This window comes from Pseudomonas luteola NBRC 103146, assembly GCF_002091675.1.
Taxonomy (GTDB): Bacteria; Pseudomonadota; Gammaproteobacteria; order Pseudomonadales; family Pseudomonadaceae; genus Chryseomonas; species Chryseomonas luteola.
Map to the genome: position 1 here is coordinate 1 of NZ_BDAE01000029.1, position 45,589 is coordinate 45,589.

General features: G+C 53.8%; 44 protein-coding genes and 1 pseudogene. 15 read left to right on the forward strand and 30 right to left on the reverse strand.

Features of this window, described 5'->3' with window-relative positions; translation table 11 throughout:
- Window positions 1-81 precede the first annotated feature (81 nt).
- On the forward strand, window positions 82-312 hold the full coding sequence (locus PLU01S_RS21670; RefSeq protein WP_074829997.1) for a hypothetical protein: 231 nt from the start codon (window positions 82-84) through the stop codon (window positions 310-312).
- Between the two features lie 44 nt (window positions 313-356).
- On the opposite strand, the gene PLU01S_RS25820 is transcribed toward PLU01S_RS21670, so the two are convergent.
- From PLU01S_RS25820 to PLU01S_RS21685, 3 genes and pseudogenes are all read right to left on the reverse strand, one after another.
- Window positions 357-497 carry a hypothetical protein gene (locus PLU01S_RS25820; RefSeq protein ID WP_159435128.1) on the reverse strand — a complete coding sequence of 47 codons (141 nt, stop codon included), beginning with the start codon at window positions 495-497 and terminating at the stop codon, window positions 357-359.
- A 589-nt stretch (window positions 498-1,086) separates the two neighbouring features.
- On the reverse strand, window positions 1,087-1,356 hold the full coding sequence (locus tag PLU01S_RS21680; protein WP_083397999.1) for a hypothetical protein: 270 nt from the start codon (window positions 1,354-1,356) through the stop codon (window positions 1,087-1,089).
- A gap of 129 nt (window positions 1,357-1,485) precedes the next feature.
- Window positions 1,486-1,635: pseudogene (locus PLU01S_RS21685) on the reverse strand (con-10 family general stress protein); the annotation flags it as partial.
- A 561-nt stretch (window positions 1,636-2,196) separates the two neighbouring features.
- Here PLU01S_RS21685 and PLU01S_RS21690 point away from each other — a divergent pair.
- Together PLU01S_RS21690 and PLU01S_RS21695 are read left to right on the forward strand one after the other, a co-directional pair.
- Window positions 2,197-2,703 carry an MgtC/SapB family protein gene (locus PLU01S_RS21690; RefSeq protein WP_074830010.1) on the forward strand — a complete coding sequence of 169 codons (507 nt, stop codon included), beginning with the start codon at window positions 2,197-2,199 and terminating at the stop codon, window positions 2,701-2,703.
- A gap of 258 nt (window positions 2,704-2,961) precedes the next feature.
- Window positions 2,962-3,633 (forward strand): DUF2238 domain-containing protein, encoded by a 672-nt coding sequence (locus PLU01S_RS21695; RefSeq protein WP_074830013.1) that lies wholly within the window; start codon window positions 2,962-2,964, stop codon window positions 3,631-3,633.
- 148 nt (window positions 3,634-3,781) lie between these two features.
- Here the strand turns inward: PLU01S_RS21695 and PLU01S_RS21700 are convergent, their stop codons facing one another.
- Both PLU01S_RS21700 and PLU01S_RS21705 read right to left on the reverse strand, forming a co-directional pair.
- The gene (locus PLU01S_RS21700) at window positions 3,782-4,567 is read right to left on the reverse strand and encodes an alpha/beta hydrolase family protein (protein WP_074830017.1); all 786 of its coding nucleotides are present in this window, start codon (window positions 4,565-4,567) and stop codon (window positions 3,782-3,784) included.
- The gene (locus tag PLU01S_RS21705) at window positions 4,554-5,681 is read right to left on the reverse strand and encodes a DUF3182 family protein (RefSeq protein ID WP_074830117.1); all 1,128 of its coding nucleotides are present in this window, start codon (window positions 5,679-5,681) and stop codon (window positions 4,554-4,556) included. The genes PLU01S_RS21700 and PLU01S_RS21705 overlap by 14 nt, the downstream gene beginning before the upstream one ends.
- A gap of 384 nt (window positions 5,682-6,065) precedes the next feature.
- Here PLU01S_RS21705 and PLU01S_RS21710 point away from each other — a divergent pair, with 384 nt between their 5' ends.
- Complete coding sequence (locus PLU01S_RS21710; protein WP_074830024.1) at window positions 6,066-6,440, forward strand: NUDIX hydrolase; 375 nt, start codon at window positions 6,066-6,068, stop codon at window positions 6,438-6,440.
- A gap of 599 nt (window positions 6,441-7,039) precedes the next feature.
- The gene (locus PLU01S_RS25825; RefSeq protein WP_159435129.1) at window positions 7,040-7,186 is read left to right on the forward strand and encodes a hypothetical protein; all 147 of its coding nucleotides are present in this window, start codon (window positions 7,040-7,042) and stop codon (window positions 7,184-7,186) included.
- Window positions 7,187-7,204: 18 nt separating this feature from the next.
- Here the strand turns inward: PLU01S_RS25825 and PLU01S_RS26415 are convergent, their stop codons facing one another.
- The 4 genes from PLU01S_RS26415 to PLU01S_RS25830 form a co-directional block, all read right to left on the reverse strand.
- A complete protein-coding gene (locus PLU01S_RS26415; protein WP_083398000.1) occupies window positions 7,205-7,636 on the reverse strand; it encodes a cytochrome d ubiquinol oxidase subunit II in 432 nt (143 codons plus the stop codon).
- A gap of 52 nt (window positions 7,637-7,688) precedes the next feature.
- Window positions 7,689-8,894 carry a zinc-dependent alcohol dehydrogenase gene (locus PLU01S_RS21720; protein WP_074830032.1) on the reverse strand — a complete coding sequence of 402 codons (1,206 nt, stop codon included), beginning with the start codon at window positions 8,892-8,894 and terminating at the stop codon, window positions 7,689-7,691.
- Between the two features lie 318 nt (window positions 8,895-9,212).
- Window positions 9,213-9,818 carry an exopolysaccharide biosynthesis protein gene (locus PLU01S_RS21725; protein ID WP_074830042.1) on the reverse strand — a complete coding sequence of 202 codons (606 nt, stop codon included), beginning with the start codon at window positions 9,816-9,818 and terminating at the stop codon, window positions 9,213-9,215.
- A 280-nt stretch (window positions 9,819-10,098) separates the two neighbouring features.
- Window positions 10,099-10,239, reverse strand: coding sequence for a hypothetical protein (locus tag PLU01S_RS25830; protein WP_169715112.1), 141 nt, complete (start codon window positions 10,237-10,239; stop codon window positions 10,099-10,101).
- 1,330 nt (window positions 10,240-11,569) lie between these two features.
- On the opposite strand from PLU01S_RS25830, the gene vapB reads away from it, so the two are divergent.
- A complete protein-coding gene (gene vapB / locus PLU01S_RS21730; protein WP_074830119.1) occupies window positions 11,570-11,800 on the forward strand; it encodes a type II toxin-antitoxin system VapB family antitoxin in 231 nt (76 codons plus the stop codon).
- Window positions 11,797-12,207 (forward strand): type II toxin-antitoxin system VapC family toxin, encoded by a 411-nt coding sequence (locus PLU01S_RS21735; RefSeq protein ID WP_074830044.1) that lies wholly within the window; start codon window positions 11,797-11,799, stop codon window positions 12,205-12,207. Before vapB ends, PLU01S_RS21735 begins: the two co-directional genes overlap by 4 nt.
- A 45-nt stretch (window positions 12,208-12,252) precedes the next feature.
- Here PLU01S_RS21735 and PLU01S_RS26420 read toward each other — a convergent pair whose 3' ends face one another.
- From PLU01S_RS26420 to PLU01S_RS21765, 5 genes are all read right to left on the reverse strand, one after another.
- Entirely contained in the window at window positions 12,253-12,384 is a 132-nt protein-coding gene (locus PLU01S_RS26420; protein WP_288658463.1) for a zinc ribbon domain-containing protein, read from the reverse strand.
- Window positions 12,385-12,945: 561 nt separating this feature from the next.
- Complete coding sequence (locus tag PLU01S_RS21750; RefSeq protein WP_074830051.1) at window positions 12,946-14,985, reverse strand: 3-hydroxybutyrate oligomer hydrolase family protein; 2,040 nt, start codon at window positions 14,983-14,985, stop codon at window positions 12,946-12,948.
- A 103-nt stretch (window positions 14,986-15,088) separates the two neighbouring features.
- Window positions 15,089-16,396 (reverse strand): CitMHS family transporter, encoded by a 1,308-nt coding sequence (locus PLU01S_RS21755; RefSeq protein WP_074830053.1) that lies wholly within the window; start codon window positions 16,394-16,396, stop codon window positions 15,089-15,091.
- 83 nt (window positions 16,397-16,479) lie between these two features.
- On the reverse strand, window positions 16,480-16,803 hold the full coding sequence (locus tag PLU01S_RS21760) for an AtuA-related protein (RefSeq protein WP_173869138.1): 324 nt from the start codon (window positions 16,801-16,803) through the stop codon (window positions 16,480-16,482).
- A complete protein-coding gene (locus tag PLU01S_RS21765; protein WP_074830057.1) occupies window positions 16,803-18,152 on the reverse strand; it encodes an acyclic terpene utilization AtuA family protein in 1,350 nt (449 codons plus the stop codon). Before PLU01S_RS21765 ends, PLU01S_RS21760 begins: the two co-directional genes overlap by 1 nt.
- Window positions 18,153-18,252: 100 nt before the next feature.
- Between PLU01S_RS21765 and PLU01S_RS21770 the strand changes: the two genes are divergently transcribed.
- On the forward strand, window positions 18,253-19,146 hold the full coding sequence (locus PLU01S_RS21770) for a LysR family transcriptional regulator (protein ID WP_074830060.1): 894 nt from the start codon (window positions 18,253-18,255) through the stop codon (window positions 19,144-19,146).
- Window positions 19,147-19,642: 496 nt separating this feature from the next.
- On the opposite strand, the gene PLU01S_RS21775 is transcribed toward PLU01S_RS21770, so the two are convergent.
- Complete coding sequence (locus PLU01S_RS21775; protein WP_083398001.1) at window positions 19,643-26,305, reverse strand: DUF3320 domain-containing protein; 6,663 nt, start codon at window positions 26,303-26,305, stop codon at window positions 19,643-19,645.
- Between the two features lie 162 nt (window positions 26,306-26,467).
- Here PLU01S_RS21775 and PLU01S_RS21780 point away from each other — a divergent pair, with 162 nt between their 5' ends.
- On the forward strand, window positions 26,468-26,746 hold the full coding sequence (locus tag PLU01S_RS21780) for a hypothetical protein (RefSeq protein WP_074830063.1): 279 nt from the start codon (window positions 26,468-26,470) through the stop codon (window positions 26,744-26,746).
- Here the strand turns inward: PLU01S_RS21780 and PLU01S_RS21785 are convergent.
- Window positions 26,743-27,114, reverse strand: coding sequence for a hypothetical protein (locus tag PLU01S_RS21785; RefSeq protein ID WP_074830066.1), 372 nt, complete (start codon window positions 27,112-27,114; stop codon window positions 26,743-26,745). The genes PLU01S_RS21780 and PLU01S_RS21785 overlap by 4 nt on opposite strands.
- A 279-nt stretch (window positions 27,115-27,393) precedes the next feature.
- Here PLU01S_RS21785 and PLU01S_RS21790 point away from each other — a divergent pair, with 279 nt between their 5' ends.
- The 4 genes from PLU01S_RS21790 (at window position 27,394) to PLU01S_RS21805 (ending at window position 29,539) form a co-directional block, all read left to right on the forward strand.
- Window positions 27,394-27,942 (forward strand): JAB domain-containing protein, encoded by a 549-nt coding sequence (locus tag PLU01S_RS21790; RefSeq protein ID WP_074830068.1) that lies wholly within the window; start codon window positions 27,394-27,396, stop codon window positions 27,940-27,942.
- 30 nt (window positions 27,943-27,972) lie between these two features.
- A complete protein-coding gene (locus PLU01S_RS21795; protein WP_074830070.1) occupies window positions 27,973-28,248 on the forward strand; it encodes an HU family DNA-binding protein in 276 nt (91 codons plus the stop codon).
- A gap of 245 nt (window positions 28,249-28,493) precedes the next feature.
- Window positions 28,494-28,697, forward strand: a complete 204-nt coding sequence (locus tag PLU01S_RS21800; RefSeq protein WP_074830073.1) for a carbon storage regulator — start codon at window positions 28,494-28,496, stop codon at window positions 28,695-28,697.
- A 95-nt stretch (window positions 28,698-28,792) separates the two neighbouring features.
- Window positions 28,793-29,539, forward strand: a complete 747-nt coding sequence (locus PLU01S_RS21805) for a PA3715 family protein (RefSeq protein WP_074830075.1) — start codon at window positions 28,793-28,795, stop codon at window positions 29,537-29,539.
- A gap of 141 nt (window positions 29,540-29,680) precedes the next feature.
- Here PLU01S_RS21805 and PLU01S_RS21810 read toward each other — a convergent pair whose 3' ends face one another.
- The 11 genes from PLU01S_RS21810 to PLU01S_RS21860 form a co-directional block, all read right to left on the reverse strand.
- On the reverse strand, window positions 29,681-30,385 hold the full coding sequence (locus tag PLU01S_RS21810; protein WP_074830078.1) for a GntR family transcriptional regulator: 705 nt from the start codon (window positions 30,383-30,385) through the stop codon (window positions 29,681-29,683).
- Between the two features lie 3 nt (window positions 30,386-30,388).
- The gene (gene hpxZ, locus PLU01S_RS21815) at window positions 30,389-30,796 is read right to left on the reverse strand and encodes an oxalurate catabolism protein HpxZ (RefSeq protein ID WP_074830081.1); all 408 of its coding nucleotides are present in this window, start codon (window positions 30,794-30,796) and stop codon (window positions 30,389-30,391) included.
- Window positions 30,793-31,467: a cysteine hydrolase family protein gene (locus PLU01S_RS21820; protein ID WP_074830082.1), complete on the reverse strand. Its 675-nt coding sequence runs from the start codon at window positions 31,465-31,467 to the stop codon at window positions 30,793-30,795. Before PLU01S_RS21820 ends, hpxZ begins: the two co-directional genes overlap by 4 nt.
- Complete coding sequence (locus PLU01S_RS21825; protein WP_074830084.1) at window positions 31,464-32,996, reverse strand: ABC transporter ATP-binding protein; 1,533 nt, start codon at window positions 32,994-32,996, stop codon at window positions 31,464-31,466. The genes PLU01S_RS21820 and PLU01S_RS21825 overlap by 4 nt, the downstream gene beginning before the upstream one ends.
- A 3-nt stretch (window positions 32,997-32,999) precedes the next feature.
- Window positions 33,000-33,689, reverse strand: coding sequence for a biuret amidohydrolase (gene biuH / locus PLU01S_RS21830; protein WP_074830085.1), 690 nt, complete (start codon window positions 33,687-33,689; stop codon window positions 33,000-33,002).
- Window positions 33,686-34,702: a formamidase gene (locus tag PLU01S_RS21835; protein WP_074830088.1), complete on the reverse strand. Its 1,017-nt coding sequence runs from the start codon at window positions 34,700-34,702 to the stop codon at window positions 33,686-33,688. The genes biuH and PLU01S_RS21835 overlap by 4 nt, the downstream gene beginning before the upstream one ends.
- 12 nt (window positions 34,703-34,714) lie before the next feature.
- A complete protein-coding gene (locus PLU01S_RS21840) occupies window positions 34,715-35,635 on the reverse strand; it encodes an ABC transporter permease (protein WP_074830090.1) in 921 nt (306 codons plus the stop codon).
- The gene (locus tag PLU01S_RS21845; RefSeq protein WP_074830093.1) at window positions 35,628-36,740 is read right to left on the reverse strand and encodes an ABC transporter permease; all 1,113 of its coding nucleotides are present in this window, start codon (window positions 36,738-36,740) and stop codon (window positions 35,628-35,630) included. The genes PLU01S_RS21840 and PLU01S_RS21845 overlap by 8 nt, the downstream gene beginning before the upstream one ends.
- Window positions 36,741-36,750: 10 nt before the next feature.
- Window positions 36,751-37,860 carry a BMP family ABC transporter substrate-binding protein gene (locus PLU01S_RS21850; RefSeq protein ID WP_010799269.1) on the reverse strand — a complete coding sequence of 370 codons (1,110 nt, stop codon included), beginning with the start codon at window positions 37,858-37,860 and terminating at the stop codon, window positions 36,751-36,753.
- A gap of 24 nt (window positions 37,861-37,884) precedes the next feature.
- Window positions 37,885-39,672: an allophanate hydrolase gene (atzF, locus tag PLU01S_RS21855; RefSeq protein ID WP_074830096.1), complete on the reverse strand. Its 1,788-nt coding sequence runs from the start codon at window positions 39,670-39,672 to the stop codon at window positions 37,885-37,887.
- A 374-nt stretch (window positions 39,673-40,046) separates the two neighbouring features.
- Complete coding sequence (locus PLU01S_RS21860; RefSeq protein WP_074830098.1) at window positions 40,047-41,201, reverse strand: Fic family protein; 1,155 nt, start codon at window positions 41,199-41,201, stop codon at window positions 40,047-40,049.
- Between the two features lie 267 nt (window positions 41,202-41,468).
- Between PLU01S_RS21860 and PLU01S_RS25480 the strand changes: the two genes are divergently transcribed.
- The gene (locus PLU01S_RS25480) at window positions 41,469-41,657 is read left to right on the forward strand and encodes a hypothetical protein (protein WP_139208954.1); all 189 of its coding nucleotides are present in this window, start codon (window positions 41,469-41,471) and stop codon (window positions 41,655-41,657) included.
- On the opposite strand, the gene PLU01S_RS21870 is transcribed toward PLU01S_RS25480, so the two are convergent.
- The 3 genes from PLU01S_RS21870 to PLU01S_RS21885 all read right to left on the reverse strand — a co-directional run bounded on the left by PLU01S_RS21870 (window position 41,651) and on the right by PLU01S_RS21885 (window position 44,234).
- The gene (locus PLU01S_RS21870) at window positions 41,651-42,127 is read right to left on the reverse strand and encodes an RES family NAD+ phosphorylase (RefSeq protein ID WP_074830104.1); all 477 of its coding nucleotides are present in this window, start codon (window positions 42,125-42,127) and stop codon (window positions 41,651-41,653) included. The genes PLU01S_RS25480 and PLU01S_RS21870 overlap by 7 nt on opposite strands.
- Complete coding sequence (parS, locus tag PLU01S_RS21875) at window positions 42,127-42,591, reverse strand: type II RES/Xre toxin-antitoxin system antitoxin (protein ID WP_074830106.1); 465 nt, start codon at window positions 42,589-42,591, stop codon at window positions 42,127-42,129. The genes PLU01S_RS21870 and parS overlap by 1 nt, the downstream gene beginning before the upstream one ends.
- A gap of 899 nt (window positions 42,592-43,490) precedes the next feature.
- On the reverse strand, window positions 43,491-44,234 hold the full coding sequence (locus tag PLU01S_RS21885) for a hypothetical protein (protein WP_139208956.1): 744 nt from the start codon (window positions 44,232-44,234) through the stop codon (window positions 43,491-43,493).
- Between the two features lie 406 nt (window positions 44,235-44,640).
- Here PLU01S_RS21885 and PLU01S_RS21890 point away from each other — a divergent pair, with 406 nt between their 5' ends.
- A complete protein-coding gene (locus tag PLU01S_RS21890) occupies window positions 44,641-45,369 on the forward strand; it encodes a suppressor of fused domain protein (RefSeq protein WP_074830115.1) in 729 nt (242 codons plus the stop codon).
- The last annotated feature ends 220 nt before the right edge of the window (window positions 45,370-45,589 follow it).

Sequence of the window (45,589 nt, forward strand, 5' to 3'; positions counted from 1 at the left end):
CAGAACAATCACCTTGCAACTAACGGAATGAATTAGGCGCAGCCTTTGTCAACCAAAATGTATCTATTTGAGGACGGCTAGATGGATGAACATGAGAAATATACGCAATTAACAGGTAAGTCTTGGATAGCCGCTGTGATGGAGTGGCAACAGCTAGACCAGCGCGTCCACGAGGCTGCAGCCCAATACATTAAAGACATAACACCTCATGACTCAGAGGAAAGAAAGCAACTTGAGACTGCCCTTAGAGCAAAGCACGCGGAAGCGGACGCTTATTGGAAACAAATGTGGGAGGACCTTGATCGCTGCTAGTAAAAAGCCCGGCCATATGGTCGGGCTTTTATTCAAGACTTGAATTACAGGGGGCGATTCACATCGTCATCCAGATTATCGTCTGGCATACCAGGATCAACTACATCACCACCGATACCGGTGTCATCAGGGTTTAAGGGATCAGGGCTTTGTGCCATCAATGGAGTGTGCTCATACATAGCCATCGTGCATCTCCTCTCTTATAGGGCCGAAGCGGCCTCATAATTTAGAGTTATCCGCTCATGGAGTGTTCACGCCAAAGGGTTCCGCTCGTCTAAACAACGGCCAAGAGTGCCTCGCCTATAATAGTCACTTTATCCCATCTAGGGACGACTCGCCCTTCAACTGCACGCAAAATATCCTAGAACCTGTTATCCCCAGCAGTAAGTATATTCATTGAAAAGACATGTCCGGTATGGCACCAAATCTTGACACTGTCGAGCAGTACGCCGGATGCATAGATGGGAGAATAAAGAATTACCAGAAACAACACGGCAGGAAGGTCAGCGGGAAATTCTGGAAGAATGCAGATACCTTCAGTAAAAGCCCTAACCACCACGATATTACGTGTATCGACGCCTTATGCCTTGAAGTAGTCAGGAATCACGTCTGACGGCTAGTCTATTTGTGCAGGCATAATTCAAGTCTTTAATCTCGATCTAGATTAAAGCGTTAGGGAATAGTTCAGACTTTAATACCGCAGTACAGATTGAAGATAGGCACGGTGTTATTCAGAACAAAAAATTAGCTATTCGCCCTGGCAAGCTCATAAGGCTAGTCTGATACCTGACAAATCTTGATTACATCCAGAACCTCAAGCCCCTCTTCCCGAGCAGACTTTTCGGCCTCTATTTGCGCCGTCACGGTACTAATAGAACGTGATCGACACTCCAAGCGATAGGGATGGCTATCGCTCTTTTTACGAACGCTCAACTCAACGAGTGTATAAGTTAGATTTCGAGCAGGTTTTTCCTTTACCGGCTTAGAAACAAGCCCAAGCGCCTCTAGCATCTCAGCTTCTAATAACGGTTGTCGAGAAGACATATAGGGATCCCCGCAGATAAAAAAGCGAGAGGAGAAAGCATTCAGAGGTAAAGGCAGGTTTATTTCAAACTTAGGAGACGGGTCGAACCCTAATAGAACGGGAGCTTACGCTCCCGCTCATGTCATCTTTTACTGACGACCGCCGCCATGGCTGTGCTCGCCGCCTTTCTTGCCGGCTTCAGAAGCTTTTTCGCGATCGTTGGCAAAGTTGCCACCGCTGTTTTGACCGCCTTTCTTGCCTGCTTCAGAGGCTTTCTCATGATCGTTAGCAAAGTTACCTGGATTGTCGTTTTTAGCTGTCATGTCTTTCTCCTTAATGGTTGGGACTTGCCTGGCTGATCGGAACAATCACCCTTCAAAGGATCGGAAGAGAAAAGGCAGTGTAGAGTTCCTTAAAGGTTAGTGATGTCCTTTTTATAGGACAAGCGGTAGCGCACAAACAGCTTATTTTTTATATGAGAATGGTGATAAAACGCCGAACCTGGCTCGAGGTCCTCCAGCAACTTTGCTGAAGGCATCTTATGCAAGGTATAACTCGACACCTTTGATCAGTGGATAGCATGGGGCCAAAACCTACTCCTACTCAGGCCTTGCCTGTTGCTCAATGATTACTTGAGGATACTCAGCGGCTCACAATCAAGCGTGTCCGCGCCATTCACTCCAGGAGCAAGGACCGCCATAAGGAGGAACGTATTCAGGTTCTCGCGCTATCTGGTTAACAAGATACGGAAGGCAGCTGCGAAAGCACACGTTAGTCTAAACCAGATTTCCATTGGTATTTTCCTTGTAGACTCTTACCGACGTACTTAGGGCCGAAATAACCCCACACAGGAATATGTAATGAACGACGCCTGGGAAATTATCAGGGCTACCCTGTGCGAAGAGTTCGCCGACTTTCTTGATCCTGCGCAGACAACACGTCTTGTGCTTCGCCTAACGCTGGCGGCCTTTTTAGGAGGGCTACTGGGTTTAGAGCGTGAACAAGCTGGCAAGGCGGCAGGTATTCGTACCCATATGCTAGTTGCCTTGGGTTCGGCCCTCTTTGTACTCATTCCCTCGCTGATGGGGGTTGGCAGTACCGATCTCAGCCGCGTCATACAAGGACTGGTTACAGGAATAGGTTTTCTTGGCGCTGGAACGATAATAAAAGGGCATGACATGAACCATGTAAAGGGCCTGACGACCGCTGCCGGGATCTGGCTGACCGCTGCGATCGGCATGGCGGCGGGTTCGGGCCGGGAAATGGCAGCCATCTTTTGTACCCTACTAGCACTAAGCATTTTTTTCCTGCTACCGCGGGTACTTCCGCTAGATGACCAACCTTCCACCAAGTCAGAGGATATTTAATCCTATGGGCTTACAGCTTGCCTGAGGTGATACCCCCGCGGGATGGCTTACTGCTTGCGGCTTGCCAAAACCTGCATGCGTGAGCATTAGAAACGGGTTATCGTTTGGATTTACGGCCGCTTACGCAAAGGCCGCCTCTCAAGGAATCCTCACGCGTCTAAGCACGTCAGTATAGAGGTAGGAAAGCACTCGGAGCGCTGAGTGGACAGCATTATCCAGTTTCCAACTGTTTTGATTTAGGCGTTATCAGGAGTTTTCATGAGAGAGGATTCGTATCGTCAGTACGTCCTGACGCTAACGGTTGTATTTGGAGCGATCTGGGTTTTACTGGCGATTTCTCCCGTTAAACGGGGGGATTGGCTGATGGAAAATCTGCTTGTCGTGCTGTTTGTGTTGGTTCTAGCCATTAGCCATCGGAAATTCATGTTTTCACGCACCTCATTCAGCCTGGTTTTTCTGTTTCTCTGCATTCATGAGGTAGGTGCTCACTATACATATGCTCAGGTGCCATACAATGCCTGGTGGCAGGCATTAACCGGCCAGACGCTTGACGAGGCCATGGGGTTTCAACGTAATCAGTTCGACCGCTTGGTGCACTTTAGTTATGGTTTGTTGCTGGCTTACCCTATCCGTGAGGGTTTACTGCGACTGGTCCCGGTGCGTGGTTTTCTAAGCTACTTCCTGACGCTCAATCTCATACTCTCGTCGTCAGCCGTGTACGAGCTTATCGAATGGATCGGAGGTGCCTATCTGGGTGGCGATGCCGCTAAAGCATTTGTAGGCGCCCAGCAGGACCCATGGGACTCGCAAAAAGACATGGCAATGGCGACGGTAGGAGCGATTGTCATGCTCTTAGGTGCTGCGACAGTCAATGTATTTCACCGACAGGATTTTGCCCTGCAGTGGGCAAACCGCTTCAAGCAACGGTAGAGCTGTTTGATATACGGGCTCTCTTTGTGCCATCGGTAGCCGAAGAATACGGTGACGGGCAGTACAGAGCCCTTATATCCCCTCTTATACTCTGCGCTTAAGGCTACGGACATTGGCAAATATCCCCGGCCATACCATGCTGCCTCCCTTACAGACTAGTTGTGCTTGCTACAGACAATTCTCCGGGCATTCCACCACCGACACGAGCTCCAACAATCATCTCGGTTGCCCAGCTAACGAGAATAGCGGTATAGGCTTGCTGATAGGTCTCTCCATTTAGACCATGATCTGCACCCTCTATAATCCGGTGTGTCAGAGAGCGGGTATGCTGAAAGGCCGCACGGTAATTCATGATGGTCGTATGGGGGACAAAGTCATCATGCTCAGACTCGACAATCAGAACATCACCCTTGAATTGAGCGCAGGCAGCCAACGCCCGATTTTCAGAGGAATGAATACGGCTGTTTCGATAGTCTCTTAAATCCTCTTTGTTGAGCTGCCGCTTAGGGACCGTCCAGTCCTCGTCACGGTATAAGGCCGGAACTCTTAAGGCTAGCCATTTAACAGGCCGCATTGAGGTCAAGATGACGGATAGGTACCCCCCATAACTCGTACCGACCACAGCGATAGCCTCAGCGTCCACCTGAGGGTGTTTAGCCAGACGATCATAAGCTGCAAGTACATCGCGTAAACTGTCCTCACGCGTGATGTGCTGCTGCTTGTCTTGAGTCAAACCGTGACCACGCATATCGAAAGTCATGCATACACAGCCGAGGCCGGCTATGCCTTTGGCCCTGCCCAGGTCACGTTGCTGACTGCCTCCCCAACCGTGCACGAAAAGAACACCGGGAACCTTGGCATCGGGCGTCAGGAAGGTTCCAGCAATGTGTTCATCATCCACTTGGAGCTCCAGCTGTTCACTACGGGTTGCCATACGGTTCCAGCCTCGCACTTTTCGTTATAAAACCGATCTCGGGATCGTGGCCTTGATAAAAGACTACGGCTTGTGCAAAAGGCTTTTCATGGTAGTCATAGGACTCTCGAGACGTGGCCTTGAGGATATGAAGTGAGTCGTCGGCTGCAAATGCTTCAAGAGCAAGGATCTCCGCACTCGTTGCGCCACCCATTCGCCAGGATTGTTCAAGAACGCCAGAAACCCATTGGTTAGAGATATTGTGCCCTTGGACAACATCATAGTTGCGGCGCGATGAAAAAAAGCCTGGATAACACATGGCAGCCGCTGCGTCATATCGCCTAGCCTGCTCTATCGCAAGCTTTATCGAGGCGTCGGGCGAGTGCACGCAGAGTTCATCAAAACCACCCCTGACTACTATTAACTCAGACCCACCATAGACCCAGCAGCCGTTGTGGTCCTGAACCAGACGTTGAGTACCGTAGTAAGAAGCTAGGTGATCACCAATTTTTATCTGACCAACGCTTAGGGTCGTGACATCCTCAAGCGCTTCTTCCAGTACCAGACCGAAATGGGACAATTCATCGTTATCCTGTTCTGCAAGAGCAGACTCCGCCTGGGCACGTGTGGAAACTACGATTTGCCCACGTCCTGCCGTTGCCCTGACAGGTTTGATACGAAACGGCCCCTTTTCCAATAATCGCCTGGCTGCTTTCCGCGCATCCTCTTGGCTAAAGACTGAAAAGCCGTTCAGGCATACGCCCTGTAGATGTACGCAAAGGTCATATGACCATCCTTTTGGGGCATATGCACCTGGGCTGACAAGGGGATGAGTAATCGCTTTTGTACCCATAAAGGCTTCAGGAACAACGCCACCCAGGAGATCCCTTTCAGTCTTTATGCTCAACGCGTTGGCAGCTTCCACACCTACTATCGTTTGCGAAGGAACGTAGTAGAGAGGTCTATCAGCGGTTAACTGAGGGGCGTATTCGCCTTCAAATACACTGTGCCTGAGAATAGCGACCCGTCTTGCTATTTCGGTATGCGATTGCTTTTCATGCTCCGGGGCGTGCTCACGATTAGACAAAGTGACAACGGCTTCCTGAGCGCTGCCAGATGAGTTTACTGCCAACATGAGCATGGCTCCTCTTTCAGCTCAGGAAACCTTCCTGAGACTAGGTATCAGTGTCCCTAAAATCCTCTATTCATTCCTAACTGCCACCAGGTTGTCTTAAATGAGTCATAAGGGCAGCGCTAATAATATTAGCTTACTTACATAGACAGACAGCCTATCCGGATATATCCATGATCTGAACGAAGCAGCAGCATTTATTTACAATATCCTTATCAGAAGCTGATGTCAGGTTTTAATGAGGCTGGTACTCGAGCGCTTGGCCCATGTTAGATCTGACAACCAGACTAACGGCAGATAAGTTGTGGAACCATTAACTATTTATCAGTTCATTGCTTTAGTAACTGAAAAAATCATATGTCCTAGTAACGCAGAAGTAGTGCTCTGATGGATAAATCAATACCGGCTCGAGCCACCATAATCTGCAAGCGAGATGACAAGATTTTGCTCGTTCGTAAGGCGGACTCAAAATGGAACCTACCTGGCGGCAAAATAGAAATTAATGAGACACCTGATACAGCAGCCATACGTGAGTTAAGCGAGGAAACGGGGTTACAGAAATGTGAATTTACCTATTTAGCCAGGATGGAGCTTACCCGGACTTGCCATTATATATTCAAGACTTTCATAGAGGATAAAGAAGTACCTGAGCCGCTTAATGAAATAGCCGCCTGTCGCTGGTTCTCAATGAGCGAGATGAAAAAAAGCAAGGTTCGTAAAACGGCTAGGCGGGTTATTAAGAGCTTTGATGAAAACGTGTAAAGTTTGTCAAAACCGCTCTCTTTAATAGTATCCGCTGGTTTACCTAGAATAGATTTACGTGCTTCTCTACCTAGCACTACGCTACAGTTACTTTAGGCTTTATAAGCATTCCGTTATTAGTTAACGTTGGATTTTCTCTGTATGCGTTGCCTTTGTGTGCTATACGACTGCACTCTGACTCTAAGAGAGGACTACTTTTCAACAGGCGCCGTCTTGTCTAGCCTACTTAAGACCAAGCCATGTAAGTTTACAATACTCGATCGAAAAACATGTCTCTCTTACAGCGCAGCGCCATACCCTCTACATAATCTCGAACAATCTGCGGCCACCTAGAGCTGCTAACAAAACCCATTTTTATAGGCAAGCATAAGCTTGATACTCGCTGAAATTTTTTATCCTTGGCCTGCTGCATGGCTCTCTTAATGAGGTTTTGTTAGCGGCTCTTATTAGGATTAATGATGACCCTTGTTTAGGCACTGCACATTTAAAGGGTGCGATAGTTTTCCCGAATTCAGACCAATGGTGCCTGTATGGTTGAATATCAAGACCTGCGGCCTTTCCAATTAATACAACTTATCTACTCGCCATGTGAGGTAGTCATGACCAATGAACGTAATAAGCCAGTACACCAAAGCCCACGCGGAACGCCTGATACACCGGCTGGCGATACGGCTGATACCGATGATGATCGGGTTGGGCCGGCGCCTATTCCAGGAGGCTGCGACATGACTGAAAAAAACAGTTAACGCTTATAGGCGCATATCTTAGCTATCGCCTGTAGGCACCTGGTTCTTTGGCCTGATCTTTCCACGAAAAACCCAGAAGCCAAAGGTGCTATACACAAGCGTAACGGGTATCAGAATAGCAAAGCCTCCTAGCACAAGCAGTTGGCTCAAAGGGGCCGAGGAGGCCTGCGAAATTGTGAGAGTGGGCGGTATAACCAAAGGATACAACGCAACGATCATTGCCCCATAAGCCACTATGAACCAACCGAGTACAGCAAATAGGGGTAGAAAATGATGCGTCCAAGAGAAAGCGCGCCAAAAGACGATCATCAGCCCTACCAGCAACAGCGTAATTGGTCCTCCAATTGACGGCTCCAGCCAGCGCTCCTCATTTACCGTATTCAAGCCAAACGTCCAGGTGACAATACCGGCAAGCAAAACCAATGTGATCTGGGCAAGGATCCATCTTATTTAACGGCTGATCACTGTCCAAAAACAATGACCAGCCCAAGGGAAAAGTAGCTTATTGAGGTAACAGTTCCACCTTGATCCACCCCTCTTTGCGCTTGTCGAAGGTTTTGAAAGCGCTCAAGGCATCCGTCAGGTGCTGGTGTTGGGTAATGATCTTGGACGGATCGATTCGGCCTGACAACGTGAGATCAATCAGCTTGGGAATATATTTGCGGTGATGGCAATTGCCCATGTTGATCGTCAGGTTCTTGTTCATCGCCGCGCCAATGGGGAATCCACGAAACTCGGGCGGATATACTCCGATGATCGAAAGCGTACCGGCCTTGGCCAATCCTTCCACAGCCCATTGCAGTGCCTGGCTAGGTGCATTACCAGGAACCCAATTACCGTTCTGCGGGTTCTGCTCAGGTGCATTGGCTTTAGCCTCCTGCTCCTGCCCTTCTATATCGCTACTTTCGACGGCTTTTCCACTGTGTGCATGGACGGCATCGATGCCAACTGCATCAATTGCGCGATCGGCACCGATTCCTCCAGTTAGCCGCACCAGGGTCTGTACTGGATCTTCCCTGTCGAAATTGATGCATTCGGCACCCAACTCGCGCGCCTGCTCCAGACGGTCCTCAAGACAGTCGATTGCAAAGACACGTCCAGCGCCCAGCAGCTTGGCGCTGGCAACGGCAAAAAGGCCTACGGGACCACAGCCGTACACCGCCACAGTGTCACCATCCTTGATTTCAGCCATCTCGGCTCCAAAGTAGCCGGTCGGGAAGATATCCGACATGGCAATCGCCTGCTCATCGGTAATTTCGTCAGGGATCTTGATCAAGCCAATGTTGGCGTAGGGAATACGGGCCTTTTCTGCCTGCAGCCCATTGAAAGGACCAGTAGCTGCCGGACCGCCAAAAAATGACGTACCTGCCTGGTTGCCATTTGGATTGGCCACATCACACTGAGCAAAATAGCCGGCCCTGCAATAGGAACAGCTTCCACAGGCTATGGTGGAAGGAATGATCACCCGATCACCGACCTTCAGGTTTCGTACATCGCTGCCCAGCGCTTCAACAACGCCAACGCCTTCATGTCCAAGAATGGTGCCCTCTTTCATGCCGGAAAAGCTGCCGCGTATGAAGTGCAAATCAGTGCCACAGATGGCTGAAGCCGTCAGCCTGACAATGGCATCCGTCGGCTCTTGAATGTTGGGTTCGGGCACATCATCAACCCGGATATCACCGATACCATGAAATACGACAGCTTTCATTTTGCCTCCTGATCTAAGGGGGATGGAATGCCAAGGCCAACGATCCACGAGGCACCCGGCGCCATCATGATTGAAACCGGTTCATATGCCAGCAGCTATGCCGTGGATACTGTAGAACTTGCGACTCCCAGGATTTCAGAGGCGTTCCCTGATTACATATATTTCAGACCTGCGTAGACGTTCGTTACGCTTGAGAATTAACGTCTGGTACACCAGAAAGGTGGTTTGCAAAAAAGCCGGAAATTTTGCGGGCTGACACGCCCTTAACGAATCCGTTGAAGAACCTCGTGTTCCTCTACAGCGGCGCTAAATGGGCCCTTATCCTCCTGCTACACCTGTAATCGCTAAATAGAACGCTATCAGCGAAACAGCCATACCTAACAGGACGACTACACCATCCTTTGCTGTCAACCCAAGACCAAAAAGACAAATAGCCGAGAATGGAGCCAGACTAGCAAATGGTATGAACTCCAGGGGAGGTACAGAGGTTGTCAATATCAGGCATATTGCCGCAATAAGACGAACAAAGGTTTTCTGCGTAGCCCAGCCGAGGCGCGGCCGGATGACCTTGTCCAGCCCTCGTATGACTTTACGAACCTTGTTCAGGCCTGACTCGATCTTCTGACTTTTAACAGAACGTTTAGCCAGGAACTGAGGCATCCAGAAATGATTACGTCCAAACAGCATCTGAAGTGCGAAGACCGCAACGATCAGCGCAAAGAAAGTGGATGCGCCCGGTACGCCGCCTACCGGACTGATTTCGATGATAGACGGGACGAATAAAAAAGGACCATAACTACGCTGCCCTATCTCACGCTTGATATCACCAACCGATACCTTATCTTTCTCTTTACCCAGCTCAATAACACCATCGATTACGTCTTCCAGGCATTCCGATTTTGCAGTGTTGTTTCCGTTTGACATCTATCCCCCATGGCTCTCTGGCACAGACTCACTTTTTTTGAATATTAGTGTCTTGGGACAGCAGTACGGGTCAGCGTTGATCACGCACAGTGTCTTCAGCTAGATGAGGTTCAGGGGTAGAAGCATGTATCGGCGGGGCACTGGTCATGAAAGTCTCCAGATTCAAGTGTTGAAAGGCTTGGCTTGAGGTGCTGTTCAGACCATTGCGGCAGTAACATCAGCACCCATTGCTAAATGGCCCAGCTGCGGCTAGGCCATTTAGTATCCCATCAACAACTCATCAGCGTTTTGTACCTTCCTCAGGAGGTGGTGCTGAGAAGTCATCATTGGCAATAGCGTCACCGTCTGGATCCACCTCGTCTCCAGGTGCCAACGGATCCGAACCCTGTGCTTTCGAAATGTCTTGGCCGTCGGTATTCATATGCCTGTCTCCCCTATTCATTGTTTATGCCTAAGGTTAGAGACCATGACCCTAGGGCTGTTCAACTTCTGCGATACCGGCGGTCTTACTGTTTGGATTCTGTGCTATGCCTTGTGTCATTCGGTTGACATCCACCCCGCCCTAAAGCGCGGGAATTCCTGCTGATGGACGCTCATGCCCGAGCGCGGGAATGTTCCTGGCCGCGTTGTATCGCGGTCGTGAGCGACACCGCACTCACATCAGGTCTATTCTCTTAGTACGCAGCCCTGACACCTCTTAGTCCCGTCAGGGAGCCACAAGCCGAACAGATGCGACGCCCAGGTACAGCATGAAACCCGCTGGCTCAGACGCATTCCCCTCTTGCTAGGAATACTGGCCGCTGTTGTTGCCTGTTATGGCTACTTCATGTCGTATTGGACGATCATGGTTGTGGCGCTCTTTATCCTTACCGTTGGCGTCAGCGTACAGGCTGTACTCTGATTTAGGCTGTGGGATTTAGACAAGCGCAAGTAGAATAAGATATACAGAATATACATCCCTACTCCCTGAAAATAGCCGCTTGTTCTTAGCCAGATTTATTGGCCTGAGTAGACTTGCATCACGGGATTTGTAGGGCAAAGGTGAGTTATCGAGCAACGACCGGGAGCCCGCGATGACTGCCTTTTCTATTGTCCAGAATGCCTTTACCTTCCCTCAAAGTGAGGTAGCGATCCAGTTACCCGAGCGCTCACTGGAGGAGAAGATCGAAGGGGCTGTGCAGGCCATCACCGTGCTGATCGAGCAGGGCTGGCATCCGGTCGTGGCATGGAGTGGCGGCAAGGACTCCAGCGTCACGCTGAACCTTACGCTGACCGCGTTGATCTGGCTCAAGAAGGCTGGCGCCACCCTCCCGACCCTGCATGTCTGCCACAGCGACACGCTGGTCGAGAACCCCGTGATCAAGGCCTTCAACCGCTCACAGGTCTCGCAGATCCGCGCCTACGCCAAGGCCCAGGGCATCGCCGTCAGGGTCTGGCTGGCCACGCCCAGCCTGAGCAACGACTATCTGGTCTCCGTAATTGGTGGCCGAACCATCCTGTCCGTCGGCAACAACACCAAGTGCCAGCAGATGATGAAAAGCAGCGTGCTGACCCGTGCCAAGGCGCACATCAAGCGCCAGATCCGGCAGGAGGGTGTGAGCAGTCAGGGAATGTTGTCTATTATTGGAACCCGCAGTGAGGATGATATGCAGGGCTTTCAAGCTTGCTTCTTAACTATGCCATATGTCTTGCATATGCCAAACTTTAGCATTACATTTGCATATGCCGAACATATGCAGGAGCAGCAAGACATGCGTACCGTCTCTATTTTCAAAAATGGTAAGAATCAGGCCGTTCGCTTGCCCAATGACATGGCCTATGAAGGCGTCGGGGAGCTTGAGATTACGCGGGAAGGTGATGTGATAACCCTGCGCCCTGCTCGGCCATCCTGGGCATCTTTTGCTGAGCTCCCCAAGGCTGATGCTGACTTCCTGCAAGAGCGGCAACCGGTAGTCGGCGATGAAGGCAGATTCAATCTGTGATCACCTATATGCTTGATACCTGCATCTGCTCTTTCATTATGCGAGAACATCCGGCCTCGGTGATCCAGCGTCTGGCCACCGAAGTGGAGCAGGGCAACCGGTTTGTGATCTCGGCCATTACCTACGCCGAAATGCGTTATGGGCAGATCGGTAAAAAGGCATCGACCAAGCACAAGACGCTGGTTGATGAGTTTGTAAAGCGCCTGGATGCCGTACTGCCTTGGGATCAGAGGGCAGTCGATGCGACTGTCGAACTCATGCGCGTGCTAACCAAGGCCGGCACTCCAATTGGCCCTAACGATACCGCTATTGCAGGGCATGCCGTGGCTATTGGCTGTGTACTTGTGACCAATAATGTGCGTGAGTTTAGCCGTGTCCCTAGCCTTGTTTACGAGGACTGGGTTTGAGAAAAGATCATATGCCTACTGGGCTAACTTGACATCCTCCCCGCCCTAAAGGACGGTGATTCTCATAGATGGACGCTCATACCCGAGCGCGAGAATGTTTCTGCCCGCGTTGATATCGCGGTCGTGAGCCACACCGCATTCACAGCAGGTCCATTCTCTTATACGCAGCCCTGACACCTCCTGGTCCCGTCAGGGAGCCACAAGCCGAACAGATGCGACGCCCAGGTACAGCACGAAATCCGCTGGCTTAGACGCATTCCTCTCTTGATAGGAATACTGGCCGCTGCAATAGCCTGCTTTGGCTACGCCGTGGGCTACTGGAAGGTCATGACCGTTGCGCTTTTCATTCTCACGATCGGCCTGTCGGCACAGGCTGTACTCTGGTTTGGGCTGTGGGATTTGAACAAGCGCCAGTAGACTTCAGGAGTACGCCTCATAAGCCTAAGCCCCGAAGCGCATATATTGCCCGAGCAGCTACGCGCTCAAAGAGTAAAGGCGCTAGAGGTAGGCAAGACTGGCATTTTGATGATTTTTAAAAAATTCTTGGATATTTCAGGAAGACCAGAAAGGCACATCTGCGGGCTGCTCATACAGCCTGTGATAGATCGAGCGGCAGGAAGACCCTCGCGGTTACAAAAGAATGAGCGCCCCCATGCTCTTATCTGTTTGGCTTTGCCCTTGTAACACCTTTCGACCCTGCAATCGGCATACAGGAGCCATGCCGATTGCAGGATAGTTTCAGTCAGGAATTGTGACCTTTCCATGCCTCACTGAGATGCGATCCTCTACCACAGGCATTAACTGCATTGGTGCAAGATTGGCCAGCGTCGTGTCAGGAGCCGACCCTGACACCCCGCCACGCGACTTTGTTCTGACGAACTGACTGGGAGGCAGGGGCCGACCTTGCGTGAGATGTGCCCACATCTGATCTAGCGCCTGCTCCTCATAGTACGTTAACGGAAGATAGTGACTATCGAAAGGAGGACTGGCTCCAAAGTGGCCCACATTGTCGATCTCGATGTAGCTCAGGCGACTCTTTAAGCCTTCAACAAGACTGTTAAGGCCTAGATAAGGTCTACTTGAGAACATGGGCGGTACGCGAGCATCTGTTCTGCCATGGAGTACAAGCGTGGGAATGCCATGCAGATTACCCGTCGCCCGGAACTCGTTATTTCCCTGGCGCACTCGATAGGCCTCATATGAATGTCCAGCAGCAAGTCTACGCAGGCAACGCGCACCATCCAGGTTATAGTCCTTGCGCCCGCTCCGGACTGAAACAGACTCCGTGTCCCAATGTGGCCCTCTTGGATCTGCATCGTTGATCAGATCGATACTTCCAACCGGCGGGCCGCCTCCTGCATCAACAAACAAAGTTGCCAGTTCCTTATCCGTGGTGGCTCTTGGCCGAAAGCTTGAAGCATCGTGTGAGGCTATACTGTAGTTGCATAGATGGTCCTCTACGCCGAAGCGTCCCAGTGCCGTTATATACTTGAGTAACGTAGCGGTCGGGGCCACTCGAAAGCTAAAGGCCTGTTGATCATCTGCTTCAGGCTCCCAGCCTAGTGCATGTAGTTTGGCGAGCGCTTCCCTCGCCTGCTCTACGGGCTTATTGCCCTTGACCAAGCCTTGTTCAGAAAGAGACTGGCAGCGTTGAGCTGCATAAGTTATCTCGGTAGCGAAAGGGGCATTGGGAGTAGCAAGTACTGCACATGGCTGATAGAGGATGGCCTGAGAAAAGTAATCAATTAGCGACCGCCCACCGCCCCGCCACTCACGGCCTGCCCGCTCGATACTGACCAAACCCGATGCCCTGGGCTGGACTTGTGGCTGGGCCGCAACAATACCGTCAATAATGCCGGCATGGTCGGCCTCACCTGCCAGAAGCGCTGCCCCGCCTCCATTGGAATTACCTGTCACTATAACCAGCGTATTAACAGACGAGAGTCTTTTAGCGCGCTCTGGTCGGGACCGGTTGATCCACCAAAAGGCAAACTCAATGGAGCGAAGTACGTCTCTTCCCCAGGTCGCGTCTGGATTCAACCTGGAATGAGCGTGCTTGAACGCCAGTCGATCAGGATAATGCGAGAGATATTTCGCCCGCTCAGCCGTATGTAGCGGGGCTCTGAAATGAGCCTCTTGGCCAGCCATGAAGGATGAAACCACACGACCATCGATCAGTTGAACCCGATTAGTGGCAAGATCGTGCCAGCCATTTCCCTGGCCTTTATCGGTATACACCACTGCGCATCCACGATGCAGCCCCCATCCTCCTACACGGGGAACATCCTGATACAGTCGAGACGAGCCTGAAGCAGGTACCGCAAGAATACAGGGACTCTGCCAACTGAAATTTTTGGGGATATGCAGCAACATGGCTGCTGTTGCAAAGCCCTGCTGATCATCGGAATAAGCCAGCACTTCATCCCCAGCTACTCGCTCAGCATCTGCAACCACGCTCCCATCAATAAGTGTAGGACCGTAGAGTCGTCCCCATCCCTGACGCGGATCCTGCTTTGAATATAAGGCGTTACGGCGGAGTTCGTTTACAGTGGGGTGTGCCGTGTCCCGATAGCCAGGCGCCTCACCTAACCAGATGGCCTTTCCAAGGCCTGCTGTGAGCAGATCATCACTGATGCCATCGGTATGGCGAACCGAGTAGATCTTTAGCCATTGGGGACGATGGTCATGACGGGACGTTGCATCTATCTGGGCAGCGTTTGCATACAAGACAAACGATACGCCCAGACCTATTGCAAGAATACCCAGACGTTTTTGCATGAGATGCCTCTTCTTGGAGTTATCGGTCAACAGATGCAGGTATATGAGGGTTTGGTTGTGGCTCAAAGGCTTCTGAAGCGTTCGGGCCTGGCTGTATCAGTAGTCAATAATGGACCGCGCCGCTGAGCACAGCGAATACCAACATGACCAGACTCACGCCCCAGGCCCAGAAAAAGGTAAAGGCAATGTGTTTGCGCAGCTCGACCTCGGCCAGGGCCAGGGCGAGATAAACGCTGGGGACTACGGGGCTAATGGCGAAACCAGTGTTCTCGCCAATGAGCATCGCACGCGCTACTGCCTCAAGCGGGACTCCAGCTGCTACCGCCACATCGCGTATCACGGGCAATAGAGCGAAATAGTACGCGTCGGGTGAGAAGATCATTCCCAGCGGTACACCAAATGCGCCAATAATCAGGTGCAGGTACTGCGCCGCCCCCGCTGGTAGGGTGTCGATCAGTGCCATGGCCATGCCGTCAGACATCTTTGCTCCCGCCAGAACGCCGAGCAGTACCCCGGCAGCCATCATGACCAATACCATCTGCAGGGCGTCAGCGGCATGCGCCTTGATACGCTCGGTTTGGCTTTCCAGAGAGGTGAAGTTGAGCGGCAGCGCCAGGCCTAGCCCCACCATGAAACAGGCATACAGCGGGAAGATGCCTGTGAACAGGCAAGCCAGGATTGCGGCGGTCAGACTTACGTTTAGCCAGTAGCGTATTCCGCGTGGCGACAGGGCGTGCTCGCGCGCTTCCGGCTGGGCCAGAGTCAGGTCAAAGCTTGATGCCGCCCCCAGGGATACTGGCAGTTGACGTTGCGCTCGCAGACCGAGCCAGGCGGCGATAAGCAGTAAGCAGGCAAACCCAACCAGTTGCACAGGTATCAGCCCCAGCCACAATTGGGTGGCATCGAGCCCAGTAGTAGCGGCTGCGCGGGCAGTGGTTCCCCCCCAGGGCACCATGTTGCCTACCCCGGCAGTGGTGCCAACCAGCATCAAAAGCATAGTGGGACTCATGTTCACGCGTTTATACAGGGGCAACAGTGCCGGGATGGTCAGCAGGAAGGTTGCCGCCCCAACACCATCAAGGTGAACCACTGCCGTAACCACCACGGTTACCAGGGCAATCAGCAGTGGTTTGCCACCAGTACAGCGGATCAGCAAGTTGACCAGAGGGTCAAACAGGCCGCGATCTCGCATGATGCCAAAATAGAGAATGGCAAACAAAAACAGCGCAGCAGTGGGCGCAACCGTAATCAGACCATTTTTGATAAACGTGCCGATTTCAACGGGGGAAAAGCCAGCCAGAAGGCAGATGGCAACAGGAATTGTAGTAAAGGCCACGACCGGGCTGATTCGGCGCAACAGTATCAGCACAATGATGCTGAGCATCATGGTGAAACCTAGTGCGGTGATCATGTTTTGAACCTCGGTATTTGTTTTTATTGTGGGGTCCGACCCGATGGTCCTGGCCGGCAGGTCGAAGAACAGGCGCAGGCAGATCAGTCGGGAGGTGGTAGACGCATCGACAATAAAAGATAACTCAGGCTCTTGCCGTGCCGGTCAAGACCAGGGCTGCGATTGACCCCTCCCTCCAGAGCGTCCTCCAGGACAAAGTTAAGCGCTTGTAGCGAATCGACTGCATAGCGCTTGACGTGTGCTGGCCGGCGGCTGGCAAACTGCGTAGCGACGCGCTCGGCCGTCAGTTCCTGCTTGAGCCATTCGTAGTGGGCCGCGTCCAGTGGAAACACCGCAATGCTGAGGATATTGCCCTTGTCGCCTGCGCGAGCATGAGCAACGTCGGCAAGAGTGACAGTTGCATTCATCAGTACCACTCCAGACGTGTGTCAATTTCAGCGCGTGGAATCAGAAAGCTGCGCGTAGTAAGGGATTCACCAAGGTGTCGGCGTACGCCACCTCCTCCAGCCGGACCGTTTGTATAAAGCGCCTCCACTTCAGCAAGCAACCTCTCAAGCAGCACCCGGTCATGGTGGACCAGACCGACCCGGGTTCGCACGTCCTCGACATGAGGCGCCTGCGCAAGACATTTGCCCAGGTAGTCGCCACGGGTATCATTAAAGAGGCTGGCAACACCAGCAAGATCAATCCATGGCTCCACCTCGGGAGCAAGTCGGTCAAACCGTTGCAGAAGGATCTCACGGGCCAGATTGGCTCGGGCCACAGCGCCAGGCCCGGCGTAGGATATCTCCGCCTCGCCAAACCACAGCCCGCGCATCCCGGCCAGGCCTTTAAGCTGCTCCGGGCGTGGGTGCCCCTGAATACCACTAATGGCCACGCGATCTGCTGCTAGAGTGCTCACCCTGACCTCGCTTAGATCCAGGATGACGTCAGGTGTAAGGTAGCGACTTGGATCATGCACTTCGTAGAGCAATTGCTCTTTGACCGTGAGCTCGTTCACGAAACCGCCGGAGCCAGCCGACTTGGTAATCACAAGGCTGCCATCGGCACAAATCTCGGCAATGGGGCACCCCAGCTCGGCCAGATCGGGTACGTCCTTTAGGCCAGGATGAGCAAAGTAGCCGCCGGTAATCTGGGTGCAACACTCCAATAGATGCCCGGCTACGGTAGCGATTGCTATCTTCTGCCAGTCATCGGCAGCCCAGCCGAGTCCATGCCGGATCGGGCCAACCGCCAACGAGGGATCGGCGACTCGACCACAGAGCACAATAGCTGCCCCTTCAGTCAAGGCCTGGGTAATTCCGTCGGCACCGGTATAGACATTGACCGAGACAAGGTCGTCTTGCACGCCGTCCAGGTTCAGCCACTGACCAAGACGCTGACGATCCATACCAAGCAGATCATCACCAAGGACACAGGCGATTTTCAGCCCGGGATAGTTTCCGCCAAGTCTGGCACGCAGGCGCTCGGCCGCTGCCCGCGGATTGGCCGCGCCACCATTGGTAATAATCGGTATCCTTGCTTCTATGCAGATATCGAGCACAGGCTCAAGAAAGTCGAACAGCCGTGCGGCATAGCCGGTGCCAGGATCGGCCTGCTTGCGCAGCTGGGCCTCCGCTAACGTGCGCTCGGCCAGCAATTCAAACATCAGGTAGCGTTGCCCTGAACGGCGAGCCAGGTCCTCCGCAAGCTGTCGCCCCGTGTCAGGACGGTCATTGGCGAAGCCCGCCCCACAGCCGATATGTATTTTTGTCATTGCTTCGGACTCAACATGGGTTCTAGGTCATAGTGCAAGCAAATATACTTTTCTGTAAATTTTAAATATTCTAATAATTAATCCACTTATTTTATTAATTATGGATATCAACTTCCGGCAACTACGTGCTTTTGTTCTGATTGCAGAGACTTCCAGCTTTACTCGTACCTCTGAGCAGTTACACCTGTCTCAGCCAGCACTAAGCTACAGTATCCGCAAGCTGGAAGAAGCGGTTGGCTTGCAATTACTGGCACGTAATACTCGGAGTGTAGAACTGACCCCGGGCGGAGAACATTTCCTGTCGCAGGCCAGGCGGATGCTGAGCGATATGGATAATGCTGTACGTGACGCTCGTGAAACACTAAGCCTGAGTCGAGGAACGATTCGCCTGGCCGCACTTCCCACAGCGGCGGCCTCGTTTCTTCCAGAAGTCATTGCTGCGTTTATGAGCTATCATCCAGGGGTGCAGGTATCGCTGCGTGATGGACGGGCAGGAGAAGTCAGGGCCTGGGTTCAGAGCGGTGAAGTGGATGCAGGCATCACCTCACTGCCCGAGGATCTTTCCGGCCTCAGCTTTGAAGCGCTGGTAAATGATAATCTGGTGTTGCTGGCTCCGCGGGGCAGGATCTCAGATGGGAAAAAAAAGGCGCAGGTGTGGCAGGAGCTGCCCTATATCGCACTGACACCAGATACCAGCATCCGTCCATTGGCTGACGCTGCTTTGCATTTACTAAAGGTGCCTGCCGAGCCCGCTTGGGAAGTAGCACACATGAGTACTGCCGCTGCGCTAGTGCGTGCTGGCCTTGGCTTTTCTTTGCTGCCTGCAAGCTGCACAGCGTTTCTACGGGTCGACAACGAACTATTAGTGGTTCCCTTGAAGCAGACTGGACAACGCTCCCTGGGTTTCCTGCAGAAGAAGCCTATTAGACATACGCCATCGATGCGGGCCTTTATGGTTTACCTGACCCGCCAATTGGCAGCGAACGCAACCTGAGCGTTCATGTACCACGTTTCCTCTTACCTTCTGGTCCAGTCAAGAAGCCTGTCGCTGGCCTTTTCATCCTTACCATCGGCATCACTGCACCGGCTGTACTCGGGTTTGGACTGTGGGATTTGAACAAGCGCAAGTAGAATAAGACATACAGAAATATACATCCTGATTTCCCGAAAATAGCCGCTTTTTTGTAGCCATATTTATTGGCCTGAGTGGGCTTGCATCAGCGGATTTGTAGGGCAAGGTGGGGTTATCGGACACAGCCAGGAGCCCACGATGACTGCCTTCCCTCTCACTCAAGACGCCTTTGCCTTCTCTCAAAATGAGGTAGCCTTCCAGCTATCTGAACTCTCACTGGCGCAGTGATGTGCTGGCCCTTATCGCGAGGATCGAGCCAGGCTGGCATCCCACACGTTTAAGCTTCTTGGTATATCGAGGAGCAAATGGATAATACTGTCAGGCACCTTGTGCTCTGACAGTATTCCTATTATTCCGATCAGAGTGATTTCTTTCCGGAACTACTTATTACTGCCTCTATGGCATGCGACAAGCGCAAACGATTAGCTGCGCTGAGCTTTTGCAGACCTAATTCGTATGCCATGGTGCAAAGCAATTCCTCCCCACCTATCGCCCCATCCGCCATCAGCTCTCTAGCAAGCGCCATCAGCTCATCCAGACATATTTCGTCCACTGGCCGCCCGCTAGTTTCCGGGCAGGCCCTTCGGGCTACGACAAGATCATTGGTTGGCATATTATCAGGCCAGAAAAACTCACCTGCTGGCTCTTCGTGGCTACGGTGGTGCCGCCGTGCCACTTCCAGCACTCGATCCCGAATCCGTGCTCCGGTCCTTGTCCACCCATGAGCGCGAGCGATACGTCGCGCCAGCGTCTGATCGAGTACCGGCCCTTCTGCGGCAATTACATAGGCCACCAGCTGCTCAAGCGTTGGATCATACCCAGCGTTTAGGAAGGCGGCAGGATCAATTCCTGGTATCACCTCAGGATTAGACTCAGCATATATTTGCTTATCTCTACAAACTCCCTGCTCCACGCGACCGGATTGACTATGTAGATCGACTGCTCGCGCATAGAGCGCTGGTGACACAGCATCTTCTACCGCCTTAGGCACCTCCGCTTCGGCTTCGGGCGACAGGGCCCCCTCCTCTCTTTGTATATTATCCGAGGCAGCAAGTGCATCCGCGTCTCTAGTAGCCGCAATGCGGGCAGCCTGTTCCTTAGCTTCCAGATCTCGACGCTTGGCTCTCGATACTTCGAGCAAGGCGGTGAGTCGGCTATGGACACGGTTGGCAGTTTCTTGAGCATCGATCCACCAGTCGGTCGACCAGATCCGCAGAATCTCCCACCCTAAACCGCGAAGCACCTGCTCGCGTAGCTTGTCGCGGTCACGCGCCGTCGCACTTCGATGATAAGTAGCGCCATCGCACTCTACGCCGGCAAGATAGCGGCCAGGGGCGTCAGGGTCGACAACACCCAGATCGATCCGGAAGCTCGACACCCCGACCTGCGTATGTACCTGCCAGCCTTTCTTGTTCAGCGCGGTCGCAACAGCCTGTTCAAAGGGACTATCAAAGCCGCCGACACTTCCGCTGACCGCCTCTGCTAGGGCTCGCGGACCGCGCTCAGCAAATTCAAGAAAATGCTTTAGATCGCGTACCCCAACCGACTGGGTCCGCGTTAGGTCGATAAGCTCGGGCCGCAGGCTAGAAAAGACCAGTAGTTCCTGCCGTGCACGGGTCACGGCAACGTTCAACCTCCGCTCGCCACCCTGCCGGTTCAGCGGCCCAAAGTTCATTGACATCACCCCGGCCTGGTCTTTGGCATAGGTTGTTGAGAAGTAAATAATGTCTCGCTCATCCCCCTGCACACTTTCTAAATTCTTAACAAACAACGGCTCAAGTTGGCTTTCGGCGAAGAATACTTCCAATAGCGGATCGGTAGCACGAGCCTTATCGAGCAGATCCTCGATCAAGCGCTGTTGCTCACCATTAAAGGTCACCACGCCAATAGTTTGACCGCTTTCATGAAAACCTGGCGCTTTGAGCCTGGCGACCAGATCATCTACTACGGCCCGTGCTTCTATAGGATTAGTGCGCGAAATGCCTTTTTCATAGACACCGTCAACTTTGCAGAGCCGTACGGCCGTATCTGCGGTAACCGGCGAAGGGAAAGTGATCAGCTTCGATTCGTAGTAACGCTGGTTGGAGAATGCAATCAGACTCTCGTGCCGGCTGCGGTAGTGCCAACGTAAATTACGGGTTGGCAGATTCGCGCTGATGCATTCATCTAAGATACTCTCGAGATCAGCCTCCACATCGTCGTCTTCAACACTGGATTCGGCACGGTCAAAGAAAGAGGTAGGCGGCAGCTGCTTCGGATCGCCCACCATTACGACCTGCCTTCCGCGTGCCATGGCACCGATGGCATCCCACACGGGAATCTGTGAGGCTTCGTCGAATACAACAATATCGAACGGTGTCGCACTTGGCGCCAAATACTGGGCAATGGACAGCGGACTCATTAACAGGCACGGCGTCAACTTAGCTAGAGCATCAGGAGCTTTAGACATAAGCTCGCGAAGCGGCATATGGCGAGATTTCTTACCCATCTCATGGCGCAGTATTCCCCAGTCGGAATTACGAGTAACCGACTCCTGACTGGGTAGGTCACTGCATAGCCGCGCACGTAGCCAGTCACGCGTCAGAGCCGTGAAGCGATCATCAAGTGCACGGAAGTCACGGATGCGTTGCTCATGCTCGACGCTTACAAATGTTCGGATTGCCGGTTCTTGATCCACTACTGCATTGAGCCACCAGCGGGCATAGTTGACCGTTAGTGCTAACAGCGTGGTGCCTGGCGCTATCTGTTGCTCTTCTAGGGCGGTGACCAAGGGCAGGAGACCTACGGCGGCGGCCTCGTCTCGCACTTTTTGCCAAGCACACCAGGCCCTAAGCCGCGGCTCCGAACGAATCAACCCTTCGCACCGCTCAAGCAGACAATCCAGGGTCGGATCATTCAGCGCCGAAACCTCAGCTGAGAAATGGCCTACAGTCCGCATGACCCCATGCTGTTGATTAAGTGCCTCCAATGCCTCGCGCAGCGCTTCGCCGGCGAACGCCACGGATCCTTGAGGCTCAAGCAAGGCGTTGCCATCACCCAGCAACACACCTAGCGCTGCTTTGCAGGCAACCAGCTCCTCCGGTTGCGTCGCCAGTCGAGCTATCGTGCCTGCCAGAGCTGCCTGAAACGCTATAGCCTGCCGGACGGTTTCCTGGCGGGTGCGAAGCCCCTGCCACAGACCCGGTACCATATCGCGAAGATCATCAAGCTCGCTCAAGCTACGCTCGACGCTTGCACGCTGCTTGAGCAACAAACAATCCTGCTGCATGGCCTGACCACAGTGGCCAGCGGCAACGAGCTCATGATCCTCTGACAGTGTTCCTTGGGCATTGATGGCTGCACGAGCGCGCTGAAAGGACAACGCGGCTTTTACCGGGTCGACTACAGTGGCCAAACCACTCCATAACCCGTCGGTAGCGATTCTTAGATCCTGGAAGCTTTCAAGCTCGCGGGTCATTTGCGCGATCTCGCGTAGCCGAACCAGGTCTGTCCTTAGCGCTTCTCCTAACGTTCCCTGCTCGATAGGTTCAAAGCCAGAGTCCGTCCAAACAGCGTCTGCCTTCTGCAGTTCAATAGTTTGCTGCAAGCGAATGGCGGCAAACAAATGAGCCGGATTGGAACGCCAGCCTTGCCAACCTTGACCGACTTGCTCGCATAAGATGAGGTCGTCGATTTGCTTGCGTACGGCACGAATATCGATCCAGGTCTGCAGATCCTTAGCCACTTCTACAGCTGCGTGACTATCGGCTGCCTTACCCAGTGTTTCCCGAATTTTACGCATACCGAAAAAGGACTTCGGCCAGAATGATTGCTCAGCTCTACGCCAGTGCTCCAGCAATTGATAAACATCCAGCGTTTCCACTGCCTCGGTATAGCTAACAGTTAGTTGTCGCTGTAGCTCAGCCAAGCGTTCCAACAAAACGATGGCTTGGCTGAGTCCTTCTAGCACCTCGGCTGACCAAGTCGGACCAAATTCTGCCGTAAGCGCGCGACGACGAAGAAGTAGCGCCAGAGCCTCTTCCGTCTTGCCAAGCAATAATGGAGGCCATGGCGCGCTCAGTCGAGCTGTCAGTGCCTGATGCTGACTCAGCAATTCGCAACCTTCACCGAGCCGCATGGTAAGAGTGCGAATATCTGGCCGTAGTACAAAGCGCCAATCATGCCCAGCAGCCTGAAGCAGCACAGAGGACAGGATTGCCAGGTTCTCGAGACCGCGCAGAGTGAGTGTCATCCGCGGAAGTCGAGTAATCTCAAGGAAACGATCGACTGCACGCTGCAAAGTTTGTGCGAGTGGAATCATACCGCGCGAAATTTGCATAAACTCTGCCTGCCACTTTGGTGACCAGTCCACCTGATTTACACCAAGTAACGCATGCTCCCTCAGCGCGGTATAGCCTACGGCGTCAGCATTTACCTCTAACCGGTTAGCCAGATCCTCAAGCGCCAACATTTCAACCCGGCTGTGATAATGAGGCGAAGCCCAAGCTAAAGCGATCGGACTGAGATCTCGATTTGAGGTCACGATACCGATTGCTGTGAAGATAGATAAGCCATTGGGGTATTGCTTGTGCAAGCAATCAACATAGAGGTTAAGGCTGTCACGCAGCGCTTTGAGGCGCTCCGCCTCCGCTCGCCATAGAGCGGGATCGGTCTGCCCCTTTGCCTCCCAAGCGGTTTGCAGCTGCGCCAGTACATCGGTCTTACTTGCCTTGCTGGAATGGACCTCCAAGCAAAACTCGCCCAACCCGATTTCCCTAAGCCTACGATAAACGACATCCAGAGCTGCAATCTTTTCGGAAACGAACAACACTCGCTTGCCCTGGGCAATAGATTGCGCAATCAGGTTTGCAATCGTTTGACTCTTGCCGGTACCAGGCGGGCCGATTAGAACAAAGTTTTTGCCTTTGGAAGCTGCCATAACAGCTGCCAGCTGCGAGGAGTCCGAAGGAAGCGGGCAGAAGACCTCGTCCGGACCATAGTCGGCATCAAGCCGCTTAGCATCTGGGAAGGCCACGTCCGAAGCGAAAGCATCCCGTGGCGTATCCAACAGATGTTGAACAACCGCGCTGTCACGTAAATGGTCAGCGTGCTGGGAAAGGTCCTTCCACATGAGAAATTTGGCAAAGGAAAACGTCGAAAGATAAATCTCCTCGCTTACCTCCCAGCCCGCCACATCCTTAATTAGATTGGCCACCGTCTTCCAAATAAGCGTGATGTTAAGACCGGACTCATCCCGAGGAAGCTCATGTTCCAAGCTACCCAGCCCTAGCTCAAAGTCCTCTCGCAACATTTCGATGAGTGTCGGGTTGAAGCGAGGCTCATCGTCATGCAAATGAAGGGTGAATCCAGATCGAGCGCTACGCCGCTCAAGGCGTACTGGGACAAGTACAAGCGGAGCCCGATACTTCTTACCTGCACGCTCTTCAGGCGTCCAGCTCAGAAAGCCGATTGCCAAAAATAGGGTATTAGCGCCTCCCTCCTGCATCGCTGACCGTGCGCCACGATAGAGCTCGGTCAGGCGCGCATCCATTTCCGGTCCTGAAAGCCCAATGAATACTTCTTTGCGCTTTAATCCGTCGAGGGCATGTGCCCGTCGCACGTCTTGACGCTCACGCTGCTCGTACAAAGCGCGCTCGCGGGGATCAGCACCGTCCATAAAATCAGGCCGTGGCAGCATTTTGAGCGCCTGCCCGGCCGACAATACGTCCTCCAGTGCAGCCGGATCGGGTGCTTCTAGCTTGAGCGCACGTTTACCAGCCTTGAAGTTTAGCAAGTTGTTACGTAGCGACAGATCCAACAGCTTGCGCTGCCACCGCCCTAATCGGTCCTTAGGGTCGAGTTTGGACAAATCCTCGATCTCGACCTTTTCTAGTTCCTCGGGTAACGAAGGAGCATCTTCGACCAGCAGTTCAGCTCCATGTCTAGCATCGGCTACATCTACGTTAATGTTTTGAGCCTCAGCACTGGCCATGGGCTTGATGCGCTGTAGGCGCGCTCGGCGGATATCAAGTACCATTTCGAACGTGTGCTCCTCCTCATCAGCTACTTGCGCGGCTCCCCGTTCGACGGCGTAGCTAAAAGGTGGGATGGAGGACTGGGTAATTAGGGTTGTCTCGAAAAGCACCAACTCGCTGAGCTTCAAGCGCTTACGAAGCGCCGTGACATCATCAATGAGCGTCGTAGAGAACTCTTCCGCCTTTAGCCACACGCCTGCAAAGGCGTGGCCTTGGGTAAAGACCAATACAGGGTTCAGGCCCGCCTGCTCGAGCGCGGCGCAGAAAAACAAAGCAAGGTCGAAACAGGTAGCGAGTCCAGTGTCGGTGATATGACTAGGGCTTCTTACCTTTTGGCCGTACTGCTCAAAACTGGCTGGAGGTAGACTGTAGACAATCTTCATACCTGCCATAGCGCCCCAGATCGACGAAGCAATCTCCCATGCACGCTTGGCCCCACCGGCATACCCATCCAGCGCTGGACTCTTGCCACTTTTACGCAGAACATCAGCTGCCTTTCTCAACAGCCGTTCTACGGCCAGATCATTAGGCTGCACGAACGCTGCAGTCATATCAGGGATATGTGACAGCCCACCCCACTGCATCCGCGGCAAGAGCTCAAGTACAGCGTCTATACTGGCGATTTCTTCTTCCGCAGCTTTCAACGTGAAGGTCAGCGTAGCCTTCTCTGATTCAACTAGACGCGCTAGCAGGGCACCATCAAGCGCTAAGTCAAGTCCAGCGATCTGCTGATGAGTGTTAGGAGAAAGCGAGTCGATATGCCAAGTCGTAGGCTTAAAGATTTCTGGCGAAGAAGACAGTGACAACACGAGCTCGTGGTACCGCTGCTGCGTCTCATTGATAATCTTAAGCTCTCGAATGACGGGTATAGCGTTTTGGTAGTCAGCGAGGTTCAGCTTTGACACGATGGTATGCTGGATTTTTATCGTCGGTATAGGTTCCGGCTCGTTACTTACCCTAAGTACCTCAGCGTCTCGGTCGACAAAGGGCAGCTCCAATTCGTCCATGAATACACTCCGTACGATAAAATTCGATTTTCAGCCTGCACTTTTGGTGCTTGTCATCTGATGCATCGGCCATTGGGTTAATTTCTTAAGTCGTTGCCGCTGGATTACCGATAAGCGGAGCGGCCTGGGAGAGCCAGCAAGTGCTAGCTTTTGACCGAGCTTATGACTTGCGACAAACTCTCGATTAATGAAGAAAGCATTGAGCTGCTTCTCTCACTTGAGCGGGACCATACTCTTGACCGTATCTCTCACAGCGCAGCGCCTTTGTCCTTTATGGACTATCTGTTAGAGCTTGGAGCGGTATCGTTAAGCGAGGGTGGCCATGCCAAATGGTCGCGCATGCTGAGAACTCGCAACCAACTCCGGCGCTTCGATACAGACCCGTTGGCGCTGTTCGATACCTACAAGCGCTTGGTGAGAAAATCGAGACCTGTCGGCTAGCGCTTTTTATTTGATGCTAGAGGATAGACCAGACACTCCTTGTATCTGACCTCTTCCACCTGAGCGGGTGACAAATCAGCCTCCTCATGAAAAACGACGGGGACTGCCAGGGCGCTGATTCGTTGTACTTCAGGTTCGTTATCAAACGTTGGCCCTATAACAAATTGCCGGGTCAGGTCTTCTCCCAGACCGTTATCTCGAATCTCGGCAACGTCTCTCCAGAGTTGAGCAACCTGGCGACAATGACCAGGCCAGTCTGCACTGGGTAGGTCACGCGTCGCAGGCTGTTGGTTAGGTATAGGCTCAGCAGCAAAGCCCATGTCGCAGAGTAGCGCCAGACAGGCGCAAGGGATCAGCCTTTGATTCATGGTTTACGTCCTTGTTAAGGGCAGGCATGGCGTTAACAAGCAGCCTAACGATTAAATAAAAATCTTTCAAACCATTGATCTAGAGAGCCTCCCTGTTGCATGGCGGGCCTTTATTCTCGCGAAGTAGTTGTGAAGAGCGGGTTGTGTTTCACGCGTCTTCGTCTGTGAACATGTCTAATGTATTCGTTTTCGATTGCGCGACGGCTGGTCTCTTGCATCACCCGATTTCGATGAGACGCTGGATGTATAACCTGCGACTGATCGAGGCGCTTCACACCTATGAGTACTCATCAAAAGTTCAAAGCCGGTGAGACGCACGGGACGTATGTTATTGAAGGGCCTGTTACCGAGCAGGATATCCTGCAGATGGCCAGAGCTCTGGCGCGTCGGCGCTTCTGTCGGGGGTTGCCCTTCACCGGGACCCGAGAGGTTTTCCCTTATCTGCAAACCCTGTTGGCTGACTATGAGCACGAGGTGTTTGCCGTAGTTTTCCTGGACAGCCGGTATCGCTCAATCGCCTATCGCAAGCTGTTTACCGGGACGATTGACCATGTCGCGGTGCCGCCCAGGGAGGTTGTCAAAGCAGCGCTTGTGCACAACGCGGCCGCCGTGATCCTCGTGCATAACCATCCCTCAGGTGATCCTGAGCCCAGCGAGCGCGACTACGACCTTACCGATGAGCTCAGCCGTGCACTGGCTCTGGTCGGTATCCGAACACTTGATCACGTTGTCGTGGCGACCGAGGGCTGCGTGTCGCTGGCCGAGCGAGGCTATCTGCAGCCCCAGGCCAGAGCGGTTAGTACATCGATGGCAGTCAGGCTATCATGAGTGCCTGTTTAATATTTCTACGGTAGACACATGAACAAATCTGAACTGATCCAGGCCATCTCCGAAAAGGCAGACCTGAACAAGGCCATGGCAGAAAAAGCCCTGAACTCACTGGTTGAGGTAATCAGCGACGAGCTGGCCAAGGGAGAGACGGTGGCGCTGGTGGGGTTTGGCACCTTTCAGGTCAGCGAACGTGCGGCGCGCAAGGGACGCAACCCGCAGACCGGACAGGAAATCGATATCGCAGCCAGCAAGAATCCCACCTTCAAGCCTGGCAAGGGCCTGAAGGATGCCGTGAACAGCTGATCCTCGTACTGTCCGAAAAGCCCTGCCCAGCGGGGCTTTTTCTATGGCAAGCGAAGGGAGCGCTCCGAAGCCCGCAGCAGTAGCCAAGGGCTTACAGAGCCCTCAGGAAAATCCTGTTGTTGTCTCTGCTTAAGACCTCGTATGCTATATAGAGTATGCGGTACGGCTGCGCGGATTATCGGGATAGCTCATCCTGTCTACAGGCTCTCCACCGCGTTTCTCAATACCCCAGCAAGGAAGCCAGCATGGGACTCGTTCTAACTCGCCAGGAAGGCGAAAACATCATTCTTCTGCTTGACCCCGAGTGTGATGAAGCCCAGGTGCTTGATGCCCTGCGCCATGAGGGGATCATGCTCTCGATTACCCATGCCCAAAACGGCAAGGCCCGCGTCCTGATCGAGGCGCCGCAGGACATCTCTATCATTCGCGAAGAGCTGATTGAAAGCTAAGACGGCTGCGCCTGTTACTAGGGCTCCTGTCTGCCCAAGGCCCCTGATGCCAAAGGCGTGATCACCGTACCCGATACCATCAAAAAGGATTTTTTATGCCACGTGCCTGGATGGCCGCTGCCCTGACCCTGCTCCTCTCACCTGCCGCCCTGGCTCAGGACTGCTCGGTAAACAAGATCCTTGGCCAAGTCTATGGACCTGACCACAAGGCCGATCTTGAGCTTTCAACCTGCAAGGTCTGGCCAGCCCGGCCCGGAATTACCCTTGTTGCCGCGGGGCTAAATCGCGATGGCGACTACCAGGTTGGCAGTGAAGACCTTGAACTGCTGCTAGTGGACACGGCCACGTCCAGGGTAATTGCCCGCCGCCTGGAAGAGAATCGTCTCGGCTATGATGCTATCCATGTTGGCAAACTCACGTTTGATACAGCGCCCTATAAGCTCAACGACGATGTACTCGCCTTTGGCTTGAGAATTGGCCGCCATAATAACTCAGGTGGCTATCCCTTTTCAGAGACATCCCTGACACTTTACATCGCAGGAAAGAGCGGACCTGAGCCTGTATTGGAGGATCTGTTGGTTGAATCACTTTCTGGCGAAACAGACCCTGTTTGCCAGGGAAGATATGAGGAATCGGCCGCTACGCTTGCCCTGGGAAGCGCAACATCACATGGGCTGCATTCATTGGCTGTGACTCAACGCATCTCTACCTATCGTGAAGTCATGGGCACATCAGATACGTGTATGCCTCAGGATGAGAAAACCACCCAGCACCGATATACGCTGACCTTTAACGGGCATCATTACCCCGTCCCACGTGAATTAAAGGCTCTGACACCGTAAAGGCGGGGCCAGAGGCGATGGATGTCAAGGAAAGCAGTAGAAACAGCGTACTAACACGTCTTTCGTTACTTTGGTCGGCGCTATGAAGCATACAGCAGAGGCTAGCAGGAGGTGAGGGCATGACACCTCTATGTCTGTGCTTTATTTTGCAAGCGCGGCGGATGGATTGTCGTATCGACGCCGTGCCTCTGCAAGCATCGAAAGACTCAACTTGCGGACCTCAATCTTGCTCTGCTCGATATGCGCACGCAGCATTCGCAACGCTTCATCCCGTTTACGGGAGAGCAGTACCTTAAGAATACTGGCGTGCTCATTGTAAGTCTCTTCAATGCGGGCACGCTGAGTGAAGTCCAGACGGCGAACGATGCGTATATGTTCAGTGACCTCTCGGTGTAATCGCAGCATTTCACGGTTGCCGGCTGCCGCAACCAAGCCATTGTGAAAGGCTTCATCAAGTCCAGCCACTGTCTGCATGTCAGATTGACGTCTGTCTACCGGGACAGTCCATACCTGCCAGAGATCTTCCAGTAACTCCGTTAAATCAGGCAGGCTGCAAAGGCGCTCTACTGCCGCGGACTCCAGCACGATACGCAGATCATACAGCTCATCGATACGAGTAAAATCCAATGGCTTGACCATCCAGCCACGACGAAACTCTACATCAAGATACCCTTCACGCTGGAGCCTATAGAGAGCGTCGCGTACCGGTGTTCGCGACACCTGATAGCGCTCGGCTAGCTGAGTCTCAGTGAAGCGATCATGAGGGAGCAGATAGAAATCAAAAATCTCCTGCTTGATTCTGATATAGATCTGCTCAGCCAGTGCGTTACTTTGGAACTGGGTCATAAGCTATCCGCGGGATTCCAATGTACCTAGATCAATACTGACATGGGCTGCCACGACCTTCCAGGCTCCGTCGAGCCGCATCCATGTTTGCATCTGGCGCCCCACACGCAAGGTAACGCCATCACTGAATTCGGTGCTGACCGTAGCGCAGTTCTCACCAAAGGTTGTGATGACAGTATTATACAAGCGTCTGCCTGGCCCTACCGGTTGGCAGACCCGCCGGTAGTCGGCAATAGCCTGACTGCCATAGAGATTTTCGGCAACGCCGAAGCGCACGGTATATGGGGACTCCCAGAAATACGCATCAAGCGTTTCCAGCTCATTGGCGACCAGCGCACGTTCATAGTCTTTGAAGGCAGCCGTCACCGAAGCCACTACGCTAGGGAGGTTGATTACGGAAATCGAAGTCATGGTCTATCCTCTTGCAGAGCGGCCTCCAGGGCCGTCAGATACGCAGTACGGCCGACAATGCCCCCCTGAGCGACGATCATTTCCAGCGTGGATCGCTTGAATGCGGGGAAATAGCTTTCTGTCGCCTCTTCAATCAACAGGCAGCGATACCCGCGGTCATTGGCCTCACGCATGCTGGTTTGAACACACACTTCAGTGGTAACACCGGCAAATAGCAGATGGCTGATGCCACGTGCCTGAAGACGTTCATGCAGGCCAGTCGCATAAAACATGCCTTTGCCGGGTTTATCGATCACCCACTCGCCTTCGGCCGGTGCGACATCGGCAATGATCTGGTTTCCGGGTTCGCCACGTACCAAAATACGCCCCATCGGACCTGGATCACCAATACGCAATCCTGGCAGGCCGTGTGCGTGTTTGGCATCCGGGCAATCGGACAAGTCTGGAAGATGTGACTCCCGAGTATGGATAGCCAACATGCCCTGTTGACGAGCCAGTTCGAGCAGGCGCCGAACAGCCGGAACGATCGCCTTTAGTGGCGTCACGTCATTGCCCAGCGCAGCACCAAAACCACCCTGCTCGATGAAGTCACGCTGCATGTCGATTACGACCAGCGCGGTATTGGCCGGCTCGAAGCTGAAATCATTAGGATTAGCCGTAACCCAAATCATATAGCCTCCGTCTGGGCATTGCCGCCGGCCATGTAGTGTCCCAGTACGGTCCTGTCTGCCTGGGCTATATCGGTCTCGAACCCAATATACCCGTCGTGCATCACCAGGATGCGATCAGACAGCTCAAGTAGTTCATCTAGGTCCTCGCTTAGCAGCAGGACCGCCGCGCCTGCATTTCGGGCCTCGACGATCCGTCTGTGAATCAAGGCAGCCGAGGCGAAATCCAGCCCAAAAACCGGATTAGATACGATCAGTACCGATACACCCTCGGTCAGTTCGCGGGCGAGTACGGCGCGCTGAACATTACCACCAGAAAGCGTACCGATGGGGCGTTCGGGATCAGCTGGACGTACCTGGAAGCGCTCGATAAGAGCCTTGGCCTGTGTACGAATCGCTCGGCGGTCGATGCGCCAGCCCTGACGGCACAGTGGCGCCTGGTCAAAGTTGCGCAGGGCCAGATTCTCCGCCACGCTCATGTTGGCAATGCACGCATTGCGCAGCGGCTCTTCCGGCAGACTGTAAACGTGCATGTGCTGCATCTCGCGGCGGCTAGCACGATAGGGATTACCGTTTACGCGGACTTCACCCCCGCTGGCCTTGCGCTGACCGAGCAAGGCTTCAGTAAGCTCACGTTGACCATTGCCGGAAATCCCCGCGATTCCTACGATTTCTCCCGGCCGTACGGCCAGCGAAAGCCCGCTGACCGCAAGTGTACCCTTGTCACCCGGCACATCGAGCGTTTGGACCTCCAATCGCGGAGCGCTGTTTGCTACGGCAGGTCGCTCAAGCGCAACCGTACGGGTATCCGCCTCACCCATCATCCATATCGCCAGCGACTCAGGTGACGTCGCAGAAACAGCGGTGCTACCGACCAGGCGGCCTTTTCGCAGCACCGTCACATCATCGGCAAAGGCGGTTACTTCACGAAATTTATGGGTAATCATCAACACCGAGATCTCGCCCCGGTGTGCCATGTCATGCATGAGCCCCAGCACCTCATCGGCCTCCTGTGGCGTCAGCACTGATGTCGGCTCATCGAGAATGATGAAGTGCCGTTCCAAATACAGCTGCTTGAGAATTTCGAGCTTTTGTTTTTCGCCGGCTGCCAGGCTGCTAACGGGACGGTCCAGATCGAGCCGGAACGGCATACGTGCCATGAAGACCGCGAGCCGCTCACGCTCCTGCGACCAGTCGATACGCCAACCCAGGTCGTTCCGTGACAGCACCAGGTTCTCCGCGACGCTGAGTCCCGGCGCCACGGTAAAGTGCTGGTAGACCATCCCGATCCCCAGCGCATGGGAGTCTATGGGCGTGCGGATCTGCCGCTCTCGGTCGTTCACGACAATCGCGCCCTCATCGAGCGGACCGTAACCGACAATTCCCTTGACCAGGGTGCTCTTGCCGGCGCCGTTTTCGCCTAGCAGGGCATGCACGCTTCCCGCCCTGACCTTAAGCGATACGTCCGCCAGGGCGCGCAAGCTGCCAAAGGATTTGCCGGCACCGATAATTTCCATGCTCAGGGCACGCATGGATCAGGCCCGTCCCAGCACATCGAGTAGCATCGACGAATTGCCGACAGCGCCAAAGACCCCGCCCTGCATCTTGATCATGTTAAGCGCTGCCAAATGGTTGCCGTGATCTGTTGCACCGCAGCAGTCCTCGAGGAGGATGCACTCGAAGCCACGGTCGTTACCCTCGCGCATGGTGGTATGGACACAGACATCGGTCGTGATCCCCGTAAGAACCAAGTTGTCGATTCCGTGGTTACGCAAGACGAGCTCAAGATCCGTCGCATAGAAGGATCCCTTGCCGGGCTTATCGATGATGATCTCGCCTGGCAGCGGTGCCAGCTCCGGAATGATCTCCCATCCCGGCTCGCCGCGTACCAGAATGCGTCCACAAGGTCCGTCATCGCCAATGCCGGCACCGATACGCTGCGACCGCCAGCGCTTGTTGGCGGGCAAATCGGCCAGATCGGGGCGGTGGCCTTCGCGGGTATGGATGATGGGAAATCCCTGTGCCCGCATGACCTCGAGGACACGCTTTATGGGTTCAATCGGTGCGCGGGTCAGCGAAAGGTCATACCCCATGGTATCGACATAGCCGCCGACACCACAGAAGTCAGTTTGCATGTCGATGATCACCAAGGCGGTGTTGGCCGGGTCGAGCCGACCGTTATAGGGCCAGGGATAAGGCGCTGAGGCGAGATGACGTAGATTCATGGGATCATTCCTGGGTAGAGGGGGGTAAACAGGCGTTCCGGGGCGGGAAGCCCGCAGGAGGTCCCATCAGTGTGGATGACTTCACTCTCCCAGGGCAGCCGGTAACGGCCCGCAGCCAGGTCATGCATATAGGTATAGGGGCAATCCTGCGCGCCACCCTTGACGGCAGAATAGCCGCGGTGGCCAAACTGATAGATGTTGTTTTCCACGCCCCAGTGCAGGCGCGCTTCACGCACCAGGTCCGGACGCATTTCGCAGCAGACGATCTCGTCGGCGCGCCCACCGCCCTGGTTCATGATGCCGCCGTCAAAATCGACGAACATGGCTTCGCCCATCGAATCGAATGTGCCATCGGAGCCGCACATGCACACACTGGCGGTTTGCATTAAGTTGCAGAAGGCATTCGCCTGATTGGTAATCTGCCAGGCATGGCGAATCGGTGCGGTATAACCGGCAGTCCGGATCATGATTTCGGCCCCCTTATAGGCGCACTCGCGAGCCATTTCTGGGAACATGCCGTCGTGACAGATGATCAGTGCCAGTTTGCTGCCACGGGGACCTTCACAGACAGGAATTCCCTGGTCGCCCGGCTCCCAGGGTTCAACCGGCACCCACGGATGCATCTTGCGGTAATACAGGCGAATCTCACCGGTGTCGTCGACAATGATTCCACTGTTGAACGGATTGCCCCTGGGATTGGCCTCCATGATGGAAAAGCAGCCCCAGATCCTATTGTCTACGCAGGCCTGGCGCAGCGCGGCCACTTCCGGACCATCTAGAGAGCACAGGATTTCGGGCGAGGTATCCATGGACAGCCCGTGCAGGGAATACTCCGGGAAGACGATCAGATCCATGCTAGGCATGCCGCGCCGGGCTTTACCGACCATTTCCACGACCCTTTGGGTCTGCGTCCACAGCGCTTCACGGGTATGAGGATCCGGCAGCGACAGTTGAGCCAGACCGATCACGACGCCATTAGGCGACTTATTCAAACCACCAAGTCCACTGGACATGAGTATTAACCTCTATCGGGTGAGACTGAGTTCGCCAGGGGCGCCAGTCAGGGTGCGGTTAGGTTGGCAGGTGATAAACATCACTAGCAGCGTCAGGGCATAAGGTGCGGCGGCAAACAGGTAATACCCTGTACTGATACCCACCGCCTGCAGGGCGGGGCCGATGGCACCGGCAGCACCAAATAGCAACGAGGCCCACAGGCAGTTCAGGGGTTGCCAGCGGGCAAAGATCACCAGGGCAACGGCCATCAGTCCCTGGCCACTAGAGAGCCCCTCATTCCAGCTTCCCGGGTAGTACAGTGACAGATAGGCCCCGCCGACGCCCGCAAGAAAGCCGCCTATGGACGTTGCCCAGATGCGTACCTTGATTGGGCGGTAACCAAGTGCTTGGGCCGACTCTACATGATCACCGACCAGGCGCAGCATCAGGCCCCAGCGTGTACTGCGCAGCCCCCAGGGCAGCAAGATGGCGAGGGCAACGCCCAAGAAAAATAGCACGTTGATATTGAGCGTCGAGCGCACCCGTTCATCGGCACTCCACTGCCCCAGCGAAAACGAAGGCAGCATGGGCGCTTGCGGTTGGATGAAGGCTTTGCCAAGAAAGAAGGCAAGGCCCGTTCCGAGCAGAATGAGGGCGATACCAAAGGCGATATCGTTGACTTTGGGCAGCGAGCAGACGATGCCGTGCAGGAGTCCCAGGGCCAGACCGGTACTGCCGGCTGCCAGTACGCCCAGCCAGGGTGAGCCAGAGAGATAGGACACGGCATAACCAGTCATGGCGCCGGCCACCAGAATCCCTTCCAGACCCAGGTTGATACGCCCGCCTTTTTCGGTCAGGCATTCACCTAGGCTGACGAACAGAAAGGGCGTTCCTACCCGGACGGCACCTGCCAGCAGAGCCAGAAAGAATGTCAGCCAATCAATATTAGCCATGGCTGGGCACTCCTGCGGCCGAGGACGCCGATTTCTCAAGCAGTCGCAGGCGCCAACCCGTGATGCGTTTGCTCAAGGCTTCCCAGGCCAGCAAGTTAGTAAACAGAATGCCCTCGAGAATCAGCGTGGTCGCATCGGGCAGATCCAGGCGGCGCTGTAGCAGGCTGCCGCTCGCTTCCACACCACCCAACAGTGTTGCGCACACGATGATCGCAACTGGGTTATGCCGGGCGGCAAAGGCAACCAGGATGCCACTAGTGCCATAACCGGCGATCAGCGCGGCGTTCGCGCTACCCTGTACGGCCGCAACCTCGAACATACCTGCCAGACCCGCGGCCGCGCCACCCAGCAGGCAGGTCATCAAGACCAGGCGGTCAACCGACAGGCCAAGCATACGAGCAGTTCGAACATTGCCGCCCACGATGCCTAATGAGAATCCGCTGACGCTGTGGCGCAACAGGATGTAAGCCAACAGGCAGGCGATAACACCCGCCACAAGCCCCCAATGCACCGCGAAGGCATCGCTGACGGTGCCGATGAGATAAGTGTCATCGAGCGGTACGGTCGAGGGCTTGTTCAGACTGGCCGGATCGCGCAACGGTCCTTCGACCAACTGCCGGAACAGTGCAATGCCGATGTAGGAAAGCAGCAGGCTGCCAATCGTCTCGTTGAGACCACGCTTCTGACGCATCCAGCCGGAGAGGCCGATCCACAGGCCGCCCACCAGCATGGCCGCCAGCCCCATCAGCGCTAGCATCAGCATGGAGGGCAGCGCCGGCAGCCACAGCGGTAGTACCGCAGCGGCCAGGCCACCAAGTACCAGCGCCCCTTCCCCGCCGATGATAATCAGCCCGGCCCGGGCCGGCAGTGCGACGCAAAGCGCGGTCAGCATCAGGGGCGCAGCTCGCTGGAGTGTATTTTCCCAGGCGAAGGAAGAGCCGAACGCGCCTTCAATCACCAGGGCACCCGCCTCCAGCGCCGGCTTGTTCTGCACAGCGAGAAACAACAGGAACAGCACACAAGACGACAGCACAGCAAGCAGCGTGGGCAGGCCAGGCAGTGCCTTGGCCACCAGGCTTCGTACCTTGTTATCAAGGCTACTCATATAACAAGCCTCAGATCTGACCCTGGACGCCTTCGACCAGATAATTCATGCGCTCGAGCACGACATCGGTCTGACGTTGACTGGTACCGTCCGCAATCACGACGTTGCCCCTGTTGTCCTTGATGGGACCCTTAAAGATTACAAATCCTCCTTCGAGCATTTGCGCCTTGATGGCATCGGCTTGCTGTTTGGCTGCTTCGCTCACCTTGGGACCGTACGCTGAGGTCTTTACGAAGCCTTCCTTGAGGCCGCCGCGCATGAAGTTGATCATCGACTTACCGCTTTGCGCCGCCTCGACATGGGCACGGTAAGGTGTTTCCCAGTTCCATTCGGCACCGGTGAGGTAGCCCTTCGGCGCCAGGGCTGCCTGACTGGCATGATAGCCGCAGGTCATTGCGCCACGCTTTTCAGCGGTTTCCACAATGACCTTGGGTCCGTCCACGTGACAGGTCAGTACATCGCATCCTTGGTCGATAAGACTGTTGGTCGCCTCGGCTTCCTTGACCGGTAGCGACCAATCACCAGTAAAGATTACCGTCACCGTAATGCTTGGGTCCACCGAGCGCGCACCCAAGGTAAAGGCATTAAGGTTACGCAACACCTGAGGCACTGGTTTGGCTGCAACAAAGCCAAGCTTCTTAGACTGGCTCATATGGCCCGACACAACGCCGTTCAGGTATTGACCTTCATCGATATAGCCGAAGAAGCTGCCAGCATTCACCGGATCCTTGCCTTCCTGCCAGAGCCCGCCGCAATGGGCGAACCGGACATCTGGGTACTTCTTGGCGACCTTGACGACATGCGGATCGAAATAGCCAAAGGAGGTAGGAAAAATCAGCGTGGCACCGTCCTGGCGAATCATTGCCTCCATCGATTTTTGTACCGCGACGGTCTCAGGTACGTTCTCCTCTTCGATCACCTTCACGTTGGGCAGCGTCTTGATGATGGCTGCGGCCTGGGCATGCGCCTGGTTGTAACCGAAATCGTCCCGGGCACCCACGTAGATGAAGCCAACAATCAGTGGCTTGTCTGCGGCCAGGGCCAAGCTGAGGGGCAGCGCGGCACTAAGACCGATCAGTCCGGCCAGCTTGATGAAGTCGCGACGGTCAAATGAGTTCATGGCGGTATCCTTAATAGAAAGAGATCAAAGCGATGCGCGGTACGCGCGCCAGCCGTTGAATTTGGAGATATCTTCTGCGCTGGCCAAACCTACCGGCTCGCAGATAAAGCCTTTCACCCAGCGCCCATCCGCCAGCTCTACCGAGCCGATGCCTAGTGGAGCAGGAATGGCGGCGACAAAGGCGCCGAAATGGCGTAGCGGCATGACCCACACCTCAAGCTCAATGGCGACGCCTTGCTCGGTGACTCTGACAAGGCCGGGCTTGGCCGGCTCGGTATTGGCTAGTGCATAGAGACGATAATTCACACTGGTCGTGGTACACGCCACACGCCGCGCCCCGCTTTCAAGCAGTTGCCAATTAAGCGGCTGTCCCCAGAGGTGAGCACCGACTACCGCAACGTCAATGCTGGGCTCAGTACTGTCCAGGGGGGCCAGGGCTATTTCATCGCTCTGATTTTCACCACCAAAGAGGGACTGCCAGCTTGCGGCCGTTTCGGCCAGGTAATGATCGGAGCCTGCCGGACCAATCAATGTAATCCCGGCGGGCAAGCCGTCCTGCCTAGGCACAGCTGGTAAGGCAAAGGCCGCCATGTCCATGAGATTGACAAAGTTGGTGTAATAACCCAGGCGGGTATTGCTCTGGAATGGATCAGCCAAGACCTGTTCTATGGTCGGCAAGCAGGGCGCCGTAGGAACAAGCAGTAGATCAATGCCGGCCAAAAGTTGTTTAGCCTGGCGTGTTAACTCTTTCAAACGATACAGAGCGTTAAAGGTATCAACAGCCGAAAAACGGCCCGCTTCAGCCAATATGGCTCTTACCACAGGATGAATGACGTCTGGCTGATCTGTGTACAACTGCCCTACCGCAGCGCGCCTTTCGGCGACCCAAGGCCCTTGGTAGAGCAGCGCTGCAGCCTCTGTAAACACATCGAAAGGAACCGTAGACAGCGTAACACTTGGGTCCTGGCGCAACCGCTCAAGACTCTGGGCAAAGGCTTCTGCCGCCTGGTTATCACCAAAGAACTCAAGATCGTCCGGCACGGCGACCCTGCGCTGCCGACGCTGGATGGGCCGCATCGGCACTGATCGAGAGAAGGCATCCTCAGGATCATAATGAGCAACTATCCTTGCGACCTGCCAGGCACTGGCCGCATCGGCAGCAAAAATTGAAATACTATCGATGCTGCGGCAGGCAGGTACCAGTCCTCGGCTACTGAGCAACCCAAGGCTTGGCTTGAGGCCTACTATTGCATTGAATCCTGCCGGTACTCGTCCAGAGCCAGCCGTGTCAGTCCCCAGGGCAAACGCGACGTATCCCAGCGCAACGGCTACAGCCGAGCCCGAGCTGGACCCACCGGATACATAATCTTCATCAACTGCGTTGCGAACAATGCCATAGGGCGAACGGACGCCCACCAGGCCTGTCGCGAACTGGTCAAGGTTGGTCTTGCCTACCAGGATGGCGCCTGCATCTAACAGACGCTGCACGACAGAGGCATTGTTCTGGGCCTCATAGCTGAACTCGGGACAGGCGGCCGTGGTGGGAAGCCTTGCTACGTCAATATTGTCTTTTACCGCAAAGGGAATACCGTAAAGGGGCAGCGTTTCCCAAAGTGCTTCTCCCAACCGACTTGCCTGTTGCTCAAGCTCACAGGCTCGTGCCAGGAGCTGCTCGGGCGAGACGCGATAGATCCATGTCTCTGGTCGCTCTCCCGCCAGGATTGCAGCAGATAAGGCGCGTACGGTTTGACTAGGGGTTGTCTCACCCGTTAAGTAACGCCGAGTCAACTGGCTAATCGCATAAGCACTCATAGAGTTCATTCTTGTATACAAGTTTGAATTTCTACATAGCAGGCTTTGTGCCAGTGTTCATGAGGTAACCTAAAGCAGCATGGACGCAGTGCTATCTAGCGTATAGCGGGTATTTGGGTACACCGATGTAACGCATCGTATGCACTAGCAAAGCGCATAAAGCATAAGTTGTGCGCTATTACAGGGATAGCTTGACTGAGCTACCGAAGAACGCTCTTATCAATTTCAGGTTGGCTCATCAGGATGAAATGGAGTAGTGACGGCCAGAAACGTACCTGCTGTCTGCATTCGAAAATACCGCTGACCAGACAGGGACAAGCTTAGGTCAGAAAATCATAACGCTAATTGAGGTCAGTCTTTTAACCAGAGGATGATCAGCTATCGGGCTGACTGGGCAGAACAGTGTTTACTGGAGCAATCGCATAGCGCGTGCTGCGCCCGCCGCCAGGCAAACGAACAATACAGCCCTTGCTCAGGAGATCGCTCAAGTGGCGCGTGGCCGTAGCCTTGGAGACCTGCGCCACGGCCTTGTATTGAGCCGCACTAATGCCCTCCTCGAATCCACGCGTACCACCATCAAGCAACCGATTAAGCACCTTTATCTGCTCGGTCGATAGTTCATCGGTGCGGTGGCTGTGCCAGAACCGGGCCTTTGCCAGCACACGATCAATGCGCGCCATTGCCTGTTCCAGGCTTTGCAGGAGAGTTCGCAGGAACCATTTCAGCCAAGCGGTGATGTCCAGCGTACCCTTCTGGCTGGATTCAAGAATCCTGTAGTACTCATTACGGTTATCAAGAATGCTTGCCGACATGGTGTATAAACGGATTGACTGCTGCTCACCCTGGGCAAGCGCCAGATCGGTAAGCGCACGGGTAAGCCGGCCATTGCCATCGTCGAAGGGATGCAGGGTTACAAACCAGAAATGGGCTATGCCAGCGCGCAGCAACGGATCAAGGCCCGGCTCCTGACGACTACGCTCGAACCAGTCAATAAAAAGGTCCATCTGGTGTTCAAGACCTGCCCGGGGCGGCGCTTCAAAATGCACGGTCGGCTGGTCGAGCCGGCCCGAGACCACCTGCATCGGTTCGTCACCACGCAGTGCACCAATACGAATATGTACACCCCAAAATAACGCGTCCTCGGGAAAAAGCCATCGGTGCCACTGGTACAGTCGAGCCAGTGTAAGGGGCTGGGCCCTATTGCCCGTGGCATCGAGCAACAACTCAGCCAGGCCCTCACTGCGTGAGCTGGGTTTACCGGTATCGGCAAGGCCCAGGCGACGTGCAAGAGATGAGCGTACCGAGCCTACATTGATTTGCTCCCCCTCTATCGCCGAAGAAGTCACGATATTGTGCAGTAAGGTATCCAGATTGTTTTGAAGCCCGGTGTAGTCTTCGACTGTAGAGGACATACCAAGCAATCGTCCTTGCGCCTGGTTGCAGGCTCGTAAAATCTGAACCAGATCGTTTTCCTGCCAGGTAAAAGCTGGCCACTCCGGTTGCTGCCAGATCCAGTTCAGGGATTGCATATAGGTGCCTCGGTACGACGAGCCAAATACACTACTCAATCGGCTCTTTAGATGAGCCGATTATACAATTTAATCGGCTCATCGGTTACAAAAATTCTTAGTAGATCCAATTGATGGATAACGGGCGCGAAGGTCAAGTTGAAGATCGTCCCTGGGAATTTCAACATACCTGGCTTGAGATTTTGAACGGCACCATTACCGGCCAGGTTACCCAGGGTGCCTTGATCTACAGCTTTAACTATACGAGCGAGCGCACAGGGAAAACTATTGATCTGTCAAAGCAGACCTATCCAGACGAAAGCGGAAAGTGCGCTTGGCAATAGGCTAACGCCCACCCTGAACGTCTACCACAGCGACACGCTGGTCGAGCAATGCCATTATGACGCCCGTTACCGCACACACATCATGCGCTATTCCCCCTATGCCAAGACTCAGGGCAGCGCCTGGAGCTATTGAGGCGTTCTTGGCCTCTCGAACATACGAGGGTCAAAGGTGAAGTTATAGACTTCTAATACTTTGATTAGGCGTGCCTCTGGGTGAAATGGATTTATCACCACGTTACGCTCCAACGGCAGGATAGCCGAAGGAACAATCAATCCCAGGTGTGAGCGGCTTTGCAGCCAGCGAGTACCAAAGTCCATGCTGGGGCGATCATAGGGGATGCTATTCCAGCCAGTGGGCAGTAGTTCGTTCTCAAGTTCGAGATACAGATCTTTGTCTTCAGGCAGCTCAAACTCCGTGATTTTCATCCCTTCCACAGGCTCGCCATTGGTATGAACAAACGTTTCCAGGCTACAAATGGCCGGTGTAAGCCCCATATACACGGCAGGGGTACGCGGGTGGTTCCATCTGCCACCGGCAATAGCTGCCCCCATTCCTGTCAGGTCCGTTGCACGTCTTTCTTTTGCTACCCTCCACCCACGCATCAGGCCACACCGCCCCACTCAAGGGCATTTAGCACACGACGAACCTGCATGGCACCAATCTCCGTCTCGCAAAGCACAATCGGCGTTGCATTACCAAGCGCCTGGTTGGGCCGTGCCATCCACTGCGCAGCCACCTCTCTGCTGCCAAAGATCTCTTCAGCCTGGTGGGAAATAGCCGCTATTCGATCCAGCCGCTCCGACGCTACCGTATCAAAAGCCTTTTTATCCCGCATTCGTCGCTCAAATGTAGAAAGCGAAAGGCCCAGCACACCTGCAATGATTTCCTCTGAAACACCAAAGGTCTGGCTCATGGCTCGGCCAAGCACCGCAGGAAAGCCCGCCTTGATTTGAACAAGCCGTTCGGACTCATTCAAGGCATCCCGTTGAAGACTGAAATCCCAAAACATGGCGGACGAAACTTCTGTCTTTTTAGGCAGACGCCGTTCGGTGGTTGTGATGTTCATAGTGATCGATTTCTCCTCCGTCAAATGACGTAAAAACATCATCAAATGAAGTATAGACCTCTTGCAATGATGTGGATACGGCAAACGACGAAGGCACGTCTACCAACCGTATAGGTCAGATGCCGAGATCTTTATGCCCAACTACTGCGTAGTGGCTTCTAAGGTAAGCTGGCGTCTCAGGAAGGCTTTAGGAAAGCGGGAGCGCCATGCTGGCCTACGTCAGACTACTCTATTCACCATGGCTGAAATACTCCAAAAGGCCTGCCTCAAAGTTGTGGCCTGCACGTCGCTCAGCTAACGTCAGCTCGTTGTCTACGCGGCGCGGATTGCCGCATAGAAAGCATCCCGCCTGGCCGCAATTTAGGGCAGCTTGTTTGCGCCATCTACCCTGGGGTTTTATAAAAAAACCGCTGTCGATTGAGTAGTAGAAATGGCTAATCGTTAACTGTCGATTAATAGCGACTTTGGCTCTAGTGCGTCGAACCTGCCGCGCTTGTTTGTCGTATGACATGAAACACCTTTCACTTTGCGCCCTCTCCGGTCTGGAGAGGGCCATCGCGTGATTGGCGGAGCTAATAAACTATTTAGAGGGAGTCTCCTTTGGACAACCGTACGCTATACCGGCTCATACACCGTCAACGGTAATAAGCATTACTTCTGGCAGTGAGTCGCAAGGGTATGCGTAGATCTCTGGCGGGTTAATCTTAATCTATCAATGATGCTTAAAGGTTACTTATTGGTCTTGCTGGAATATCCCAGTGCCAATGACCAGCAATGCTCTTATGCTGGCCACTTAGGCCTTGCGCGAGAAACCCTGCGCATAACCCTTTGATAGCAGCCGGTGGCCGATACTGCGCAGTGTTTAACAGGAGGTCATAGAGATATTCTCCTGATGCCTATTAACGCGAGCATTGCCGCTTTGTGGGTTTCTTTCTAAAGCTCAGTTGGGTAAATCCCTTGCTAATGGCCAGATCCCTATCAGACGTGGTAATCATGGGGTTTTCGGTTTGGCCCAGCACACCGGAAATAAACATCGATATCTCTTGGAACGCGGTAAAGCTGTCTACGACCTTTTGAAAGCGCAGATCCTTAAGGCAGGGATTGATCTGCACACCTTTATCGATCCCACCTATTACGCAAAAACTGACCAACTTGTGCGCAGTAAAGAGATCAAGCGCTTCAAACGGCTCAGTCCTCCGGTTGGCCTTGAACCAGTCCTCAAGCGTAACGATCTTGGGCGCAAAAAAATGCCAAAGCGATTGTGGGTCAAGCGTGGCCTTAAGTGTTTTTTCGTCAAAATCCTTCTGGTGCCAGTAGAACTCGGGCTTAGCCACGTCCTTGGTCTCATGCGCCCTATAATGGGATATAAGCTTGCCCGCCTGGTCAACATAGGCAAAAAGGCCCATGTAGAGCTTTCCACAAAAACCGACATAGAAGGGCTGGTAGGTATCTGATTCGATTAGCGTTGCCTGATCGTTATAACGGACGATAAGCTTTTTGACAGCACTCACAAGCTCGGGCTCAGGTGCACCCTTTTCCTTGATAAAGGTCTGGCACGTGCGGTGATAGACAATGGACATATCAATGCCATATCCAGCAGACGAGTCGTAGTAGTCATTGAATTCACGAATTATTCGCATCATTTTCCTTTTCTTGAGGCGATATTCCAGGTTATCAAAGTAAGAATTACGAGTAAATAAAAATGTAACTGTGACATCTGCCCAAGTGTTCAGGCGCCTTGTTTAGAGCGATGATAAGTTAGTCATGGAGGACCTGATTCCCGCAGCAATCAAGACAATTTCTTAGGACTCGAATTGCGCAGCTTATTTACTGCAAGAGAGGGATGGGTTCTTCAGCTGCCCTCTCTTGTAGCCTGTCAAACCTCTAAGGCGATACGGCCCCTTCAATCCTGTGAGCTATGCCCGTTAGCCAGGCGCAGCGATCGAGGATAATGAGTCGGTCACGGCTCTCTACCTTAGCCTGGAGACGGCAGGCTAGAGTCCAGGCGTCATACGGAATTCAGTAAACAAGGGATCATTTGGAGGTTATATGAGCAAGGAAAGCAATGTCGTTTCACTATCAGGTAATCCTATCTTTACCCATACCGATGGGGAGAAGGAGCGGCAGGCACCTCATGGTGAGGAGTGCATCGAGGAGATCTCCGGGCATATCGAGCGTCACCTAGGTGAGGTGAGTTGGGTGTTTCACGAGCTGATATCAGACACCGTCCACATTGATGTTCACTATGTAAAACCTACGCCGGAAAGACCGTATCACACCCTGGTAACCTCGGGCATGAGCGATCTGCCCATGAACGTCCCGGAGCAGGTGGATGCGACTCGCTTCATGGAGCTTTTTGTAATACTACCTGAGGAGTGGCTTGTAGATCAGGAGGCCTTTGCCAATGAAGCCTGGTACTGGCCGATACGCCAACTTAAATACCTGGCAAGGTTTCCGCACAAATACGACACCTGGCTTGGTTGGGGACATACCATTCCCAACGGCCAGCCTGCAGAGCCCTTTGCCGACAATACGCAGCTTAGCGGCGTGATTCTTCTGCCTTCGCTTAATGTGCCACAAGATTTCTTTAGGCTTGAGATCAATCCCGAGAAGACTATCGAGTTCTATAGCATTGTTCCGCTATACGAAGAAGAAATGAACCTAAAGCTGGCCCGCGGAACCGATGCGCTGCTCGAGCGATTCGACAAGCATGGTATTTCCGACATCATCCAGACGAACCGGCGGAATGTCTGTAAAAAGCGCTTTGGATTCTTCTAACTTATCAGCGGTCCCTGACCACAGGCAACTAGAGTCGGCGCTTCTAGGGTACGCATCTATGCGTCATTGTGAAGCCGGGATCGATACCTCTCTAATTAACTTTCGTTGAACTCTCTCGGGCCCCTATCGAAAGGCTTGGTAGGTTCTTTGTAGAGATGCTTTAACTTGCTTGGATCCAGGCAGGTTAAAGTGGGCTATGAGAAGGCATTATTCTGGCTAC

Excerpts from the sequence above, each read along its gene's own strand:
- PLU01S_RS21670 (WP_074829997.1), top strand. The coding sequence starts at position 82 with ATGGATGAACATGAGAAATATACGCAATTAACAGGTAAGTCTTGGATA.
- PLU01S_RS25820 (WP_159435128.1), bottom strand. The coding sequence starts at position 497 with ATGGCTATGTATGAGCACACTCCATTGATGGCACAAAGCCCTGATCCC.
- PLU01S_RS21680 (WP_083397999.1), bottom strand. The coding sequence starts at position 1,356 with ATGTCTTCTCGACAACCGTTATTAGAAGCTGAGATGCTAGAGGCGCTT.
- PLU01S_RS21690 (WP_074830010.1), top strand. The coding sequence starts at position 2,197 with ATGAACGACGCCTGGGAAATTATCAGGGCTACCCTGTGCGAAGAGTTC.
- PLU01S_RS21695 (WP_074830013.1), top strand. The coding sequence starts at position 2,962 with ATGAGAGAGGATTCGTATCGTCAGTACGTCCTGACGCTAACGGTTGTA.
- PLU01S_RS21700 (WP_074830017.1), bottom strand. The coding sequence starts at position 4,567 with ATGGCAACCCGTAGTGAACAGCTGGAGCTCCAAGTGGATGATGAACAC.
- PLU01S_RS21705 (WP_074830117.1), bottom strand. The coding sequence starts at position 5,681 with ATGTTGGCAGTAAACTCATCTGGCAGCGCTCAGGAAGCCGTTGTCACT.
- PLU01S_RS21710 (WP_074830024.1), top strand. The coding sequence starts at position 6,066 with ATGGATAAATCAATACCGGCTCGAGCCACCATAATCTGCAAGCGAGAT.
- PLU01S_RS25825 (WP_159435129.1), top strand. The coding sequence starts at position 7,040 with ATGACCAATGAACGTAATAAGCCAGTACACCAAAGCCCACGCGGAACG.
- PLU01S_RS21720 (WP_074830032.1), bottom strand. The coding sequence starts at position 8,894 with ATGAAAGCTGTCGTATTTCATGGTATCGGTGATATCCGGGTTGATGAT.
- PLU01S_RS21725 (WP_074830042.1), bottom strand. The coding sequence starts at position 9,818 with ATGTCAAACGGAAACAACACTGCAAAATCGGAATGCCTGGAAGACGTA.
- PLU01S_RS25830 (WP_169715112.1), bottom strand. The coding sequence starts at position 10,239 with ATGAATACCGACGGCCAAGACATTTCGAAAGCACAGGGTTCGGATCCG.
- vapB (WP_074830119.1), top strand. The coding sequence starts at position 11,570 with ATGCGTACCGTCTCTATTTTCAAAAATGGTAAGAATCAGGCCGTTCGC.
- PLU01S_RS21750 (WP_074830051.1), bottom strand. The coding sequence starts at position 14,985 with ATGCAAAAACGTCTGGGTATTCTTGCAATAGGTCTGGGCGTATCGTTT.
- PLU01S_RS21755 (WP_074830053.1), bottom strand. The coding sequence starts at position 16,396 with ATGATCACCGCACTAGGTTTCACCATGATGCTCAGCATCATTGTGCTG.
- PLU01S_RS21760 (WP_173869138.1), bottom strand. The coding sequence starts at position 16,803 with ATGAATGCAACTGTCACTCTTGCCGACGTTGCTCATGCTCGCGCAGGC.
- PLU01S_RS21765 (WP_074830057.1), bottom strand. The coding sequence starts at position 18,152 with ATGACAAAAATACATATCGGCTGTGGGGCGGGCTTCGCCAATGACCGT.
- PLU01S_RS21770 (WP_074830060.1), top strand. The coding sequence starts at position 18,253 with ATGGATATCAACTTCCGGCAACTACGTGCTTTTGTTCTGATTGCAGAG.
- PLU01S_RS21775 (WP_083398001.1), bottom strand. The coding sequence starts at position 26,305 with ATGGACGAATTGGAGCTGCCCTTTGTCGACCGAGACGCTGAGGTACTT.
- PLU01S_RS21780 (WP_074830063.1), top strand. The coding sequence starts at position 26,468 with ATGACTTGCGACAAACTCTCGATTAATGAAGAAAGCATTGAGCTGCTT.
- PLU01S_RS21785 (WP_074830066.1), bottom strand. The coding sequence starts at position 27,114 with ATGAATCAAAGGCTGATCCCTTGCGCCTGTCTGGCGCTACTCTGCGAC.
- PLU01S_RS21790 (WP_074830068.1), top strand. The coding sequence starts at position 27,394 with ATGAGTACTCATCAAAAGTTCAAAGCCGGTGAGACGCACGGGACGTAT.
- PLU01S_RS21795 (WP_074830070.1), top strand. The coding sequence starts at position 27,973 with ATGAACAAATCTGAACTGATCCAGGCCATCTCCGAAAAGGCAGACCTG.
- PLU01S_RS21800 (WP_074830073.1), top strand. The coding sequence starts at position 28,494 with ATGGGACTCGTTCTAACTCGCCAGGAAGGCGAAAACATCATTCTTCTG.
- PLU01S_RS21805 (WP_074830075.1), top strand. The coding sequence starts at position 28,793 with ATGCCACGTGCCTGGATGGCCGCTGCCCTGACCCTGCTCCTCTCACCT.
- PLU01S_RS21810 (WP_074830078.1), bottom strand. The coding sequence starts at position 30,385 with ATGACCCAGTTCCAAAGTAACGCACTGGCTGAGCAGATCTATATCAGA.
- hpxZ (WP_074830081.1), bottom strand. The coding sequence starts at position 30,796 with ATGACTTCGATTTCCGTAATCAACCTCCCTAGCGTAGTGGCTTCGGTG.
- PLU01S_RS21820 (WP_074830082.1), bottom strand. The coding sequence starts at position 31,467 with ATGATTTGGGTTACGGCTAATCCTAATGATTTCAGCTTCGAGCCGGCC.
- PLU01S_RS21825 (WP_074830084.1), bottom strand. The coding sequence starts at position 32,996 with ATGCGTGCCCTGAGCATGGAAATTATCGGTGCCGGCAAATCCTTTGGC.
- biuH (WP_074830085.1), bottom strand. The coding sequence starts at position 33,689 with ATGAATCTACGTCATCTCGCCTCAGCGCCTTATCCCTGGCCCTATAAC.
- PLU01S_RS21835 (WP_074830088.1), bottom strand. The coding sequence starts at position 34,702 with ATGTCCAGTGGACTTGGTGGTTTGAATAAGTCGCCTAATGGCGTCGTG.
- PLU01S_RS21840 (WP_074830090.1), bottom strand. The coding sequence starts at position 35,635 with ATGGCTAATATTGATTGGCTGACATTCTTTCTGGCTCTGCTGGCAGGT.
- PLU01S_RS21845 (WP_074830093.1), bottom strand. The coding sequence starts at position 36,740 with ATGAGTAGCCTTGATAACAAGGTACGAAGCCTGGTGGCCAAGGCACTG.
- PLU01S_RS21850 (WP_010799269.1), bottom strand. The coding sequence starts at position 37,860 with ATGAACTCATTTGACCGTCGCGACTTCATCAAGCTGGCCGGACTGATC.
- atzF (WP_074830096.1), bottom strand. The coding sequence starts at position 39,672 with ATGAGTGCTTATGCGATTAGCCAGTTGACTCGGCGTTACTTAACGGGT.
- PLU01S_RS21860 (WP_074830098.1), bottom strand. The coding sequence starts at position 41,201 with ATGCAATCCCTGAACTGGATCTGGCAGCAACCGGAGTGGCCAGCTTTT.
- PLU01S_RS21870 (WP_074830104.1), bottom strand. The coding sequence starts at position 42,127 with ATGCGTGGGTGGAGGGTAGCAAAAGAAAGACGTGCAACGGACCTGACA.
- parS (WP_074830106.1), bottom strand. The coding sequence starts at position 42,591 with ATGAACATCACAACCACCGAACGGCGTCTGCCTAAAAAGACAGAAGTT.
- PLU01S_RS21885 (WP_139208956.1), bottom strand. The coding sequence starts at position 44,234 with ATGATGCGAATAATTCGTGAATTCAATGACTACTACGACTCGTCTGCT.
- PLU01S_RS21890 (WP_074830115.1), top strand. The coding sequence starts at position 44,641 with ATGAGCAAGGAAAGCAATGTCGTTTCACTATCAGGTAATCCTATCTTT.